At 47.6% G+C, this 57,671-nt stretch carries 46 protein-coding genes and 1 tRNA gene (1 of these 47 only partly in view); 17 read left to right on the top strand and 30 right to left on the bottom strand.

Annotated features, from left to right (window positions below; all coding sequences use genetic code 11):
- The 3 genes from BUQ91_RS09145 to BUQ91_RS09155 all read left to right on the top strand — a co-directional run.
- On the top strand, positions 1 to 1,466 hold the 3' portion of the coding sequence (locus BUQ91_RS09145; RefSeq protein ID WP_074209034.1) for a bifunctional ADP-dependent NAD(P)H-hydrate dehydratase/NAD(P)H-hydrate epimerase. It extends 223 nt beyond the left edge of the window; only the last 1,466 of its 1,689 coding nucleotides appear in the window; the start codon falls outside the window, past its left edge; its stop codon occupies positions 1,464 to 1,466.
- A 98-nt stretch (positions 1,467 to 1,564) separates the two neighbouring features.
- Entirely contained in the window at positions 1,565 to 4,438 is a 2,874-nt protein-coding gene (polA, locus tag BUQ91_RS09150; RefSeq protein WP_074209035.1) for a DNA polymerase I, read from the top strand.
- Between the two features lie 307 nt (positions 4,439 to 4,745).
- Entirely contained in the window at positions 4,746 to 6,926 is a 2,181-nt protein-coding gene (locus BUQ91_RS09155; protein WP_074209036.1) for a glycoside hydrolase family 5 protein, read from the top strand.
- 122 nt (positions 6,927 to 7,048) lie between these two features.
- On the opposite strand, the gene BUQ91_RS09160 is transcribed toward BUQ91_RS09155, so the two are convergent.
- From BUQ91_RS09160 to BUQ91_RS09180, 5 genes are all read right to left on the bottom strand, one after another.
- Complete coding sequence (locus BUQ91_RS09160; protein ID WP_074209037.1) at positions 7,049 to 8,677, bottom strand: hypothetical protein; 1,629 nt, start codon at positions 8,675 to 8,677, stop codon at positions 7,049 to 7,051.
- A gap of 1 nt (position 8,678) precedes the next feature.
- Positions 8,679 to 9,512 (bottom strand): TIGR02147 family protein, encoded by an 834-nt coding sequence (locus BUQ91_RS09165; RefSeq protein ID WP_074209038.1) that lies wholly within the window; start codon positions 9,510 to 9,512, stop codon positions 8,679 to 8,681.
- Positions 9,513 to 9,788: 276 nt separating this feature from the next.
- Positions 9,789 to 11,396: a hypothetical protein gene (locus BUQ91_RS09170; protein WP_074209039.1), complete on the bottom strand. Its 1,608-nt coding sequence runs from the start codon at positions 11,394 to 11,396 to the stop codon at positions 9,789 to 9,791.
- Between the two features lies 1 nt (position 11,397).
- Entirely contained in the window at positions 11,398 to 12,231 is an 834-nt protein-coding gene (locus BUQ91_RS09175) for a TIGR02147 family protein (RefSeq protein ID WP_072827908.1), read from the bottom strand.
- Positions 12,232 to 12,441: 210 nt separating this feature from the next.
- Complete coding sequence (locus BUQ91_RS09180; protein ID WP_074209040.1) at positions 12,442 to 14,763, bottom strand: NADP-dependent malic enzyme; 2,322 nt, start codon at positions 14,761 to 14,763, stop codon at positions 12,442 to 12,444.
- A gap of 168 nt (positions 14,764 to 14,931) precedes the next feature.
- On the opposite strand from BUQ91_RS09180, the gene BUQ91_RS09185 reads away from it, so the two are divergent.
- A complete protein-coding gene (locus BUQ91_RS09185) occupies positions 14,932 to 16,203 on the top strand; it encodes a M16 family metallopeptidase (protein WP_074209041.1) in 1,272 nt (423 codons plus the stop codon).
- 22 nt (positions 16,204 to 16,225) lie between these two features.
- Here BUQ91_RS09185 and BUQ91_RS09190 read toward each other — a convergent pair whose 3' ends face one another.
- The 7 genes from BUQ91_RS09190 to infC all read right to left on the bottom strand — a co-directional run bounded on the left by BUQ91_RS09190 (position 16,226) and on the right by infC (position 20,472).
- A complete protein-coding gene (locus BUQ91_RS09190) occupies positions 16,226 to 16,414 on the bottom strand; it encodes a hypothetical protein (protein ID WP_072827905.1) in 189 nt (62 codons plus the stop codon).
- The gene (locus BUQ91_RS09195; RefSeq protein WP_072827904.1) at positions 16,401 to 16,958 is read right to left on the bottom strand and encodes a hypothetical protein; all 558 of its coding nucleotides are present in this window, start codon (positions 16,956 to 16,958) and stop codon (positions 16,401 to 16,403) included. The genes BUQ91_RS09190 and BUQ91_RS09195 overlap by 14 nt, the downstream gene beginning before the upstream one ends.
- A 122-nt stretch (positions 16,959 to 17,080) precedes the next feature.
- Complete coding sequence (locus BUQ91_RS09200; protein WP_072827903.1) at positions 17,081 to 17,830, bottom strand: radical SAM protein; 750 nt, start codon at positions 17,828 to 17,830, stop codon at positions 17,081 to 17,083.
- Positions 17,808 to 19,154: a hypothetical protein gene (locus BUQ91_RS09205; RefSeq protein ID WP_074209042.1), complete on the bottom strand. Its 1,347-nt coding sequence runs from the start codon at positions 19,152 to 19,154 to the stop codon at positions 17,808 to 17,810. The genes BUQ91_RS09200 and BUQ91_RS09205 overlap by 23 nt, the downstream gene beginning before the upstream one ends.
- A 152-nt stretch (positions 19,155 to 19,306) precedes the next feature.
- On the bottom strand, positions 19,307 to 19,657 hold the full coding sequence (rplT, locus tag BUQ91_RS09210; protein WP_072827901.1) for a 50S ribosomal protein L20: 351 nt from the start codon (positions 19,655 to 19,657) through the stop codon (positions 19,307 to 19,309).
- Between the two features lie 11 nt (positions 19,658 to 19,668).
- On the bottom strand, positions 19,669 to 19,866 hold the full coding sequence (gene rpmI, locus BUQ91_RS09215; RefSeq protein WP_014545553.1) for a 50S ribosomal protein L35: 198 nt from the start codon (positions 19,864 to 19,866) through the stop codon (positions 19,669 to 19,671).
- A gap of 21 nt (positions 19,867 to 19,887) precedes the next feature.
- The gene (infC, locus tag BUQ91_RS09220) at positions 19,888 to 20,472 is read right to left on the bottom strand and encodes a translation initiation factor IF-3 (protein WP_072828010.1); all 585 of its coding nucleotides are present in this window, start codon (positions 20,470 to 20,472) and stop codon (positions 19,888 to 19,890) included.
- A 154-nt stretch (positions 20,473 to 20,626) separates the two neighbouring features.
- Between infC and BUQ91_RS09225 the strand changes: the two genes are divergently transcribed.
- A tRNA-Gly gene (locus tag BUQ91_RS09225) sits at positions 20,627 to 20,698 on the top strand.
- 51 nt (positions 20,699 to 20,749) lie between these two features.
- Here BUQ91_RS09225 and BUQ91_RS09230 read toward each other — a convergent pair.
- The 4 genes from BUQ91_RS09230 to BUQ91_RS09245 are packed head-to-tail and all read right to left on the bottom strand — an operon-like array spanning position 20,750 to position 23,544.
- Positions 20,750 to 21,550 (bottom strand): hypothetical protein, encoded by an 801-nt coding sequence (locus BUQ91_RS09230; protein ID WP_074209043.1) that lies wholly within the window; start codon positions 21,548 to 21,550, stop codon positions 20,750 to 20,752.
- A 21-nt stretch (positions 21,551 to 21,571) separates the two neighbouring features.
- Positions 21,572 to 21,919, bottom strand: a complete 348-nt coding sequence (locus BUQ91_RS09235; RefSeq protein ID WP_072827899.1) for a hypothetical protein — start codon at positions 21,917 to 21,919, stop codon at positions 21,572 to 21,574.
- Positions 21,920 to 21,933: 14 nt separating this feature from the next.
- Complete coding sequence (locus BUQ91_RS09240) at positions 21,934 to 22,455, bottom strand: TonB family protein (RefSeq protein WP_074209044.1); 522 nt, start codon at positions 22,453 to 22,455, stop codon at positions 21,934 to 21,936.
- A 15-nt stretch (positions 22,456 to 22,470) separates the two neighbouring features.
- Complete coding sequence (locus BUQ91_RS09245; RefSeq protein ID WP_074209045.1) at positions 22,471 to 23,544, bottom strand: AgmX/PglI C-terminal domain-containing protein; 1,074 nt, start codon at positions 23,542 to 23,544, stop codon at positions 22,471 to 22,473.
- 104 nt (positions 23,545 to 23,648) lie between these two features.
- On the opposite strand from BUQ91_RS09245, the gene BUQ91_RS09250 reads away from it, so the two are divergent.
- On the top strand, positions 23,649 to 24,809 hold the full coding sequence (locus tag BUQ91_RS09250; protein WP_074209046.1) for a class I SAM-dependent RNA methyltransferase: 1,161 nt from the start codon (positions 23,649 to 23,651) through the stop codon (positions 24,807 to 24,809).
- Between the two features lie 88 nt (positions 24,810 to 24,897).
- On the opposite strand, the gene BUQ91_RS09255 is transcribed toward BUQ91_RS09250, so the two are convergent.
- Positions 24,898 to 27,648: a TIGR02171 family lipoprotein gene (locus tag BUQ91_RS09255; RefSeq protein ID WP_254842306.1), complete on the bottom strand. Its 2,751-nt coding sequence runs from the start codon at positions 27,646 to 27,648 to the stop codon at positions 24,898 to 24,900.
- A 21-nt stretch (positions 27,649 to 27,669) separates the two neighbouring features.
- On the opposite strand from BUQ91_RS09255, the gene BUQ91_RS09260 reads away from it, so the two are divergent.
- On the top strand, positions 27,670 to 28,860 hold the full coding sequence (locus tag BUQ91_RS09260; RefSeq protein WP_072828009.1) for an MFS transporter: 1,191 nt from the start codon (positions 27,670 to 27,672) through the stop codon (positions 28,858 to 28,860).
- Between the two features lie 98 nt (positions 28,861 to 28,958).
- Here the strand turns inward: BUQ91_RS09260 and BUQ91_RS15870 are convergent, their stop codons facing one another.
- Positions 28,959 to 29,765 (bottom strand): GGDEF domain-containing protein, encoded by an 807-nt coding sequence (locus tag BUQ91_RS15870; protein WP_254842307.1) that lies wholly within the window; start codon positions 29,763 to 29,765, stop codon positions 28,959 to 28,961.
- A 552-nt stretch (positions 29,766 to 30,317) separates the two neighbouring features.
- On the opposite strand from BUQ91_RS15870, the gene BUQ91_RS09275 reads away from it, so the two are divergent.
- Positions 30,318 to 31,148 carry a TIGR02147 family protein gene (locus tag BUQ91_RS09275; RefSeq protein ID WP_072827894.1) on the top strand — a complete coding sequence of 277 codons (831 nt, stop codon included), beginning with the start codon at positions 30,318 to 30,320 and terminating at the stop codon, positions 31,146 to 31,148.
- A complete protein-coding gene (locus tag BUQ91_RS09280) occupies positions 31,135 to 32,028 on the top strand; it encodes a hypothetical protein (RefSeq protein WP_074209047.1) in 894 nt (297 codons plus the stop codon). The genes BUQ91_RS09275 and BUQ91_RS09280 overlap by 14 nt, the downstream gene beginning before the upstream one ends.
- Positions 32,029 to 32,159: 131 nt before the next feature.
- Here BUQ91_RS09280 and carB read toward each other — a convergent pair whose 3' ends face one another.
- From carB to BUQ91_RS09310, 7 genes are all read right to left on the bottom strand, one after another.
- The gene (carB, locus tag BUQ91_RS09285; RefSeq protein ID WP_074209048.1) at positions 32,160 to 35,378 is read right to left on the bottom strand and encodes a carbamoyl-phosphate synthase large subunit; all 3,219 of its coding nucleotides are present in this window, start codon (positions 35,376 to 35,378) and stop codon (positions 32,160 to 32,162) included.
- A 262-nt stretch (positions 35,379 to 35,640) separates the two neighbouring features.
- On the bottom strand, positions 35,641 to 35,814 hold the full coding sequence (locus BUQ91_RS15710) for a hypothetical protein (protein ID WP_175545424.1): 174 nt from the start codon (positions 35,812 to 35,814) through the stop codon (positions 35,641 to 35,643).
- A 126-nt stretch (positions 35,815 to 35,940) separates the two neighbouring features.
- Positions 35,941 to 36,243 (bottom strand): HU family DNA-binding protein, encoded by a 303-nt coding sequence (locus tag BUQ91_RS09290; protein ID WP_072827891.1) that lies wholly within the window; start codon positions 36,241 to 36,243, stop codon positions 35,941 to 35,943.
- Between the two features lie 107 nt (positions 36,244 to 36,350).
- Positions 36,351 to 37,478 carry an AI-2E family transporter gene (locus tag BUQ91_RS09295; protein WP_072827890.1) on the bottom strand — a complete coding sequence of 376 codons (1,128 nt, stop codon included), beginning with the start codon at positions 37,476 to 37,478 and terminating at the stop codon, positions 36,351 to 36,353.
- Positions 37,456 to 38,250 carry a CIA30 family protein gene (locus tag BUQ91_RS09300; protein WP_074209049.1) on the bottom strand — a complete coding sequence of 265 codons (795 nt, stop codon included), beginning with the start codon at positions 38,248 to 38,250 and terminating at the stop codon, positions 37,456 to 37,458. The genes BUQ91_RS09295 and BUQ91_RS09300 overlap by 23 nt, the downstream gene beginning before the upstream one ends.
- Positions 38,234 to 38,968 (bottom strand): CIA30 family protein, encoded by a 735-nt coding sequence (locus BUQ91_RS09305; protein ID WP_074209050.1) that lies wholly within the window; start codon positions 38,966 to 38,968, stop codon positions 38,234 to 38,236. Before BUQ91_RS09305 ends, BUQ91_RS09300 begins: the two co-directional genes overlap by 17 nt.
- Positions 38,969 to 39,307: a hypothetical protein gene (locus BUQ91_RS09310; RefSeq protein ID WP_175566623.1), complete on the bottom strand. Its 339-nt coding sequence runs from the start codon at positions 39,305 to 39,307 to the stop codon at positions 38,969 to 38,971.
- A gap of 198 nt (positions 39,308 to 39,505) precedes the next feature.
- Between BUQ91_RS09310 and BUQ91_RS09315 the strand changes: the two genes are divergently transcribed.
- Positions 39,506 to 40,330, top strand: a complete 825-nt coding sequence (locus BUQ91_RS09315; protein WP_074209052.1) for a tetratricopeptide repeat protein — start codon at positions 39,506 to 39,508, stop codon at positions 40,328 to 40,330.
- 105 nt (positions 40,331 to 40,435) lie between these two features.
- On the opposite strand, the gene BUQ91_RS09320 is transcribed toward BUQ91_RS09315, so the two are convergent.
- Positions 40,436 to 42,394: an FISUMP domain-containing protein gene (locus tag BUQ91_RS09320; protein WP_074209053.1), complete on the bottom strand. Its 1,959-nt coding sequence runs from the start codon at positions 42,392 to 42,394 to the stop codon at positions 40,436 to 40,438.
- 368 nt (positions 42,395 to 42,762) lie between these two features.
- Between BUQ91_RS09320 and BUQ91_RS09325 the strand changes: the two genes are divergently transcribed.
- Positions 42,763 to 44,340, top strand: coding sequence for a biotin attachment protein (locus tag BUQ91_RS09325; RefSeq protein ID WP_072827884.1), 1,578 nt, complete (start codon positions 42,763 to 42,765; stop codon positions 44,338 to 44,340).
- Between the two features lie 210 nt (positions 44,341 to 44,550).
- Here the strand turns inward: BUQ91_RS09325 and BUQ91_RS09330 are convergent, their stop codons facing one another.
- The 4 genes from BUQ91_RS09330 to BUQ91_RS09345 all read right to left on the bottom strand — a co-directional run bounded on the left by BUQ91_RS09330 (position 44,551) and on the right by BUQ91_RS09345 (position 50,549).
- Positions 44,551 to 45,315: a hypothetical protein gene (locus tag BUQ91_RS09330; protein ID WP_074209054.1), complete on the bottom strand. Its 765-nt coding sequence runs from the start codon at positions 45,313 to 45,315 to the stop codon at positions 44,551 to 44,553.
- A gap of 68 nt (positions 45,316 to 45,383) precedes the next feature.
- Positions 45,384 to 47,879, bottom strand: coding sequence for a hypothetical protein (locus BUQ91_RS09335; protein ID WP_254842308.1), 2,496 nt, complete (start codon positions 47,877 to 47,879; stop codon positions 45,384 to 45,386).
- Entirely contained in the window at positions 47,876 to 49,153 is a 1,278-nt protein-coding gene (locus tag BUQ91_RS09340) for a hypothetical protein (RefSeq protein ID WP_074209055.1), read from the bottom strand. Before BUQ91_RS09340 ends, BUQ91_RS09335 begins: the two co-directional genes overlap by 4 nt.
- A 172-nt stretch (positions 49,154 to 49,325) precedes the next feature.
- Positions 49,326 to 50,549 (bottom strand): sensor histidine kinase, encoded by a 1,224-nt coding sequence (locus tag BUQ91_RS09345; protein ID WP_074209056.1) that lies wholly within the window; start codon positions 50,547 to 50,549, stop codon positions 49,326 to 49,328.
- 175 nt (positions 50,550 to 50,724) lie between these two features.
- Here BUQ91_RS09345 and BUQ91_RS09350 point away from each other — a divergent pair, with 175 nt between their 5' ends.
- The 6 genes from BUQ91_RS09350 (at position 50,725) to BUQ91_RS09375 (ending at position 57,586) form a co-directional block, all read left to right on the top strand.
- A complete protein-coding gene (locus BUQ91_RS09350; protein WP_072827880.1) occupies positions 50,725 to 51,576 on the top strand; it encodes a sigma-70 family RNA polymerase sigma factor in 852 nt (283 codons plus the stop codon).
- 157 nt (positions 51,577 to 51,733) lie between these two features.
- Positions 51,734 to 53,482, top strand: a complete 1,749-nt coding sequence (locus BUQ91_RS09355) for a S41 family peptidase (RefSeq protein WP_254842309.1) — start codon at positions 51,734 to 51,736, stop codon at positions 53,480 to 53,482.
- 9 nt (positions 53,483 to 53,491) lie between these two features.
- Positions 53,492 to 54,277 (top strand): MlaE family ABC transporter permease, encoded by a 786-nt coding sequence (locus tag BUQ91_RS09360; protein ID WP_072827878.1) that lies wholly within the window; start codon positions 53,492 to 53,494, stop codon positions 54,275 to 54,277.
- A gap of 17 nt (positions 54,278 to 54,294) precedes the next feature.
- The gene (locus BUQ91_RS09365; protein WP_072827877.1) at positions 54,295 to 54,621 is read left to right on the top strand and encodes a DciA family protein; all 327 of its coding nucleotides are present in this window, start codon (positions 54,295 to 54,297) and stop codon (positions 54,619 to 54,621) included.
- Positions 54,622 to 54,640: 19 nt separating this feature from the next.
- Positions 54,641 to 56,581 carry a DNA topoisomerase (ATP-hydrolyzing) subunit B gene (gene gyrB, locus BUQ91_RS09370; protein WP_072827876.1) on the top strand — a complete coding sequence of 647 codons (1,941 nt, stop codon included), beginning with the start codon at positions 54,641 to 54,643 and terminating at the stop codon, positions 56,579 to 56,581.
- Positions 56,582 to 57,586, top strand: coding sequence for a polyprenyl synthetase family protein (locus BUQ91_RS09375; protein WP_074209058.1), 1,005 nt, complete (start codon positions 56,582 to 56,584; stop codon positions 57,584 to 57,586).
- Positions 57,587 to 57,671: the final 85 nt, after the last annotated feature.

Here is a 57,671-nt window from a genome sequence, read left to right on the forward strand (position 1 = left end):
GCGGCAACAATGGCGGAGACGGACTCGTACTTGCAAAACACCTTTTGCAAGCCGGGATTAAAAGCACCGTATTCAGCCTCGCCAACGAAATCAAATTCAAGAACGAAGCCAAATTAGCCCTTGATGATTTTCAGCAAGCGGGCGGCTCCCTTTTTGATTTCAAAAAAATTATAGAAGACCCCAAGCAAGCCTCACTCCTTTTGCACGAAGGTTTTAAACTCATTGTCGATTGCATGCTCGGGAACGGCGCCAAAGGCGAACTCCGCCAGGAATTTGCAAGCACCGTACAAGCAATAAACAATAGCGGTCTTCCAGTAATCGCAGCAGATGCCCCCACGGGTTATGATTCAAACGCACACATTTGCAACGACATTTGCATTCATGCAGATGAAACAATGTTGTTCGGATTTCCGCGGCTCGACGCCTACACAAAAGAAGGCGGACCATCATTTGGCAAAGTAGTTATCGCTCCGCTGAACTACCCTGCAGAACCCGTTCAGCAATTTGACGAAAGAGTTTATCTCATCACAGAAAGCGCCATTCCGCAACTCACGCCCAAACGTGACGAATGGGGAGACAAGCGTATTCAAGGCAGTCCATTAATTATTGCCGGCTCCAAGGGTATGCCGGGAGCAGCCGCGCTTTGCACAGAAGCAGCCCTCCGCAGTGGAGCAGGCCTTGTAACATTGGCCGTGCCGCAAAGCATCGCACAAGTTTTGCAAACTAAGCTCTCGGAACCTGTTTTTTGTAGACTCGAAGATAAAGCAGGCGAAAATTGCCGCGACGAAGCTCACAGCGAGAATCGCGGAGTTCTGCAACCTGAACACATCCCGACTTTATTAAAGCGCGCGAAACACGCAAGCGCCACCGCCATTGGACCAGGGCTTTCGACAAACGCAGGCGCAGTCCAAGCCGTTCTTGATTTACTCCCGCAGTTGAGCGCACCGACCGTCATCGATGCCGACGCATTAAACGCCATCGCGACATTGAACGAAGGCGCTATCAACACCGCTTCACAGGATTGCGCTGCAACAAATAACTGCGCGGCAGTACAGTATTTGCGTGAGATGAAGGCGCCAGCGATTTTAACTCCGCACATTCGAGAATTTGCAAGGCTTTTCGGCAAACTCCCCGAAAACAGTTGCGAAATTCCGAGCCGATTAAGAGAAATCGCCACAAGCATAAATAAAGTAATTCTTTTAAAAGGAGCCCCCACCTTTATTGCAGCGCCCGATGCTAACGTTTATATCATTCCTGTCGCGAATTCCGGCATGGCAAAGGGCGGCAGCGGAGACGTTCTTACAGGCATTATCGTAGCCTTAATTTCGCAGGGGCTCGCCGTAACAGAAGCAGCCGTACTCGGAGCTCTTTTGCACCAGAAAGCAGGACGCATCACACGTGAAGAACTCGGTGCATTCAGCATGCTCCCGAGCGATGTGATTAAGAATCTGCACAAAGCATTTTAACACATCCCGCGCCAAAACATCATCGTCAATCATGCCAAAGCCAACTTTGGCGCGATATTCGACTCGGCTCTTTTTGGCAAATTACTACATTCCCTAGTATGGCAGAAAAGACTTTATTACTTCTCGATTCTTTCGCACTCGCGTTCCGTATGTTCTACGCATACAGCCAGAACCCGCTCGTCAACAGCAAGGGCGAAGAAGTTTCCATGATGCACGGCTATTGGGGCGCAGTGCTCCGCATTTTAGCAAAGCACAAACCCACGCATTTTGCAATCGCCCGCGATGTCGCGCACACCAAGACTTTCCGCCACGAACTTTACCCGGACTATAAGGCCAATCGCGGCCCGATGCCCGACGAAATGGCCGCCCAAATGCCACTCCTTTGCGAATCCTTGGAAGCAAGCGGCATTCCACTTTTGTCAGAACCCGGCTACGAAGCCGATGACGTGATGGCAAGTGCCGCCGAAGCAGCTGTCAACGCTGGCTTCGACCACGTTGTGATCATCAGCAAAGACAAGGACATGTCGCAAATCGTGACCGACAAAATTCACCTTTTCCATTTGGAAAAAGGCGCCGACGGCATCGATTTTGGACCGCAACAAGTCCTTGAGAAATACGGCATCCCGCCTGAAAAAATTCGCGACTACCTCGCACTCATGGGAGACTCGAGCGATAACGTTCCGGGCGTTCCGAAAGTCGGCCCCAAAACCGCCATCCAGCTGCTGACTGAATATGGTGACATGGACAACATTTACGCAAACCTCGACAACATCAAAAAGAAAGGTTTGCACGACAATCTCGCGAACAACAAGGAACAGGCATTCCTCAGCCGCGAACTCGTAACGCTACAGACAAAGCGCGCCTACAACGGCAACCTCGATGCGCTTGAATTCTGCGGCATCCACAGCGACACGCTCGAAGGCATTTTCAAAGAGCACGAAATCAACAGTCTCATTCGATTGCTAGAAAACGTTCCGAGCAAAACCGGCTTTGTACGCAAAGACGATAGCGGCGAATCTAGCGACTCTTCCGACGACGCGGCCGGCGATTCTAGCGAATCCGGCAAAGTCGTAAAAGCAAGTTTCCCGGCCGACCTCCCGCCCACCTACATCTGCGTTGATAACGAAGAAACCTTCGAACAGATGAAGAAGGAATTCGACGAAGCAACAGAAATCGGTATAGACACCGAAACCGATGGACTCGATCCGATGCAATGCAGCATTGTCGGGCTTTGCCTTGCCGCCGCAGCAAAAGACGGTAGCGTTCCCAAGGGCTACTACATCCCGCTCGGACATACCGACGATATCGGATTCCCGTACCCCACCGGCAAGGGCGGAAACTTTGACTTCAACGCCACCAAGAAGTGGTTCATCGATTTTTGGAACGATTCTTGCACACTCCCCGCCAGCGGTTCCAAGCGTTCACTCGTTTTCCACAATGCCAAATTCGACTTGCACGTTCTCGCCCGCACCTTCGGACTCACGCAAAAGCAAATCGACTCCGCAAACATTATCGACACGCTCATTGCCGCCTGGATGCTCTCGCCAGGCCAAACCGGGCTCGGTCTCGACAATCAGGTTATGCAGCTTTTGCAGCACGAAATGATTCCAATCGAAAATCTCATCGGACGCGGCAAGAACCAAATCACCTTCAACCGCACACCCATCAAGGACGCTACCGAATACGGCGCCGAAGACGCGGTCTACACGCTCCGCCTCTGGGCTCCGCTCCGCGCCAAGCTCCAGAAGTACGACTACGAAAAGTACTTCTTCAGTCAGGAAATGCCGCTTCTCAAGGTGCTTTACCAGATGGAAGGCGTTGGCGCATTCGTTGACACCAAGATTCTAAAGGACCTGCAAGCCAATTTGCAGCACCGCATCGAAAAGCTCGAAAAAGAAATCTGCGACATGGCCGGTTGTGAATTCAATATCGGTTCACCCAAGCAGCTCGGCGAAGTGCTCTTCGACACACTCGGACTCCCCGAAATCAAAAAACGCAGCACCGATGCCGCCGTCCTCGAAGAACTCAGCTTCCGCGCGGCCCACCCGATTGTTTTCGCTGTCATCGAATACCGCGAACTCAAGAAAATGCAGAGCACCTATGTCTCCGTGCTCCCGACGCTCGTGAATCCGGACACCAAACGCATCCACACGAGCTTTATCCAGTGGGGCACCGCGACAGGCCGCCTTTCGAGCCGCGACCCGAACTTGCAAAACATTCCCGTCCGCAGCGAACTCGGCAAGCAAATCCGCGCCGCATTCGTACCGCAGAACCCGAACAACGTGATTCTCGCAGTGGACTACTCGCAGATTGAGCTCCGCATGCTAGCCCACCTGAGCGGAGACGAAGCGCTCATCGAAAGCTACAAGGAAGGGATCGACATTCACGCCCGCACTGCAGCCGCCATCAACCGCGTAAGCCTCGAAGACGTGACCGCCGACATGCGCCGCGACGCGAAGGTCGTGAACTTCGGCGTGCTCTACGGCATGACAGCCTTCCGCCTCTCCCGCGATTTGAAAATCCCGATGGCACAGGCCAAGAGCTTCATCGACGGCTATTTCGAAATGTACCAGGGCGTGCAAAAGTTCATCGACGACACCAAGGCCGCCGCCCACCGCGACGGCTACGTCGAAACGCTTTCCGGCCGCCGCCGCTACATCGCAGGCATCGACAGTTCCGACCGCATGGAATCGCAAATGGCCGAACGCATGGCCGTGAACACCCCCGTGCAAGGGAGCGCCGCCGACCTCATCAAGATTGCCATGATCCGTATCCAAAAGCGCATCAACGACGAGAACCTCCCGCTACGCATGATGCTCCAGGTGCACGACGAACTCGTGTTCGAATGCCCGAAGGACCAGGTCGAAGAACTTTCTGCCATGGTCAAGTCCGAAATGGAAGGAGCAATGGAACTTAAAGTTCCACTCGTTGCTAGCGTCGGATTCGGCAAAAACTGGTTAGAGGCGCATTAAGGCGGCGAATCTCGCCCGCGCCGATCCAAATGTTCTCAAAAAAAGTTCTCAAACGAATGTGATTTTAACCACGTTTATTCTTACAAACTTGTTATTTATTTCTATGTAAATAATTTTTCAGTTGCGTTTCAAACCTTTTTCATATATATTACTAGGCGTACAACGGGTGTATTCTTGAGTGTATGAGAAAAAGGGATGTTTGAGATTGGGCAAAAACGCTCGAAAATGTTCTCAAAAAATTTCTAAAATCACTTAAATTTCACAAAATAAGGCACCCAATCACAAGTCTCAACAAGGAGTCTTAGACATGAGATTGAATACCTTCGGCATCGCATGCAGCTCGCTTCTCATGGCAGCATCAGCATTCGCCGCCCTCCCCAAGGCAACCGCATTGGTCGAACCGATGGGCATGGGTTATAATATCGGCAACACCATGGAAGTTCCGGAAAATCCGACTGCATGGGGTAACCCGCTCCCGACCGCAGGCTACATCAAGGCCATCAAGGCTGCCGGTTTCAATACCGTGCGTATTCCTTGCGCTTGGTATTCCCATTCTGACGCTCTTACCAAAGACATCGCCGCAAATGGCGGTACCGCAGACAACGGCAGTTACACCCACGTAGGCAAGGCCGCCGACTTTACCACCCCGACCATTGACGCCGCATGGCTCAAGCAGGTGAAGGACGTGGTGGACATGGTCATCGCCGAAGGCATGTACGTCGTCTTGAACTCCCACTGGGACGAAGGTTGGCTCGAAGACCGCGTTTATGAAGGCACTGCCAATCCGCGTAGCGGTTCCGGCGACATCGCTAACTCCTCTGCAACGACCAAGGCTCGCCAAGCCGCTTTCTGGTCTCAGATCGCATCTTACTTCAAAGACTATGATGAACACCTCCTCTTCGCAGGCGCCAACGAACCGGGCGTGAACGACCCGTGGGGTTCCAGCGGACAGTGGGTATTCGACGACTCCCGTATGCAGATTTTGAAGGGCTACTACGACGCATTCATCACTTCCGTTCGCAGCGCAGGTGGCAACAACGACACCCGTACCTTGATTGTGCAGGCTCCGCGTACCGAAATGGACAACGCTCCGATGCTCAGCAAGAACTGGCCGACCGACCCGGCTGGCGATGGCTACATGATGGCCGAAGTCCACTATTATCCGTATCAGTACTCCCTCATGACCGCCGATGAAGATTGGGGCAAGCAGTATTATTACTACACCGGACTTTCCAGCACGAATGACAAGGAACACAACATGGGCTGGAACGTTTACAGCAAGAGCATAGACAACTCCGCTCTCGGCACTCCGAACCAGATTGCAAAGGCTTTTGGCGAACTCAAGACGATGTTCTGCGACAAGAGCATTCCTGTGATCATCGGTGAACTCGGCGCCATCAAGCGCACCGGTCAGATTACCGACGCTGCAAACCTCAAGCTCCATTTGCAGGGCCGCGCCCTCTTCTACGGTGAAGTCGCCAAGAACGCCAAGGCAAACGGCATTGTTCCTTACGTTTGGGACACCGGTGCAGAAGACGACGGCAACATGACCATCATTACCCGCCAGAAAGGCACCTACACCATTCTTGACCCGGATGTTTTGAACGCATTGCAGAAGGCCTACGGCCAGGAAGGCAACAACAAGAGCAACCTCGACAGTCTCGTCAACGAAAACGAAGTTCCTGAAACTGCAGACGGCAAAGGCGTTCTCGTCACCTACACGAGCAAGACCGCCGACTCCAGCGAAACCGGCACGCTCCGTATCAACCTCTCTGGCGCGAACAAGGATCTTTCCAAGTATGTCGGTCTCGAAATCCGCATGAAGGGCGAAGTCGCTTCTGCAGGCCCGTGCACCAATGCAGCAAAGGATTGCGGTGAATACGGCTGGACTTCCATGGACCTCTTCATGATGACAGGCGGTAGCTGGGCATGGTTTGACGCCTCCGTTTTGGAACAGGCAGACCAGCAGCTCGATGCCACAACATTCCAGACATTCCAAATCAAGTGGACAGATTTCCGCACAGAACCGACGGACCTCAATTCCGCAAACGCCATCGGTCTCAACCTTTACGGCACGCAGGTTTCTGGCACCATCACAATTGACTACATCAAGGGCATCAAGGCTGACGGTTCTACCGAAATCATCGATGACTTCGACAAGAAGCCCTCTACCGAAGGCACCGCTTCTAGCAAGATCGTCGCCATCTCCGGTTCCGGCTCCTCCGCCATCAAGGCAGTCGCAGCCAAGGCAACGGGCCTCCACCTGAACATCGTTCCGGGCTCCGTCACGGCAATGTTCAACGCCAACAGAGCTACTCGCGGTACGGCTATGCTCATGAACTCCATGGGCCAGGTCATCGCTCAGAAGAACTTCAACGCCCACGTCGGTGCAAACGAAGTCCAGCTGAGCACAAGCGCACGCGGTGCTGCAGTCCTCATAGTCAAGATGGGCAGCCAGAAGAGCGTACAGCAAGTCCGCCTCCGCTAACTTAAAACCCCTTGCATGTTGGAGTGTTTACAGCAAGGGAATAACAGAGAGAAAAATCTCCTGTTGTTTAGGGAAAAGGGCCCGGCAATTGCCGAGCCCTTTTTTCTTTTCCTCCTAACAAATTACCATTCCGTTTGCCAATCGCGTATGAACGCGCCATTTTCATCAAGAAACATCATGTTGATGGCACCAATGCCAAATCTATAATCACCGTCAGATTCATCTTGAATCTTCAGCCTTACAGAAATCGTTTGCTTAGCAGCATTTTCCACTTTTTCTTCAATACGAGACGCTTCGTAACTTCCATGCACCATCATCTTGGTCACGTCACTCATGTCATTTATTTCACCTTCATAAGGAGCAATACTGTCCTTAGGTAGTTTGAAATGGCCCCAATCTACACATCGTTTTACAGTCTTTCGAGAGCTAGGCAATTTCGCCCACGGCAAGCCATCCGACGTATCGCTTACAACCAGTTCAACCCTTATGGGTATTTCTGAATAATATTCAAAACAGACCGCATTCCAATTCGATATATCAACAGGTAATGGCTCTCCAGAAGCATCCTTAGCGATTCCAAAGCCGAGCGACACATACGGATCCGTCTGGCTAGTCCCCTTCTTCAGGGATGCAACGCCGCAAACACCCTTGCACGATTCGACAACCGGAGTCAACGAATTTTCCGCACCTTGCGCCACCGGCCATTTTACAGACGACATCCCGCCCACATCTTCGTCCGTAGCCCAATACCAGCGACCATCTTCCACGGCATTTTCCGGCCAAACGTTTTCAGCATAATATGATGTTTTAACTCGGTCAGGATTTTTAGTTGGAGTCCACAAAACTCCGTCATAGCCGTACAGAATAAATTCACCTGACGAATCGACCACTCCAGCATCACCTGCAGATTCCGGGTTTTCTACTTCCGGCACACCGTCTGCTTTCGTTCCAAAATACTTGATATTGAACTTATATTGCCCAGGTTCATTCTGAATTCTAAACATCAGACCTATCAACTGTTTAGCAGACTTCTCCCCGGCTTCTCGACTCCAGCCATCCGGAAATTCTTTTTTCCAAGGTGGGAATTTAAACTGGCTCCAATTAAAGCACTTGGTAACCTGACTAAGCGCTTTCGGCAAAGCCACAGCCGGGAATCCAAAGCCATCGTCAAACAATGCACCTAGCGAATCTCCCAAATCAAGCACTAGCGAAGCAGCTACATCAGATGTATACGAAATGCAAACGCCATTCCAATCAGAAACATCAATCGGAGTCGGATTATCAGCTGCATCTCTAGCCATTACAAAGCCAACCCCAGCAAAAGGTTGCATGGTCATTGTTCCCTTCTTCAAGTTGGCAACACCGCAAATGCCCTGACACGACTCAATAACAGTAGACAGGGAATCCGCATCACTACCGAGTTCTACAGGCCAGATTATGGAAGACTGCCCACCTTCGTTTTCATCCGCGCCACGAGCCTCCCAGAACCAATGACCATCAGCCTCTACATTCGCAGGCAGCCTCGACGCGTAAATTGCAGTATTAACATGGTAATCTCCCGCCTGAGGATTCCACAAATCATATCCATTCAGTCCAAAACTCCCCGAAGAAGATTCCCCCACGGAACTTGACGATCCAAACGCCACCGTATTCGGCTCCGTCGAAGTGCCGCTGATGTTTCCGTTATCTCCAGTACAAGCAGCAAGACTCAGCACCATAGCACCGCAAGCCGTATAAAGTTTTTTGTTCATATCAAACCTCCTCTTTTTTCACAATTTCCTTTGATAGCGGAAACAGCTGTAAATTCAACCTGTAAACTTGAGTGATATCGCTACACTCGTTTGCAATATCAGTAATCTTTTTGCGGCACTCGTCAAGCACTGCGACAATTTTTTCGTACGCTTCACGATTCACGCCCATCGTAACCCCCGTAACGTTTCGCACGTCCGGAGTAAAACGGTTCAGAGAATCCACCGCCAAATTGCCCATGGCTCGTTGCATCGAACGGATTGCAAGCGGCAAGCCCTCCTTGGAGCCTTCCACAGACTTTTCGGTTTGTTCGTAAACATTTTCGCGCACTTGTTTTAAGAATCCCGCGCGTTCCAAAAACGCAAGCGACTTGCGGACATCCAACGCAGAAACTTCTTGCGCGCAGGCTTTTGCAATATCACCCGGCATGGCTCCCGGCATCAACGGCGCCAACTCGCGCACCACCGGATTTTTCCAAGTATCGTAATACTCGAAAGCATCCTTATCGATAATGCGAACTTTATGATCGAGCGCAATCGATTGCATTTGTTCTAAGAAACTCTTCTTAGCATCGTCCGTTTTGGCGTTATCAAATTGAACCATCGCCTCAAAATAAGTGACCTCGCGTCCAACAAGACCTATAGCCTTAGCTACACGGTCCATAGTCACCTTACTCAAATTCGTCTTGCCCTCGCAAACCATCTTGAGGTACGACGGCGAAACAAACCCCGCAATTTTGGCAAACTCGCGCCATGAAAACGCAGAAGTCCTCTTGCGTTCTTCATAGTAGTCGTTCAAAAAAGCGTGATAATCTTGATATTCAACTATTGGTTTCATACTAATAAATATACTTTTCCGATTAAACACATGTCAATATTTTATAGTACATTTTCTTTAAAATTTATCAGTTTTTAGCATTTTTGTTCATGAGCAAAACGCAATTTAATTATATATAGTACACCCTGTACTGTATAAGCCCATTTCATCATTTGCTAAGGCAGAGAAGCCTATCAAACTACCGGATTCGCACGCACAGTTTCAACACATTCCCTCCGTCATACGAAAAGGGCCCGGCTTTCGCCGGGTCCTTCTTTTCCTCCTTACTATAATTTTCTAATCGCGATTCGTTCCAAGGGCCTTTATATTGAAACCGCCCTCGTTGCCCTTCTCGCCCTCGATAATGAACCTAACCGCAACAGCCCTTTTGACAACATCTTCGCCCGATATCCTGTACTTTTCGGGATTCGGCAACTTGTCCAAATTAGGTTGGGTGAATTCATTCCATTTATAACACTTAACGATTTCTAAAGAAGATGTTTTGGGCAAGACAACAGAAGGCCATTTATAAATATCCAAGTCCGTATCTTCGATAGCGCTTCCCGAAGTCAAGGTATCCGTGCTCATTTCCAAAGACACCGGATCTAAATCCATCCTTATAGGATAATCCGACCGATAGGTAACACAGATTCCGCCCCAGTTGGAGATATCGACCGGCACACCCTGGAGAGAATCATTTTGAGCAAGCTGGAACCCAAACAACGCATACGGCTTTCTAGAAAGTTCGCCCTGGTCTAATATGACATTGTTGCAGCACAGGCTACCGCACGCATCGATAATCACATCAAAAGGTGCAACATGCCCATCGTACTGATCGCTCCAATACCAGTCAAAAATCGAATTTCCGCCTTCATTTCGATCCGTATACTCGAACCATCGACCATTTTGCAAATGGTTCCACGAAGAATCCGCATAAAGAGTCGTTTTGACATTAGTCTCGCGAGCCTGACCATCCCACAAATCACGGGGATAATCGTCATCTGCATACAAATTCCCAGACGATTCGGTTCCCGAAGAAGAACTTGACAACGGTTCGGAATAAGTCCCTAACGACATGATATTGAATTTATATTCTCCAGGCCGCCCCGCAAATTCGATTCTAAACGCAACTAGCTGTTTCGCTGCTTTTGCTCCCACATCGGTTTTCCAATATTCCGGTACATCTCGCTTCCACGTAGGTATTCGGAAGTCACTCCATTTACGGCATACCGTCTTAGGAACACCATCCTTTGTCCTAGGCAAAGAAACAGCCGGATAAGCGAAAGTGGGCCAAGTTCTTTCATCAAGCAAATCCAACGAGTCGCGGACAGCCAATTGCAAGCTAAACGATTGATCCGATGTAAGAGTTACACAAATACCACCCCAATCAGAAACATCGACTGGAATAGGATTGCCACTACTATCCTTCGCAAGCGTAAAGCCGACATACGCAAAAGGATTTTCATCTACATCCCAAGAAGAACTTTCTTTCAAAACGACCGTTCCACAAATGCCATTGCACGCTTCAACAATAGCCCGTTCGTCTTTCGAGCTCACATAATCCATCGGCCAAACGACTGACGATAAGCCCCCATTTTCGGCATCCGTTGTCAAAAACCAATGGCCATCGGTTTTTGCGCCCGCCGGCAACGACGCCGCATAGCGAGCAACATTAACGGTAAAATCGCCCGCACTCGGATTCCACAAGTCGCCATCATTGAACTCATAATTCCCCGATGAAGATTCCACCACCGAGCTCGATGAAGCCCCGGGAACAGAACTCGACGAAGAATTTTGCGCCATCAACACATTGGGTTCTTCTGACGAACCCGATACGTCAACGCCCGAACAACCAAGAGCTGCAAGCGAAAATCCGGCGCATACCATATGTAGTTTTTTATTCATACTATTCCTCCGTTACACAAACGACTCTTTGAGTCAAAGGGAAAAAATGCAAATTCAACCTGCAAACCTGATCCAGTTTACCGCACTTCGCCGCTATCGAAATTATCTTCTTACGGCATGCTTCGAGTTCCTTCACAATTTCTTCGTAGCCCTCACGATTTACACCTAAAGTAACACCTGTGACGTCACGATCTTCGGGGCCAAACTGGTCAATAGATTCTATGCCAAGGCGCCCCATTTCACGATGCATCATGCGGATTGCAAGCGTGAGGCCTTCCTTGGAACCCACAACCGCCTTGTCGGTCTGCTCATAAACATTCTCGCCGGTCTTTTTTAAAAAACCAGCCTTTTCCAAAAAGGCTAAAGACTTGCGGACTTCAAGCGCAGAGATTTCTTGGCAACACATCTTCGCCATGTCGCCCGGCATCGCACCTGGCATCATCGGAGCAAGTTCGCGCACGACCGAATTTTTCCAACTGTCGTAATATTCGAACGCATCCTTGTCAACAACGCGCACTTGGTTCGCTGCAGAAATCGCCATCATCTTATCGAAGTAAACTTTCTTGACATCGTCTTTCTGAGCATTGACAAAGTTTACCATCGCTTCGAAATATTCAATTTCATAGCCGGCAAGACCCATCGCAACAGCCACACGATTCATCGTCACGCGGCTCAAGCTGCTCTTGCCATCACAAACAAGTTTCAAGTACGAAGGCGACGTGAACCCCGCAATCTTCGCAAACTCACGCCATGTAAAAGCCGAAGTTCTTTTACGTTCTTCGTAATAATCCGCCATGTAGGCTCGGTAATCTTTATATTCTACAATCGGTTTCATATTGACATATATACATTCTGCAAAACCAAATGTCAATATAAAATGATACAAAAATCATTAATTTTAGCAAAATACATCATTTTTTATTAAAATAAAAACGTTTTACAAGTCATAAATGATACAAATGTATCATTAGTAAAAAATCGCCGCAGTTTTTACCTGCGACGACTTTTAAAAAGCGACTAGAATCGCGGGCGCGCAATGCGCCGATTACCACATCTTGTCGAACTTCTGGCGGTTCTTTTCTTCGTCCTTCTTTTCCTGAACGATGGCGTCGATAACAGCAGCCACCGTGAGGTTAAAGATATCGTGGACAGAAGCGTCGGAGTCGGTGAAGTGAACCGGCTTGTTCAAGCCCATCTGCACAGGACCGATAGATTCGCCAACGCCCATTTCCAAGAGCATCTTGCAAGTGGTATTTGCAGAAGAGAGGCACGGGAAGATGAGCGTGTTCACGGTCTGGCCCTTGATCTTGTTGAACGGATACTTCGTATCGCGAAGATCCTTATCGAGAGCCACGTTCACCTGCATTTCGCCATCGAGAACGTAATCCGGATACTGTTCGTGAATCGTCTTCACGGCTTCGCGGACCTTGTTCACTGTGCCGCGAGCAGCTTCCTTGTCACTACCGAAGTTTGCGTAGCTAAGCATTGCCATCACCGGTTCGTGAGCGAAGAAACGGACAGCGTCGTGCGTAAGCTTTACGATATCGACGAGCGTTTCGGCATCCGGGTCGCGGTTCACGAGCGTATCGGCGAGGAAGAACGTACCCTTCTTGGTGCTGAGGATATGCATGGCACCGAAGTGCTTGTATTCCGGACGAATACCGATAATTTCCTTAGCAAGTTCAATCGTTTCGGAATACTTGGAATAGCCACCGGAAATGAGTGCATCGGCATCGCCGACCTTCACCATCATCATACCGAAGTGGTTCGGTTCGAACATGTCGTCGCGAGCTTCTTCGAAGGTCACACCATTGCGGCCGTTTTCTTCGGCATAAATTGCAGCGTAGTTGCGGCGGCGTTCGAATTCCTCCGGAGAACGCGGGTTCACAATCTTGATACCCGTGAGGTCGAGCTGTTCGCGCTGGGCAATCATCTGGATGCGTTCCGGGTTGCCAAGCAAAATCGGGTGTGCAACGCCTTCGGCCTGAGCCTGGACAGCGGCCTTGAGCATGTTGAGGTTGCTTTCGGCAAACACGACACGCTTCGGGTTGCTGCGAGCGGTATCACTGAACTGACGGATGAGCTTGTTGTCATAACCCATCATGTCGCGGAGGCGATCGTAGTAAGCGTCCCAATCGGTAATCGGCTTGCGAGCCACGCCACTTTCAATAGCAGCCTTGGCAACAGCGATAGAAACTTCCGTGAGGAGGCGCGGGTCAAGCGGCTTCGGAATCAAGTATTCCTTACCGAACGTGAAGCGCTGTGCGTTGTATGCAATGTTCACCACATCCGGAACCGGCTTGTGAGCGAGAGCGGCAATCGCGCGGACAGCAGCGTGCTTCATGTGTTCGTTAATCGTCGTTGCACGCACGTCGAGAGCGCCACGGAAGATGTACGGGAAACCGATAACGTTGTTCACCTGGTTCGGATAGTCGCTACGGCCTGTTGCAAAGATGAGGTCGCCACGGCTTGCCATAGCTTCTTCGTAGCTGATTTCCGGAGTCGGGTTTGCAAGAGCAAAGACAATCGGCTGGTCGGCCATGCTGCGGACCATTTCGCGAGTGAGGATGTTACCCTTGGAGAGGCCGACAAACACGTCTGCGCCCTTCATGGCATCTTCGAGCGTTTCGATGTCGGTGCGTTCCGTTGCAAAGAAAGCCTTTGCTTCGGTGAGGCCCTTGCGATCCTTGCGGATAACGCCCTTGCTATCGCACATCACAAGATTTTCTTTCTTGAGACCGAGAGACAGATAAAGTCTCGTGCAAGCGCAAGCGGCAGCGCCAGCGCCGTTCACAACCATCTTCACGTTGCGAATGCTCTTGCCTGCAACTTCGATAGCGTTCAAGAGGCCAGCAGAAGAAATGATAGCCGTACCGTGCTGGTCATCGTGCATCACCGGGATATCGAGTTCCGCCTTGAGCGTGTCTTCAATTTCGAAGCATTCCGGAGCCTTGATATCTTCGAGGTTGATGCCGCCGAACGTCGGAGCAATGCCCTTCACGATTTCGATAAACTTCTTCGGATTCTTTTCGTTGATTTCGATGTCGAATACATCGATACCGGCGTAAATCTTGAAGAGAAGAGCCTTGCCTTCCATCACCGGCTTACCAGCAAGTGCGCCAATATCGCCGAGACCAAGCACTGCCGTACCGTTACTGATCACAGCGACGAGGTTTCCCTTGCCCGTGTATTCGTAAGCGAGGTTCTGGTCTTTTTCGATTTCAAGACACGGTGCAGCCACGCCCGGCGTGTATGCAAGGCCCAAGTCCGTCTGCGTGCTGTGCGGCTTGGTAGGCACGATTTCGATCTTGCCTGGCTTGCCCATGGAATGGTATTGGAGAGCCATTTCCTTTAAGTCTTTTCCCATTTCGTTCTCCTGTGAGTCATAACTTTTTTCCGCGCGAAATTTAGAAAAATTTACACAACAATAAAAGGGTGCCAAAAATGTGTTTTTTGTTACATTTTAACCCAAATTTGCTATTGTTAAGCCGCAAACGAGACTTTTAGCTCCCATACGACGCGCATATTACAGAAAATGAAACAAACCATTAAACAGACTGTACTCGAAAACGGAATCTCCATTTTAACTGATTACATGCCGCACGCATACTCCGCCGCCGTAGGCGTCTGGATTCCACGCGGAAGCCGCCATGAAGCACCGGACGAATTCGGGCTCAGCCACTTTTACGAACATCTCGTTTTCAAAGGAACCGAAAACCGCACCGCACTTGAAATCGCGCACGCCATCGAAGACCGCGGCGGAAATCTCGAAGCGTACACCACCCGCCAAGAGACAGGCTTTTACGCGCAAGTCGAAAGCAGCGACATGCCGCTTGCTATCGATGTCATTTCGGACATGCTCATGCATCCTCGCTTCGACAAAAAAGAAATGGAAAAAGAGCGACACGTCATCATCGAAGAAGTCCATAGCTACGACGACATTCCCGAAGAACTTGTGGGTGACATTTTCAACGCCATTCATTTCAAGGGCTGTGGCATTGCACACTCCATCACCGGAAACGTCAAGCAAGTCGAGGCCCTCACGCGCAAGCAGATGCTTAAGTACGGGCACCAAGTCACTGACGAAATTCCATTATACGTTTTTGCATCAGGCAAAGTAAATCATAATGAGCTAGTAGAACTTTGTGCACAAAAATTCGAACAAAAAAAGATTAATGGTTTCACGCCCGATGACATTTACACATCCAAAAGCAGCGTAAAGATTGTTCAGAAAAGCGACATCACACAATCGAACCTTTTCTGGGGACTCAGTTTTGACCGTTCCCTCATGAGCGATCGAGATCGCTGTGCATTTTCGATTTTCAACGTGGCGATGGGCGCCGGCATGGCATCACGCCTGTTCCAGAAAATTCGCGAAGACAAAGGCCTCGCCTACTCCGTGTATTCCACCGCAGACCTTTACAAAGACTGCGTAGACTGGGGCGTTGCCCTCGCGACTGAACCGCACCAGCTCAAGACCGCACTCGCACTTTCTATCGCCGAAGTCAAGAAATTTCTGCGCCATGGATTCATCAAAGATGAGCTTGCACGCACCAAGACAAACATTCTCGGAAGCATGCACCTCGGCGCCGACAGCCCCGAAAAGCGTCTCATCCGCATGGCAGAGCAAACACTTCACCTCGGTGAATTCCATACAATGGAAGACGTCGAAAAGAAAATCCGCGCCATCACCGAAGACGAAGTTCTCGAAACAATCAATCGTTTGTTCAACACAGCAAAATATTCCATCGCCGTCGTCGAGCCCAAAAGCAAAAAGAAGACCGTCCTCGACGTAGATTTCTTTTAGGTGCTAGGTTTTAGGAGATAGGTTATACCTTAAACTGCAAAATTTCTTCAGCAGTCAAATCTTCGATTTTCTTTCCAACACGCTGTGCATATTGCACAAGCTTTTGGATATGCAATTTACTTTTAGGAGGTTCTTTATACGGATCTGGCGTAGCCATGTATTCTTCCATAGAATCCGCCAGAATAACCGCAGGCTTTCTAATTCCATTCATAGGTATAGACCTCCAAAAGTTTTCGTGACGCATCCCCTTCAAGAATAAACTGGTAAGGATGCTGAGCACCCAAATAGGAAGCTCCTAGAACTTCAATATAGTGATTTAGCAATTCTTTGTTAAGGGCAAAACCATGAACAACACCCCTATACCCCCATTGCATAGCCTTGTCAACGGCAATTGCAAAAAGATGACCGCCTACACCACTATATTTTTGACTTCCAAATGAATGTTTGTTGTTTTGCGGGGCAGAGCAAGCCCAATGTAGATAGGCAGCTTCTACATCAACATCGTTTTTCACACCCACAAGCCCCTGAATTTCGTTATTTTCCTTCAAAGCTAAAGCATATATTTCAACATTGCAAGGAACCTCAATCCAATTAATTCCCCATCCATCTTTTTCCTTGAATTTTCTCAGAAACGAACGGCTTTCGATTTTGAAAACCACAGTTTCCTTGATTTCTCCAGTTTCGGTATCCTTGAGGCAAGGGACAATTTCGTCCAACCAAATATCAACACAACCGCTAATCAGCGAATTCTTCATCTTTTACTCCTTCCCGCGGACATGCGTAAAACGGCGGGGCTTTAGTTTTTTATTGTAAAATGAACATTTGTTCACTACTCAATATAGATTCATAAAAGTATTTTGTCAAGTTTTTTTAACTTTTAGGGAGAATGCATGCAACTTTTAAACTTCACCTTACCCAACGCATTTACAAGCCCTGCATAATCAAGAGTTTGCAAAGGCTCTTTTTCACCCGCATAGCTGCAATGGTTCACCTTTTTATCCCATGATACCGAAACAAATTTTTCTGGAATTTCACATTTGAGCAAACAAGATGGGCTTTGAAAGGGGGCGTTTCCGGCGACGGAGGCAAGTTGTTTTGCAGTAGGCGTATTTCCGAATCGTCTAGGAATAAGAATTATCTGGTCCGGTTGCAAAAATTCTAATAATTTTGCATAGGTTTCTCGACACGCATCAATAGAATTGTCGGAAACAAGCAAATTGACACCTGGTTTTATTTTCGTTCTGGACAGTTCCTTTACTTGTTCGATAACTCGCAACACTTCACTTTGGATATTTGGATTATGTATTGTTATATGGACTTTATCTGGGCAATGCTTGAGTAGCTGTCCAAATACAGATTGTTTCAGAAGAGGCAAGCCATTGGTCGTTACGCTCGTATAAGTTATCGGATATAGCGCATCGACAACATCAAAAATTCCATCGTATTCAAAAGGTTCTCCACCACCTAACGAAACAGCCTTGATTCCATGATTCACACAGTCTTTGCAAAAGGAGATCACTTCGCTTGGCTGCCAAGCGGTTGCACCTTCAGGATTGCTCTGATTATAACAAAAAGGGCATCTTTTGGAGCAATAATTGGATAAATCAACCGAGAGAATCTCTTTCATTTTCTTTCACCCATTTCTCCATATCTTCTTTATCAATAGTCAGCAAGAACTTCTTACCACGATAAGGTTGTTCAGCCAATGATTCAATTTCAGTTTTTCGTTCATTTAACACGCTTAATAAATAATACGGATATTCCATTCCTAGAATGGATATTTTTTCGCCTTTAACATTTAAATCTTGAGCAACTTTTTCATAAATCTCATCTTCAATAACCACAACATAAGGATTAACGATGTCAAAAACCTGATCCCAATAATCTTTAAATCCCGAAAAGTATTCCCACCAATCCTCTCGCATTTTTTTTATTTGGGCGATAAAAGTTTCATCAAGCCTCCCCGAAGATTTCCTTATAGAATCATGTTTGTCAATTCCTGTTTTTTTATAAGGAAACACGGCATTACTTTTCATACCAAGAATAGAATCCTGGGCAAACAGTTTGTCATAATCTGGTTCTTTTCCAATAAATAGGATTGTCGGTTTATCTGTATAGCACCTACAAAAACCTGCAACCGAAGGAAAATAGATACGAACGTATTGGAATTTTCCATCAGACAAAGGCAACAGCGCAAAATCACCGCACTCAATAGAAGCGTATTCACTTCCAGTGCAACTAGATGGTAAAAATTCCGCGACTTGAAGTTTTGGAAAATCATCAAAGCTTATTGGCAAACGTAAAACTCGTTTTTGATCTCTTGGATTCAACTGTTGCAATTTGAATTTATATTTGGGCGTAAATGTCCGCTCTGTTAAATGAGCTGTCCAATAAGGTTGCTGGTATAGATAGAAAGGAAAATATTCAAAAAAAGCGTCATGGACATACTTTATCGTTTTATTTTCTTCATCATAATTATCGCTAAGATCCCACGCATCAATTCCTGCAGCTTTTAAAACAACTCCCTTTTCAACCATCTTGTTTACATGTTCCAATGCTTCGCAAGGATCAATGAGATATAATCCTTTTGACCTAGAATAACACGCTAACAAATAGCTGTATTTTGAAGCAAATCGGACAAATTCATTCGTTTGAGAAACATCTATCTGAACAATATATCCTCGGCTATATTCATCAAACTTTTGGGCATCTTTTAGATAAGCAATTAACAAATCAGATTGATTATCATCAAAATTGAAATTACGAATTCCCAGCTCATTTGGCAAAAGGAAATCATCTTCTAAAATGCTATCTGCACTACATTCAGGAATATCGCACGGAACAGGGCCATTTTCGTCAAAATCAAAAATGGCGACATTTCCATCCTTGTCCGCAATGAACCATGCGGTGGACATAGAATGAGTTGCAGGATATTCTTTGTCAATAAGCATAATACTGATTCACCATGATGAGAGACTTATATAAATATACACTCACAGCATTGTCAAAAGATGACATTTTGAGAAATTCAACGCATTTCACAAAAAAACGCCCCACTCACAAGGAGCAGGGCGAATTTCTCGCGTTTTCGCTAAGTCAGAACTTAAGCAGCCTTCACGATTTCGACGACCTTAGCAAATGCTGCCGGATCGGCGACGGCCAAGTCAGCAAGAACCTTGCGGTTCATGTTGATGTTAGCCTTGGAAAGCTTGTAAATGAACTGGCTATAGCTGATGCCGAATTCACGAACAGCAGCGTTCAAGCGAGTTATCCACAGAGAGCGGAAATCACCCTTCTTGTCGCGGCGGTGTGCATAGGCATACTGACCAGCGTGGGCAACGGCTTCGATAGCAAGGCGAAGGTTCGACTTGCGGCGGCCATAGAAACCCTTGGCGGCCTTGAGGATTTTTTTGCGGCGTTCGCGGGAAGGAACTCTAGTTTTTGCGCGTGGCATTCTTACTCTCCTTATGCTACTACAAGCAGACGCTTGACGTGATAGGTATCGACTTTCTTAACGAGAGCGCCCTTACGAAGGTTACGCTTACGCTTAGTGTTCATCTTAGCTTGAATGTGGCGCATACCAGCGCGCTTGAACTTGACATGGCCGGAACCAGTCACGCGGAAGCGCTTCTTAGCACCGCTGTGAGTTTTCATTTTAGGCATTTTTACCTCGTAGGTTTAAAGTTAAGCCTCACCTGCTGCCTTTGGCTCGGTTACGGGCTTCGGTGCCTGGTCTTGTTTCTTACCGGCACCACGTTTCGGACCGTAGATAGAAAGCATTGTGTTGCCTTCCACCCGCGAATCCATTTCCAAATCGCCAAACGGAGCCAAGTCTTCCTTGGCACGTTCCATAAGGCGCTTGCCGTAGTCCATGTGCGCCATTTCGCGTCCACGGAACTGCATGATAAGCTTCACCTTCATACCGTCCTGCAAGAACTCGCCCGCCTGCTTGATGCGGTACTGGTAGTCGTTCTCGGCAGTCTTCGGGTGCATCTTGATTTCCTTGAGCTTCACCACGTGCTGCTTAGCCTTAGCAGCCTTAGCCTTCTTCAGTTGTTCGAACTTGTACTTGCCGTAGTTGATGATGCGGCAAACAGGCGGCTTAGCGTTCGGGGAGACTTCCACAAGGTCCAGTCCGGCGTCTTTCGCCATCTGCAATGCCTTGCTCGTCTCGATGATGATAGCTTCGCCATCTTCTTTCACGAGACGAATCGGAGAGATATGGATATCTTCGTTGGTACGGGTCCCATCGCTGGGACGGTTGGGCATGCGACGATCGCGCGGATTAGGGAACAAGTATGCTACCTCGATATGATTGTTTTGTTAATGCGAGCGTAAATTTAGAATTTTTTTCATATTTTTCCAACAACTTTTTTTATAACCCCTTTAAAAATCGTCATATTTTTGTATAATTGTCATGCTCGCGGCGGTAGCTCAATGGTAGAGCCTTAGCCTTCCAAGCTAATGGTTGCCGGTTCGATCCCGGTCCGCCGCTCTTAGACCTCTCTTTTGAGAGGTCTTTTTTTTCAACAGAATCTTTATCGAATCACTTTTTTTGAGGGTTGCCGATACTTTTCAAAAGTTCATACACCCCTCTTGAATAAGGCGTTGCAGGAGCAGCCTCTAGCGCATCCCCTGGGGTGCAGGAACACCTCTTATGCTTTTTAAGTTCGTCTTGAGAAGGCATTTCCAGGCCAAAGGCTTCATACATATCCTTGGACAGATTCGCCCAATCGCCATAACTAGAATCAGCGTCGTTCATCAACCCAAACGAGAAAAACGAAAAGCCAGCATTTTTAGCCGCTTGCACTAACGGCTTATAAGAACGAAGCCACTGGAGAAAATCCGCGCGGTTTCCATTCGGTTCCAACGCAAAAAGAATATCATTTGTATCTGGACGGTCTTCAGCCTGCTTGCAGAACTCAACCAAATTCCAGGCAACTTCATCAAGAGCCGACAAAGGAGCAACAACAACATTACCGCGGCGTTTTAACTTATCCCTCAACGGTGGCGGTATTATTCCCCCTTCGCCAAGCCCTACAGCCTTATACATCTCATGGTTCTTATCGACGATTACGCTATCGAGCGCGCCATTCTTTTCAGTATACAAAGCCCACATGATGCGGCCTGGGTCATCAGCGCTTTCGCGATGGAGCGTCACATAGCGCATTCCATATTGGTCCGACAATGTTGTATAGAAAATATTAGGCGAAAAGCCACCCCTAGCGCCAACGACCATAAAATCTTTTGCAATCATTACAGAAAGATCAAGGGTATGGCAGTCGGCCCAGCAAAAAGTAAAGCAAGCCCCAAGAATCGCAATTACAAATTGAGTTATCCTGAGCATTTCCACCCCTTGATTCTATTTCTAGTTTCCTTCGCAAGTCGCCTTGGCGGCACGATAAGCCAATTCCACACCAACTTCAGATTCCATATTGTACATAGAATAAGACTTGGTATCACTTGAGCCATGCGCATCCCTAATAGTCACAATCAAGTCACGTCCTTCGGCCTTGTAGATGTATTCCGCATCGTCACCGAATGCATCTTTGCGGATAAAGTGCCACGTATTCACATCTTCCTTGACCATTTCGTCGCAGGTTTTCACATTCGTGCGGTCAATACCCGCACTTGGCGAAGACGAACTATCATCGCAAGCAAAAAACAACATCGCCGAGGATGCCACAAACAACTTAATTAAACTAGAATAATTCATACCATTCCCTTTGATTAATACCATCCCTGGCTAGCGCCATACCACGCATCTTCGGCAGGTCCCTGATTGGTCGTGCTTTTTTTAGCAGGCTTGCCATCATCGACAAACGTGAACGGAATCGTAACGGTGCAATTTGTATAATCCCCAGCATCAAAATCCCACTGCAAAATATCATTCAGCACAGCCTTTTCAAATTCAGGGAAGTTTGTGGTTGCACTGACTATTTCGCCCGTTTCCACTTTGCCATCCGGGAGTATTTTAAACTTCACCGTAACCTTGCCTTCAATGTTCGGATTTGTTCGCAAGAAATCATTGTACAAAGGTTTTAAACGGTTCGGGGTATTAACCTTGACAACCTCCATAATCTTTGCAGAGGAACGTTTTTTTGCAGCTGTAGTAGAATCACTCGCGACTTTATCCTGAGCACTGCTTTCTTTGGCCGGGACCTCTGAATTCGGCACGGTAGTTGTAGCCTTGGGCGCACAAGCCACCAGCATTGCAGCAGCGATAAAAAACGCAACCACTTTAAATTTCATAACAACCTCCAAAAATTACAATCCCGAACTGGGTTGGTATAAACTATTATCATTCAATCTATCGTCAGAGAAAACTGGCTGAATTTCTACGACGCTATTGGAGAACGTCCCACGACCAAAATTCCACTGCATAATATCATCGGCAATGGCCTTTTCAAACTCAGGATAATTGGTAGACGCATGAATTATATCGACTTTTTGCACGGAGCCATCGGGATTAACCGTAGCATGCAAAGTGATTTTCCCAGAAAAACGAGAATGTTTTTTCAAGAAACTGTAATAAATCGGATATAGACGTTCTTTCTTATTCTTTTCTACAATCTCAAAGACTTTCTTTCCATCACGGGGACCTTTAGGGCCACCATTTCTAAAGCGCAAAGGCCAGCCAAGATTAAACACGTCATATTTACCACTTTCGAATTTCCACTGTTTAATGTCATCTGCAACAGCCTTTTCAAACTCAGGATTACCGATATTCGATTCCACAATTTCAACAGAATCTACCGCACCACTACCGGCAATCGATATATTCACAACCATCTTGCTATTGAAAAACGTATGCTTTTTCACATACTCCGCATAAATCGGCGGCAACCGGGTTTTCATAAAACCGCTAATCGCAGCCATGACTTCTTGAGGAGAGCGTTCATTTTTAAAACCAAAAACGCCCTCGTCAGAAAAAGTAATAGACGTTGTAAATGCGGGAGAACCAAAGCCCCCATGATCATGTTTCAACAGCATCAAGCTCTCCTGAATTGACTTTTCAAACTCAGGATATTTGACTGTAGATTCGACAATTTGAACACTATCCACGTCACCACTTTTACGGAAAAATACCTGTATCTTCATATCACCGACAATACTCGCACCATTTTGGCGATATTTTTCATAAACCGGACGCACGCATTTCAAGAATTCTGCAACAACACCCTTTTCTTCGGATGGATCCAATCGTTCATTTTCACTGGAGACATTCGTTTCTACAGGCATAGACGTTTCCGTAGACACGGGAACAGCCTTAGGCGCGCAAGCAACAAGTATCGAGACAAGAAAAAGCCCAGCGGCTTTCAAAAAAGCGGATGGTTTCATAAGATTCTCCAACTCAATTATTAACTATTCGTAGATAATATAAAAAAAGACTTTAAAGTTTCTGTGAACTTTTTAAATTTGGAATTGTATAAAAAAGGGTTAATATGTTTTTTGAACAAGCCATCGCACATAACCTCCCGAATTACACGAAGGAATCCGATTCCGCTTACGGTGAGACTCTAGCTCCGCTCGATTATAAAGACGAACTCAAAGTCAAGAATGCCGCCATCCGCGAATTTTGGGAAGTCAACCGCCTTGCCCGCGGCCCGCAGCCGATTGTGGCTAGCCCCATGCCGCGCAATTACCGCACCACGTCCAAGCGCCAAGTCGAAATGAAACCGGGCGATTTGCGTTTTAACGAATACGATAGCATTCTCGAACCTGAAGAACACAACGCAATTTACCGTCTGCTGTTCGACAAACTCATCACGCCGGCATACAAGCCGCTCGCCTACGCGCTCAACTGGATTATTATCCGCGGCACATACAAATACCGCGTCGTGATTTTCAACGTGAAAAAGCTCGATGCAAGCATCGTCCGCAAGCTCAAGCAAATTTCCGAAATTTTGCAGCAGAGCCCGTACCACGTGACCGCAGCTCACACCTACGTGGATACAACGGAATCGAACTACTACCTCGAAGCCAAGCGCCCGACAGACGTTTTGAACTTCAAACAGCTTTATGGTCCGCGTGAACTTTCACTCGACCTCGGCCACTTTAGGCTCAAGTACCCGGTGACGGGATTCAGCCAGATCAACGAAAGCCAAATTCACAACCTTATCAAGTCCGCAAGCCGCCTCCTCGGTCTCGAAAAGGGCGACCATTTCTTGGACCTCTACTGCGGTTACGGCCTCTTCAGTTTTGCTCTCGGTGAAGCCGCCAAGTCCGTACTCGGTGTGGAATGGGAAGGCCCGTCCATCGATTGCGCCAAGGCTTCCGCAAGATTCTTGAAGAAGAACTACAAGTTCATCGCAGGCAAGATTGACGAAACGTTTGTGCAAATGAGACTTCCGCGGCCGATCCCGGGCGAACCGGAACGCATTTTGTTGGACCCGCCGCGCAAGGGAACCGAACCGGGCGTCATCCGGGCTCTCGCGATGCGCAAGCCCGTGCGCGTGTTGCACATTTTCTGCGGCACCGACGAAATCCCGGCTGCCCTCGCCGAATGGGAACGTTACGGCTACCGCGTCAAGGAAGTGTTGCCAATGGACCTTTTCCCGGGCACGCCGCACCTCGAAACGCTCATCGCACTAGAAAAGAAGTAATTGGTCAATAGTCATTAGTTATTAGCTTCATATTCGCGACTTCGTCGCCATACTTTAGACCATTGACTACTGACTAACAACTAGTAACCTATTTCAGCGTTTTCAAGAAAGCGTCCAGCCTCTTCGAGAACTGAGCTGCCCCTAGATAGCTCACATGGTTGGGATTATTGGCCATCTCGTCTGTATAGTCGTGATGGCCATCTTTATATTCGTCGAAAATCACAATGCCCATAGCCTTAACCGCATCAATAATCTGATGCGCCACATCCCAACTCGGGCCATACGGGTCGAACGCCTCCGTATCCTTATATCCCGGGTTACGTGGCGGAATGGCCGCAATCAGTTTGATACCCTTCGAATCTGTAAATGCTTTTAGAGCCTTAATCTTTTTCAAGTTTTCTTGCAAGTACGGCGAATCATATGGCATTGCAGAAATATCGGCATTCACAATCGGCACACCCCATTCACCTACAGGCAAAAGGAATGTTCCCTCTAAATACTGCTGACCGAGCAATACCTGCGGGAATTGCTGATCTTGACTTAGTGCAGCAATTTCATTTTGCGTCGACTTTGACAAATGATTTTCATCATAGCGGATGCCCGGAGAATTTTCAAGAACAGGCCCAGTCATCTCCTCATAACTTCTGTACATGAACCCTGGCGAAAGTTCCACCACAACGTACTTCAACTTCGAGCCATACGGGACAACATAATGACGAATCAGATAATCAAACAGATGAATATCGGACAACGTCACACCCATATTAATAGTCTTGAAAGACTTGATTGAATCTTCGATAACAGCATTCAAGAGCATCGAACTTCCAAAAGTCGCGACCTCAATTTTATCGTTTTGATTCCAGAACGACTGTAATCTCATCCCAAGTTCTACCACAGCAAACGGGTAAGGGCTAGGGGCCTTGCTATCATAATAGGCGCCAGCGCTATCCACATCTACAGTCGGCTTCGGATAATTTTCACCATCTTGCCAAACCCACAAGCAGGGGTGCCACAATTCTTCCCCTTCGACAAGTGGCACGACATCGCCATTATCCAAATTCACAAGCGCCACTTGGCGATGTACACCATTGTAATCCGTGAGACTTGCAACAATTAAATTGCTAGCCTCATCCTTCAACATACCCACAGCCCATTCCGTATGGTCAAACGTGTATTTCGTTGGAGACGCCACCGTACGCACCAAATGTCCCGTGCTATCCGCCACAAGAATTCTTTCATGAACACCGTAATTTACGCCCACAAAATCACGTCCGCGCGTTCCACCAAAATCAAGGAACAACGTACGCTTCGTTCCATCTTTTGTCAAGGATGCATTGCAGGCCTGTTCTCCATTGTACCAAATCACATCTGTTCCCGTAAGCACATCCGTCAAATGAGCGCGTAAAAGCGTCGATGATGAAATTCCAAAACTATTATCCTTTTCGACACCACCATGATAAGCACCATCAAACAGTGTTTCCGGCGCTCCAAACTTTCCTTTTGAGAACTTGATCTGCCATGTGCTTTCATTCATAAACGATTCACTTTTATTATTTGCCGCCGAAGACACATACACAATGACCGTATCGCCATTCGGGTTCACGCGCCAGCGAGGAATTGCAGCATTTTCCACCGGCAACTTTATCAAGTTACTTCCAGTTTCATTCAAGTCACGAACATAAACCGAAGACTCTTTCAAGACGCCTTCCATTGACGTGCAAAAAGCCACACGCTTCCCGTCCGGTGAAATATCCGGATGATAGACATCTATTTTATCCTCAATTTCTACAATCTTTGCAGTTTTGGCAAAATCAACATATACGAGATTACCGCTCGCATCATTTCGGAAAGCAAGTTTGACGTTATAGGAATCCGTCAACCGTCTCAATTCAGAAGCGTCAATCAGCGGAGTAATCGGAGCAGACACAGAACCTCCGTTATCCGTAAACCATGTCGCATCGGGAATCGAACCGCTCACCAAGCGGAATCCAAGATAATCGCCTTTTGTCGAACTCAAGATTGGGTACGTATCGCCCCTATTGTACAAATGCATGGAAGCCGGAGAACTAAAATAGCTTCCGCCCTTTACAACGCAAGAACCAATAGCATCACCGTCAATCGAGCCTACAAAATTCAAGACAACGGTATCCCTGAAAGAAGCATACCTATCGTTCACGAATTCAAGCATGTTCCCGGCCATGTCACAAAAAGCATTTGCCGATTCGTTCAACGAACAAACTTTATGGACCTCATTTCCAGAGTACAATCCGTTCCAGCTCAACTCCGGATTCCAATTTTTAGAAGCCACAAAAGTCCATTCCGCTTCCGTCGGCAATCTAAAGCCATTCGCCTGCGGTTTGAACTTAAAGCTTTTCATATTGACACAGTGCTTCCCTTTATCGAATTCGGCAGAAGTGTATTCATAAGAAGTGTCAATTCCATGTTCCTTGCTCAACGCATTAGCGTACAAAACAGCATCATAAAAGGTCACATTTGCGGCAGGCAAGGAATCTTCTTTACAAGTAACCTTCACCCCCGAAACCTTACGCATGACATCGTTGAAACTCTTGCAAACAACTTCATGACGGTCCATGTAAAAGTCATAGGAAAACTCTACATTCATCTTTGGGCGTTCTAGTGTTTTTGCAGAAATATCATTTGTACCAAGCGACGTCTTTTTACCAGTCGCATTGACAAAGAGCATCCCCTCAAACCGGCCCTCCCCCATAACAGGCATGACCGAATTGTCCCCGTCGGAATGTTCGTCAGAACAAGAAATAGCTCCCAATGCTGTCAAAAAAAACAGCAATAAAACTTGATTTATTTTCTCCATATCCATAATATACTATTTTTTACTTACATGGAATCAAATATCGAATCTTCGAATAATACACTTTGGAGCCGCACGTTTATCACGGTCGCCGCGGCGAACTTTTTGCTTTTCTTTAGCTTTTACCAGCTATTGCCGATTCTACCGTTATATATCATCGACAAGTTCCAGACAGACAACGCCACCGCAGGTTTTATCATATCGCTATACACGATCGGCGCCCTCGCCTGTAGACCGTTCGCAGGCTTCCTTGTCGATACATTCAGCCGTAAGCCGCTTTACTTTTGGACATTCTTCGCTTTCACGCTTTGCTTTTTAGGCTACAAGACTGTAGGGCTATTGCCCATCCTTGCGGTCGTTCGCTTTGCGCACGGACTCTTCTTTGGTATTTCGAGTACAGCAAGTAATACGGTGGCCATCGATGCACTGCCCGCGAGTCGCCGAGGCGAAGGCATCGGTTACTTCGGGATCAGCGTGAACTTAGCCTTCGCCACCGGTCCCATGACCGGTATGTTTCTTTACGAAGCATTCGGCGACGGAATCGTTTTCGCCATTTCCACCGCACTTTGCGTTATCGGACTTGTGCTAGTGCAGACACTCAAAGTAAAGCCCCGCGAAAAGAAAAAACACACTCCGCTTTCGTTAGACCGTTTTTTCCTCACACGCGCTATCCCGCAATTTGCAAATTTCATCTTCGTCGGATTTGCCTACGGCCCAGTCACGAACTATATCGCCATTTATGCAAATGAGCTCGGAATCAGCGGCACAGGCTGGTTTTACGCGCTTATTGCAACAGGGCTTATCATGAACCGCATTATGACCGGAAGACTCATCGACCGCGGCTACCTGATTCACCTCGTCGGCACCGGCATGACTTTGAACGTTATCGCTTACTTTATCCTCGCCTTTTGCCATGGCCCCATTACATTTTTCTTGTCCGCATTCCTCATCGGTACAAGCCTAGGACTAATCTTCCCCGGTTACCAGACCATGTGCGTGAACCTCGCCCGCCACGACCAACGAGGTACAGCAAATAGTACATACCTCAGCGGGTGGGATATCGGTATCGGTGCAGGAATTCTTGTCGGTGGCGCTATGGCAAACCACTTCGGCATGCACCAGCAAGTATTCTTTGCATGTGCAATCGCCCTCGTTATTGCAGATATCATGTACCTTGCATACACAGCAAAGCATTATTTGAAGAATAAATTGGAAGGGTGATTTTCAATTCAGAATTAGGAAGTAGGAATTAGGAATTTTTTGGCGGCTCCGCCGCGATTATTTTAATTCCGAACTCCGAGCTCCGAATTCCTAATTATCTACGCAAGTCTTTTGTCTTCGTACATTTTTTTGTCGGCGTTGACCATGCTTTCTTTAAAGCTTTCTGGACGACCATCCCAATGGGCAAAGCCCATGCTCGCCTCAATCGTATAAGAGCGCGGATCATCCTGTTTCGAAATTTCTTCTTGCAAACAGTTCTTAATCTGTTTCACCACTTCGTCAGGCACATCCGTCTGCGCAATCAACAAGAACTCGTCACCCCCATAGCGGCAAAGGAACATCGAATAGCTCAAACGTTCGCACGCTTTCTTTAACGCCTGCGAAACAAGCACAAGCGCGCGGTCTCCTTCGGCGTGTCCATAAGTATCGTTGATTTGCTTAAAGTGGTCCACATCCACCATAATTACAAAAGAATCTTTTTCTTCGCGCTGCTGGAGCAAAAAATGATGCAAACGATTGCGATTGTTAAGCATCGTCAACGAATCGGTCGATATCAATTGGTTCTGCAAATGCAAATAGACAAACAAAATAATAAAAGTACACCAGAAGCAGAAAATCGGGGTCGTTAGCGAAAATAAAATTTGTGCGCCACCTGCAATCATCACGCCAGGTGTATAGCTAGCCACAATCAAGTATGTTCGTAAATTTGGACTGTTTTGCAACTGACTAGCACGAATAAGCCCACGAATCGTCGCTATAATCAAGTAGACGAAGGGTAAAAACGAAAGGATAAAGTAATACAAATCGCGAGGTTCAAGATTTTCGTCTAGCCAAAAACCCGGAGCAACAATAAACGATACAAGCAAAGCAAAAGTCTGTACAAAAATTGGGATTCGCAATTTCATCTGAAGGTGATCTATCTGCTTGCGAGTCATATCTGGCCGAGTGCTAATTTCGGCAAAAACAAAACAGCTATATATTACCATCGGCATAATGGCTGCATTTAGGAAATTTACCGTCAACACACTAAACGTATTTTTGGGAATTACACTATCGTTAACAAGAGCCCACAACGAATCATTAACAAAATAGAAGATATGCCATAACACCAATTTTTGGAAAAGAGGGTATTTCAGCAAAGGTGTCGGGAGTTTCTTGATACTGTATAGCAAAAGCATCAGTATACAGACGCACCCAAGATTAACTGCAGTATAGAATCCAAACACGCTCATATTAAGAAAAATACTCTTTTTCCTAAAAAGTGTTAAAAATTTCCCTGTTTATTCTATAAAACATAGTTTTCATCACAACACTAGCAATCCTGCCCCAAATGTTGCATATACAAAACTTTTTATCATCAAACGCACTCAAAAATCGTAATTTTAACACATTTTACGCAATTATCGTTGCATGAAAATATTGTTTTTTCGTAAAGATCTATTTATATTTATTATCAAATGAAAGCCATTATTGAATACTCCGACTTCCGCAAGTACATGCGCGACTTCTACGAAGAGCGTAAGCTCCGCCATGTTTTCTCATGGCGTGAATTTTCCAAAGCAGCCGGTTTTACATCGTCATCGTACATGAAAGTCGTCTGCGACGGGAAAAGCAATTTGAGCCGAATCGGAGTCGAACGCACCGGGCAAGCCATGGGACTTGTCGGCTTCGAAATGGACTACTTCAGGGCAATGGTCAACTTCGGGCAAGAAACCGACGAAACAAAAAAGAAAGCCGCCTACGAAGAAATGCTTTCCATTGCAAAAATTCACAAAGTCAGAGTCATCGAAGGCGATTTGTTTGAATTTTACGAGAGCTGGAGAAACCCCGTCTTGAGGGAACTGGCCCCGCTCATGCCGGGCGCCACGCCGAGCGAACTCGCGAAAATGTGCTATACAGACGTCACCGCCACAGACATCAAGCAGACACTCGATTTTTTGGTCAAAGCGGGATTTATCAAAAAGACCGGCGAGAACACATTCGTCCAAACCGAGACATCCATCAAAGGTTCCCCCGAGGCAACAAAACTCGCTATTCGCGAAATGCACCGCGAAATGGCGAAAATTGCAGCAAATTCACTCGACCTCGCCAAAACGGAAAGAAACTTCAGCGGCATCACCATGGGTATATCCAAGGACTCTTACGAACAAATCGTAAAAGAGCTGGACGAATGTCGCCGTAAAATCGTAAGCATTGCCGCCGGCGACAAAAACATCAACCAAGTTTATAGATTAAATTTACAGTTATTCCCTCTCACGCGAAAAATCAAGGAGAATGGCAATGATTAATCTGTTCAAAAAAATTTCATCCGTGGGCATAACCACCACCGCTTTTTTTTGCGCATTAGCCTGCTCCGACAAAATCGCAGGGACAGCCGAAGAACCAAACCAGGTCGCTTACGGGACTAGCTCCAGCAGTGAATTTATAAATGAAAATCCTGATGTACGCGTAAATTCATCTTCTTCCAATATCGAATACTCGAGTGGCATAATCACCAGCAGCGATACCACCCCAGTCCCAAATCCGTCAACATCATCATCTGTAGATCCGATTGGCAACCCCGGGAACTTCGGTCATAGCGAAGGATGCTACACATCTGATGGCCAAAAACGACAATGCGGCGACACCGAGACTTCATCGCGTTCTCTTAATGACTATCTCAATATGTACGGCATAACGAGAGTTGCTTTCGATACAAACGTACTTGCATACAACAAAACTTTCGTTTCCACTCAAGATACCGCCGATAACGCGACCGTCGCTGAACTCAGAACACTCGGGCTACACAAAATCACTAAAGAAAACCAAATTGGCTTAGTTTACCTTTTCAAGAAAACAACCACGTTCATGGGCGGCAAGCTCTACGAAAAAGACGGCACCATTTCATTCCAAATGGAAGGTTGCCAACTTTACATATTAAACATCGAGGAAACATCGCCAGCGGTACACGTGCTCTCCAGCATCACAAAAGACACGATTACCATCGCTGACTTTCATGACAAATGCGATTACGAGCAGCTTCCGTACTATTTACACGTCGGATTCCTATTCGAATACTGCGGTGAGTTTTCCGAAAGCCCTGAAATCAATAGAACATCCACGTACAAAGAAACCATAAAATGCGGTTCAGTAGAGTACGACGAATTTATCAATAAGAAAAAACGGTAAATAACGAACAAGGAGTGGGCGTACCCACCATACAAAAAAGGGCCGCAGCATTTTATTGCTACGGTCTTTAATGTTTTTGACACGCTTGTAATGGCGATGCCGGAACGGAGCCCGGCATGACACTTTAGGCGTTACACTTCTTCAATAGAAGCATGGTACTCTTGGAGAGACTTCACTGCACCATGGCCGTTACGAGCAGCGGCGATGCCCTTCACGGTGTTGTAGGCACCGGCGAGGGTCGTGATGTACGGAACCTTGTACTTGATGGCGGCCTTGCGGATGGCGCTTTCGTCCTTGATGGCGTCGCGCTTTGCCCACGGCGTGTTGATGATGAGGTTCACCTGCTTGTTCAGGATGATATCGAGAACGTTCGGGCGGCCTTCAGCAATCTTGTTCACCACTTCGCACTTGACACCGGCAGCTTCGTAGAACTTGGCGGTACCTTCGGTAGCGTAAATCTTGAAGCCGAGCTTCTGGAATTCCTTGCCGATTTCGATGGCCTGTTCAGACAAGTTAACCTTGTCGGAGAGGCTAATCAGCACGGCACCTTCGTTCGGGAGGAAGGAACCTGCGGCTTCCTGGCTCTTGTAGTAAGCGAGGGCGTAGTCGTCGGAGAGGCCGAGAACTTCGCCAGTGGAGCGCATTTCGGGGCCGAGAACCGGGTCCACCTTCGGGAACTTGTCGAACGGGAACACAGCTTCCTTGGCACCGTGGTGGTTGAACTTCTTGTCCTTGAGCTTCAAGTCTTCGAGCTTCGCGCCGAGCATGAGGCGGGTCGCGAGGCGGGCCATCTGCGTGTTACAGACCTTGGATACCAGAGGCACCGTGCGGCTTGCGCGCGGGTTCGCTTCCAGGACGAACACCTTGCCGTCTTCGATGGCGTACTGCATGTTCATGAGGCCGCAAACGTGGAGGGCTTCGGCAATCTTCCTGGTGTAATCCTTGATGGTTGCCAAGTTTTCCTTGGTGATGGTCACCGGCGGGATGATGCAGGCGGAGTCACCGGAGTGGACACCGGCAAGTTCCACGTGTTCCATCACGGACGGGATGTAAACGTGTTCGCCGTCAGAGAGGGCATCGGCTTCGCATTCCAAAGCGTTGTGGAGGAAGCGGTCGATGAGGAGCGGGCGATCCGGAGTCACGCCGACAGCCTTTGCAACGTATTCGCGGAGCATGGCTTCGTCGTAGATGACTTCCATGCCGCGGCCGCCAAGCACGAAGCTCGGGCGGATCATCACCGGGTAGCCACCGATCTGCTTGACGCAAGCGAGGGCTTCGTCGATGTTCGTGGCCATGCCGCTTTCCGGCATCGGGATGCCGAGCTGGTCCATCATCTTGCGGAACAAGTCGCGGTCTTCGGCGATGTCGATGGAGTCGATGCTCGTACCGAGAATCTTGACGCCTTCGTCGCTCAAGGCGCGGGCGATGTTCAGCGGAGTCTGTCCACCGAACTGCACGATCACACCAGCCGGCTTTTCCTTATGATAGATTTGCAGCACGTCTTCCAAAGAAACCGGTTCGAAGTACAGCTTGTCGGAGGTATCGTAGTCAGTAGAAACCGTTTCGGGGTTGCAGTTCACCATGATGGTTTCGTAACCCATTTCGCGGAGAGCCATGGCAGCATGGCAGCAGCAGTAGTCGAATTCGATACCCTGGCCGATTCTGTTCGGGCCACCGCCGAGAATCATGATCTTCTTCGGATTATTGGAAGCGGTAGATTCGTCCTTGCAGTTGTAGGTGCTGTAGTAGTAGTACTGGTCCTTCACGCCGCTCACCGGCACTGCGCACCAGCCTTCGACCACGCCGAGTTCTGTACGCTTCTTGCGCACGTCCTTTTCGCGGATGCCGAGGATCTTGGCGATGTACTTGTCGCTGAAGCCGTCCTTCTTGGCCTTGATGAGGAGTTCATCAGCCGGGAGGCGGCCCGGAGTCTTGAGCATTTCTTCTTCGAGTTCCACGAGTTCGCGCATCTGCTGCACGAAGTAAGCCTTTTCGTAGGTGGCGGCGAAGATTTCTTCGTCGGTAGCGCCCTTACGGATGGCTTCGTACATCTGGAAGTGGCGTTCAGAAGAAGCGGTCTTCATCATTTCGAGGAGCTCTTCCTTGCTCTTCTTGTTGAAGTCCTTGGCAAAGCCGAGGCCGGAGCGACCATTTTCGAGGCCGCGAATAGCCTTCTGGAGGGTTTCCTTGTAGGTCTTGCCGATAGCCATGACTTCGCCCACAGCCTTCATCTGGGTGCCGAGGCAGTCATCGACGCCGCGGAACTTTTCGAATGCCCAGCGTGCGAACTTGAGCACCACGTAGTCACCGCTCGGGGTGTACTTTTCGAGGGAGCCATCGCGCCAGTACGGAATCTGGTCGAGGGTGAGGCCTGCGGCGAGCTTTGCAGAAATGAGGGCGATCGGGAAGCCGGTAGCCTTGGAAGCAAGGGCAGAGGAGCGGCTGGTACGCGGGTTGATTTCGATAATCACCACGCGGCCGGTCTTCGGGTCGTGAGCGAACTGCACGTTGGTACCGCCAATCACGCCGATAGATTCCACAATCTTGAAGGCCTTTTCCTTCAGTTCTTCTTCGAGCTTCTTGTCGATGGTGAGGAACGGGGCTGCGCAGAAGGAGTCGCCAGTATGCACGCCCACCGGGTCGATGTTTTCGATGAAGCAGATGGCAATCATCTGGTTCTTGGAGTCACGCACGACTTCGACTTCGAGTTCTTCCCAGCCGAGGATGGATTCTTCGATGAGGCACTGGTGCGTCATCGAGAGTTCAAGACCGTTACTGCAAATGGTGCGGAGTTCTTCCACATTGTAGCAGAAACCGCCGCCTGCACCACCCATGGTGTATGCCGGACGGACCACCACCGGGTAGCCGATTTCGGAAACAATCTTTTCGGCTTCTTCCACAGAGTGGCAAATGCCGGAGCGCGGGGTGTCGATGCCGAGCTTCTGCATGGTTTCCTTGAAGATTTCACGGTCTTCGCCGCGTTCGATAGCGTCGAGGTTCACACCGATGACCTTCACGCCGTACTTGTCCAAGACACCAGCCTTGCTAAGAGCAGAGGCGAGGTTCAAGCCGGTCTGGCCGCCCAAGTTCGGGAGGAGGGCCTGCGGGCGTTCCTTTTCGATAATCTGGGTAAGGCGGGCAACGTTAAGCGGTTCGATGTAAGTGGCATCGGCCATGACCGGGTCGGTCATGATGGTAGCCGGGTTAGAGTTCACAAGCACAATCTTGTAACCCTGTTCGCGCAGGGCCTTGCAAGCCTGGGTGCCGGAATAGTCGAATTCGCAAGCCTGACCGATCACGATCGGGCCAGAACCGATGATAAGGACTTTGTCGATGCCTTCAATCTTCATTTTGTTTATCTCCGTTGACTAATTATTAAACTCTAAAAAAAAACGCTGAACCAAACGGTCCAGCATTAAAATCAAAAATGGAAATAGAAACAATAGCGGTTTCCGCAACATGTTGGGCGCCACAAGCGCACTTCATATTCATCGAAATTCCGTTCATCACTTTCCTATTTCGCAAAGACTTAAACTTGCGCAAATATAGAATATGTGAACGTACCTTTCAACCGTCCGTATAAAAAAAACGATTTCTTTATTCTAGCGAAAACTAAAAAGTTTCATTAGATGTATCTTCTTCCACGTCATCCTGACATTCAGGAAGCGAAGGATTATCCCGGCATTTTTCGCGAAGAGTTTCATAATCGCTATCGTCGGGAGCTGCACAGCCCACAAAGCTACAAAGCGATACGGCGAGGAACATTCCCAAAAAAACTCGTTTCATATAAGACCTCTAAGTTATTGACTATCAATATAATAAACTATTCAACATTCATTATTTGGAAAAACAAAAAGGGCCGCCCTAAAGCGACCCATTCCCTTTGCAAAAAGCAAATCTAGCTCAGAGAAATTACTTCTTAGCCGGCTTGTTCTTAGCAGCGGTTTCCTTGAGAGCTGCACCAGCCTTGAAGCCGACAGTCTTGGAAGCCTTGATCTTGATGGTAGCACCAGTCTGCGGGTTGCGGCCAGTACGTGCAGCGCGGGACTTCACAGAGAAAGTACCGAAGCCGATGAGCTGGACGTTGCCGTCCTTCTTGATGCCAGCAGCGATACCGTCGAGAACTGCGTCGATTGCGCGAGCAGCAGCAGCCTTGGATTCAATGCCAGCTTCCTTGTTAGCAAGCACAGCTTCAATGAGATCTTGTTTGTTCATTTTTTAACTCCTTGAGTCAGATTTGTGAAATGTTTGGTAATATTATACTTTTTTTTTCTTAGATAAGAATGATTTTAATTGAAAAAAGTTTTTAAAACCCTATAAAATCAAGCCTTGGGAGCCAGTCTGCCCGATTCTTCAACATATTGGTCTGCCTTAGTCCTAAGTTTTTCAATATAAACAAGACAGAGACAAGTGAATGGAATCGCGACCAAGAGCCCCAAGAATCCAAGCAGCTTGCCCCAAATCGAGAGCGAGAGAAGGATCCCCACCGGCGGGAGGTTCATTGACTTACCGACAATGTGCGGCACCAAGAAGAAGTCCTGGATAATCTGCACGACAAGGTAAATTGCAAGGATGATAACGGCCACTTCCCAGAACGGCATTCCCTTGTCTAGAGCGTAAACCACCGCTAGTAGTAGGGCCAAAGGAATCGTCGTCAACTGCATATAAGGGATCATGTTGAGAGCCCCAGAAAAAAGTCCAAAGGCAATCCCCATCGGGAGTCCCATCACGCTAAAACCGATTGCATACAAAACGCCAACAGTAAAGGCAACCATAGATTGAGCACGGAAGTACGTGCCCATAAATTTGTCTGTAGCGCTTGCAAATTCACCCGCTTCGCGGCGGTAACGGCGAGGAATCAAACGACGAATACCCTTCCTTATTTTATGCATATCAAGCATAATGAAGACAAGGTACATAAACACAATCGCCGCACTCGAAATGCCCACCAAGATTGTAGACGTCTTCGAAAGAATATCCCAAGCACCAGGAAGAATGCGGTCCGAAACAGTCTGGATGACGCTCCACACGTCAAGCGATTCCATAGCTTCAGCAATGCTATTCCAAGAAATCATCGTCTTCACGGAAGCCCACATATCCGCAGGCAAGAACGTCATAATTCGATCGCTCCAAGTCGAGTCCGTAAAAATTCTCGAAATAAGCGTTCCCAAATATTGGACTTCGTGCACGACTTTCGGAACAAAGAAATACATACACCCACCAATCACGACAGCGCCTCCCAAAAGCACGAGCACCACCGCAATCACACGGTATCTAAATTTTATCTGCAATCTACAAACGAGCGGGTCCATGATATAGGCAATCAGGAACGCTGCAAAAAACGGAAACAAGACTCCGCTCAAATAATTCAATACGACAAGCGACACTGCTACCGCTACGGCAATCAGCACGTAGCGCATCACCCTATCAAGCGTCCAATTTCTCTGCATGTTTTCCCCTACTTGTTTTTAACACATATACTAAAAATACAACAAGTCCAAACAAAATGGAACCCAAGCGCAAATACAAAGTTTTCTTTTGAGCCTCATTATCGCTCCAAAGGCGTACATAGCGGATTTCAATTTCATCCGGGATACCGCGAAGCGTTGAGCCGCCGCTCACAATTTCAAAAAATTTGGCTTGATTCAAATGGGTCTTGCCATCATCTTTTTCAAGCCCCACCGAAGAAAGCCACCATTCAGGAACCCTGAATTCGCTCAGCGAGAACCGGCTCACGGCAAAGCGTTCCTTCGAGCCTCCCATCAGCATATACGGTGCCGACGGAATTTCCTTTTCCAAAACGCGGAGAGTTGCATAATTCCCCTTGCGCGTATAAACCGGGTCTTCCGTCAAGATGCGGAGTTTCATGGAGTTCATCCGTTTTGATGCAACTCGCACTTCAATGGAATCGAACTTCGTCAAGTCGAAGGGTTCAAGACGTTTATCCAAAGATTTCAGCTTAAAGCCTACACCGGCATACGTAAAAGCCTTACCGGAATGGATATTGACCGAAGCGATGAGGAGCGTATCCGTCATCTGAACTTCACTTGTCGAAAATCCTCCGACAGCGCTATCGTTCAACGGGAATATTTCAAACGTCTTCTGCGGAAACAATTCGATATCCGCATCGCCGCTTTTGGAATATTCAATCCACCAAGCAAGTAGCAAGGCGGAAAAGACAAGCACCCCCAACCATTTGCCTATCCTATCCATTCTTTTCATCGTACTCCTTCACAGGGTGGCTACGCCCAATCGCAACAATCATAAGGCCAAGTATTATGAACAAAAATATTCCATAAGCCCTATTGCTTGTTCCGCTCACAGAAATTTCCCTGACATTTACGCCAAAGTTCTTTCCGCGAGGCTGATTCCACCCTGCCGAAATTTCTACACGAGCGACACTTTCATGATGCGGACGGTTGCGTGAACGTTTTACGCCCAAATTATCGTACCAAAAATCGGGAATATAAAGTTGTTCAAAAGGAAGCGCAATCTTATTGCGACCCGGCTTAACAGGAACTTCCTTCAAAAGCATTCTGAACGAGCTCGGATTCGACAAATCAGTCACATCAGGGTCGTAAGTCCACGTCTTGACATTGATTTCAGTCGTTCCCGAAACATCGATGTCCAAATAAAGTGTATCAACATTTTTCCAGTTATGGTAATTCTTTTCACCCTTCGGGTCAAAGTCAAACACCAAACCGCACCATGCCGATTTCTTTTCGTCTGCACCAAGCGCACATTGGAACGAAACAAGCGAATCCGACGATTTAAACTGGACCGCCGACGTTCCCCCATCTGCATTATCATCGTAAGCAGAAGCTTTTGCACCATCCCCTAGTGGAAATACACTTTCAGCAAACCGCTCTTTTGGAAGCATTACATAGATGGCAACAACAATAACCGCAATGATTGCTAAAATCGTATATGATTTTTTCATTTACTCAAAAAATTTCCTTAAAGTTCTATTGTACTGGATTAAATCAAGCGGGTCTTCTTCAACAGGCTTTTCGCCAAACAGCTTAGACACAAGAGAATCAATCCAATGGATAAAGAAGAAATGATGTTTGCCTTCCTTTGCCTGCGGAGCAGCCTTAATATCCAAGGACCACTGCAAAAGCTGTTTCACCGTCGAAGGCGGCATATGGAACGTTTCGCAGCAAGTCGTCACGTAACCATCAAAACCGTAATGCGGGAGCTTTCCCTTCACAAGCGGTTTGCCATGATCGATGCACACCGGATTTTCGCAAGGTGGATCCTGCACGTTTTTCTTATTCAAGTCGTTAAGCCACAATTCCCGCGTTTTGTCAGAAAGTCCGCCGTAAAAAGCAAACGTCTGGTCGCACGGGAAATAAATGGAATAACACTTCGGGCAAATCCTCAGATCAAGATTGACAATTCTGAGGGACTCGACTTCTGAACCGCAAAAAGAACATTTACACATACTTTGAATATAGTTAATTCTATATTTACCCGCATGGCTAAAGTAGTTCAAATTACAGCAGAAAATTTTGAAGAAGAGGTCATCAAGGCCTCCGAAACCCGCGCAGTCGCGATACTTTTCTCTTCCGCAGAATACCCAGATTGCGCCCCCTATTCCCAATTGCTCGGGCAACTCTCTACAAGCATGGACTTTACGCTCGGTGTCGTAAGCTGCGATGACCGCGAAAACATGCGCCTCATCCAGATGTTCCGCGTGCAGTCCGTCCCCGAAATTCACGTCGTCGAAAAAGGACAAATCGCAGACGTCATCCAAGGCGTTCTACCCGAAGCCGACATCAAGAAGCGTCTTGAAAAGTTCTATGTCTCCGAAGAAGCCCGTTTCCAAACCGCTCTCGAAGACGCCATCGCACAAAAGAACTTCGATCAGGCACTCCCGATGCTCGACGAAGCACTTTCCAAGAACCCAAACGACAAGAAGCTCCAGCTTCTGTGGGCCAAAGCAAGTCTAGGCATTGGCGATACTGCAAAGGCTAAAGAAATTCTCTCCAAGTTTGTCGAAAGTGACGACCAGTACCGTGAAGCAAAATCGCTCCTGGAACTTCTTGATTTCCATGCCGAAATTGCAAAAAAGGACGTTCAAGGCAAAGAAGCCATCGTCTATCACGAAGCTTGCAAGCTCGCCTGCGATGAAGATTTCGAAAGCGCACTCCAGGCATTCCTGAACCTCTACGTCGAAGCACCCGAATGGAACGATGGAGCTGCCAAGAAGGCAATGCTCACGCTCTTTGGCGTCCTAGGTCCCAAGCACGAACTCACTTGGAAATACCGCGCAAAGCTCAACACGATGATGTTCATCTAAGGAAAGACTGGGCTTTCAGCCCTCTTAGAACTTCGTTGGTAGAACTTAGACAAAAAGCGCAGCTCAATGAGCTGCGCTTTTTTTTGCATTAAGCAAAAATCTACTTTATTTGCACTTCGTATTTGCAAGGTTCAGCAAGTTCTTGTATGCAGCCATGCAACGTCTGTGGTCCTTAGTACCATCCGTGTAGGAATAGCATTCGCCAAGCTTTGCGTTAGCCATGTCACGTTCCTTGCACTTCTTCGGAGCCGGTTCAGATTTCTGCACGTTGTTCTGATTCTGCTTCGGAGCAGCAGATGCAGCCTTACCCGGCTGATCATAAGAATACACGAACACTTCAATACGGTTATTCTTCATGCGGTTATCCGGAGTCGTATTCGGGACGAGAGGTTCGTCACCGCCCTTGCCCGTTGCAATAACGTCTTTAGCTTGAAGGCCTGCATTCACCAAGTAGCTCTTCACTTCTTCAGCGCGCTTCAAGGCAAGTACACGGCTTCTTTCCGGACGATCAAGGTTATCCGTATGAGAGACGATTTCAATCGTCTTTCCCTGATAGTTTCTCAAATGGTCAGCAAGTCTTCTCAAGCCTTCCGAAGATTCCTTCGTAAAGCGAGACTGTCCCACACCGAACGTCACACCCTGCAAAATGAACTTTTCCAAGACAGTCTTGTTTGCATAATTTGCGGGAGCAGAAGAAGCCGGAGCAGCCTGCGTATTGGTAACAGTCGGCTTCGGAGCTGCATAAGAAGGAGCGTTTTTCACACAGCGAAGCTTATTCGTATAAGCGTCACCATGTTTAAAGTACGGGCTACCCTTTTCGCGGATTGCATTGTACTTCCAATCGACATAAGTCATTTCGTTACCATTCTTCGAAGCAGTCCAATAGCCACGCTTGAAATCAAAATTCAAGCTGCACGGATTTTCCTTCGTATCACGGTTGCTTCTCATGCGCTTGTCATTTGCACGAATTTCAAATTCAGAAGCCTTCGAGAAAAGCTGTTCATACTCGTATTGTTCCGGAACATGCCAACCACGCGGGCAAGCGCGATTAAGATTGCGGGCTTCCATTTCATCCAAACGGTCGAGAATCACATCTTCGGCCATCCATGTCTGGTCACCAATCTTAAGTGTTCTATAGGTCTTTCCGGCATTGTCCATCACGCCACCGAGACGCTCCTTACAGGCGGCTTCCCAATTTTGGATGCAACGGACAGAGTAACCATTCGCCTTGCGTCCCTGGAATGCAAACGTTTCGAGATTCGTACCTCTAAAGCTCATCGCATCGGCACGATCACCGCCCTTGTCATCGCCAAGCCAGAAGAAAGCACGATTGCCCAAGTCAATGTAACGTTCGCCATCGACATAATAACCACCATCAAGCACTCTAAAGCTATTCAAGTTAAAGTCCTGATAGTTGAGATCGTCACCCATCGGCAAGCTCCATCCATCAGGGCAAGCCTGCTTTGCTGCATTCCACGTATAAAGTCTTCCGTACGTCTCGCAATTTTGGGTAACGCCATCATAGCAATAGCTTTCCGGCAAACGGAACTTCAAGTTTTCGGCCATCCAAACACGGCCACCAATCTTCACCGTCATATAGCGTTCGCCATCGCGGTTATCAATCAAGAGATTCTTCGATTCGTCATACGTCGAAGTATTCTGATACTTGTTCGCAGCATACGGATTTGCCGGAGGCGGCTGTGTCGGGCGCGAAGACATCGCAGCACGTTCTTCTTCAGAAATACTGCAGTCATATTCCTGCGGAAGCTTGCCAAAATAATAGTTGTATTTATCAGGAGTGATCCAGATTTCGCTGCTACCTACAGAAGAACGCATAAAAGAACGCGGATAATTGGCGCATCTGAAAAGCACATTGGCGCAACGATCGTCCTTCTTTTCCGTTCTAAACGTATCCTCCATATCCGGACAACGCCAATAGCACGAATTACCGAACATATCGTCAAAGCCACAAGCAACCACAGTTTTGTCGCCAGACGGATCGGCAAATACCGATTCAGCAGCCAAAAGTGAAGTAGCTATAGCAAGAGCATACTTTTTATTCATAGTGACTCCGTATTCCAACACAATAAACGTGTTTACATTATAATGATTAGACCAAAGATACAAATTTCAAACATCACCTCTTTAGATGAACTAGCCAATCAAAGCGTTTCTTATTCACCACATTTTTCTTTTGAAAACTTCCATTTACAAAAGTGTCTTTTTTTAGCATTAACTTACCGCAATTCATACGGCTAGCCATGACAATTGCGGTCTACAGCTCCACAGCCAGCATTCAACAAACCTCCGAGTTCTAAATTATCCCGCATTTCTAAGTTCTAAGTTCTTAGTTCCAAGTTCTAATTGCTATCTTTGACCCCGTATTTTATTGTACAGTAAAACACAGGGATTCTATCCCACAGGAAAACATTATGAAAAAGATTCTGTTCCAAGACACCTCGTTCCGTGATGGCTTCCAGTCCATCTTCGGCGCACGCGTGTTCATGAAAGACTTCATGCCTGCAGTTGAAGCAGCCGTCAAGGCTGGCATCACCCACTTCGAAGCAGGTGGCGGCGCCCGTTTCCAGGCTCTCTATCAGAACTGCGGTGAAGACGCATTCGACATGATGGATGAATTCCGTCGCGTTGTTGGTCCGAAGATCCGCCTCCAGACTCTCGCTCGTGGTATCAACGTGGTGGCTCTCGCTCCGCAGCCGCGCGATATGATCAAGCTCCATGCCGACATGTTCAAGAAGCACGGCATGACCCGCATCCGTAACTTCGATGCTTTGAACGACGTCAACAACCTCATCTACTCCGGTAAGTGCATCACTGAAGCCGGTCTCGAACACGAAGTCGTCGTTACCATGATGGAACTTCCTCCGGGATGCGACCTCAACGCCGCTCACAATCCGGAATTCTACGAACGCATCCTCCGCAACATCTTGGACGCAGGTGTTCCGTTCGCTTCCGTCTGCTTCAAGGACGCTTCCGGTACGACGAACCCGACCAAGGTCTACGAAACGTTCAAGCGCGCTCGTAAGCTCCTCGGTGACAAGGTCGAACTCCGCATCCACAGCCATGACACCTGCGGTACCGGTGTGGCCCAGTACAAGGCTGCTATCGAAGGTGGCGCAGATGGCGTCGACCTCGGCCGCAAGCCGCTTTCTGGCGGTACGGCTCAGCCGGACCTCTTCTCCATGTTCCACGCCCTCAAGGGCACGGAATACAAGCTCGCCCTCGGTGAAGACAGCATCGTCGACGATCACATTCCGGAACTCATGGAAGCTAACAACGTCGCTGTTGAATGCCTCAAGGACTACAACTTCCCGCCTGAAGCACGTCAGATTACGACCGACGTTATCTTCAGCCCGATGCCGGGTGGCGCTCTCACTGCAAACACCCTCATGATGCGCGAAACCAAGACCTTCCACCTCTTCCCGAAGGTTATCGAAAACATGAGTGAATGCGTACGCCGCGGTGGCTTCGCTTCCTCTGTGACGCCGGTTTCTCAGTTCTACTTCCAGCAGGCTTACATGAACACCTTGAACCAGGCTGCCGGTCGCGGTACGTGGTTCAAGATGACCGAAGGCTACGGCAAGATGCTCCTCGGCTACCAGGGTAAGACTCCGTGCGAACCGGATCCGGAACTCGTGAAGATCGCAGCCGACCAGTTCAACATGAAGCCGTTCAAGGAAGCCTATCCGGGCGTCCAGTGCGCAGAAGAAATTCTTCCGCCGGGCATTCCTGCTGCTAAGAAGCTCCTCGAAGAAAATGGTCTCCCGGTCAACGACGAAACCATCTTCATCACGGGCTGCCTCCAGACGAAGGCTGGCAACAAGGGTATCGAATTCCTCAAGGGCAACCGCCACATTGGCGTGCCGAAGAAGGACCCGAACGCCGCTCCGGCTGTCGACACCAAGAACATGAAGGCTGGCGCTGCAAGCACCTACCGCATCGCTCTTGGCAACCAGAGCTGGGACGTCCAAGTTCAGACCCTCAGCAAGTAAGCTTCCGCGAAAGTCTAAAGACTTCGCCCAAGCCCAAGGCTTTAAAAAGGACTTCGAGCTTTGCTCGAAGCCCTTTTTACATTCAAACACAAATATTAAACGCAGAAAGGGCTCCAAGAATAAACTTGAAGCCCTTATTTAATAAGGATTTATATGAACAAAAATCAATCTAAAACAAACTAAACGCAATAACGGTCGGCAAACGAATCGCTAAAAGCTGAACGTTTTACCCAAATTCACACCATAGCCAACTTTTTCCGCAGCAAAAACGCCACCATGGAAACCCGACGGGTGGAAATAATTCAGCATAAGACCGACATTCATCGTTTTTAACCACATGAAGTCCGCATCCACAGCTACAACGCCATATCGCCCAAGCCTAGCACCAACGCGAGCCGTAGAATAAAACTTTACGCCATACCCTTCGTCATCGTTTTCTGCAAGACTCTTCCCGAGATAGTCGCGAATATCATCAAAATCGCCACCACCTTCGAAAAGTTGAACGCCAGCACCAAGGCCTAAAATCATGGGACCAACGTCGAAATCAGCACCGACAGCCATACGTTCCTGTAAATTCCAGAACGAATATTTTTTCCGTCCTTTCGAAGTTTCAAGCCACGCATTATAACCATCATTGCACTTTCCACTTTCCGAACATTCAAGTGAAGCATTTCCGCCTTTGCCGCCAAAAGCAGCCTGCACATACAAAGGTGAGGAGATTCCAAAAGGTCTGTAATTCAAAGCAGCCGATGCGCCCGCAGAAAAACCATCTTTGATATTCCGGCCGGTCATTTTCGTACCGCCAAAAACATCAGCAGATACCGTTATTGCAGACGAATCCCCGTTAACAGCTAAACGCGGCTGATGAGCGACAACCATTGTAGATGCTCCCATCGAGCTCAAATGCGGATTGAGGCAACCGCACAAAGAAAACGCTGCAACTAATAAAAGGCCCCAAAGAATCGACTTTTTCATAGAAAACTCCTACTTATTTGTAATGTACAACCAATATATTTTAATTCTAGAAACACAACAAGAGGTCGTTATTCCAGCATGATGGACTTTATGATGCAACGATCCGAAGAACCGACAGACTGCAGATTCAGACGATGAGCGGATTTAGATCCTTGCGGAGTCGTGTTCAAATCAATTACTTCATGCAAAGGTAAAACTTTTCGAATGAAGCCATTTTGAGACAAGCCATTTGCAAGATTTGCGTTTGTCAGCTTTTTTGAATCAAAATAAACAAGCGTATTTTGGCAAGTTCCCGGCCAATGTTCCACAATCAAATTACTGTAACCTTCCATAGAAACCATTTGCCCCATTTCGATATGCATACCACGCTGAGCCCTATCGAACTTGAGTTCAAGTCCTACGCCAAGTCCATCCGTATACGTTTTAACTTGAGTTCCATTGTCCCACGGGAAATACTCATAACGGCTCGGATAAATACTTGCAGAACTTATCTTGGGCGGAACAACAGCATCACCGCGCGTATTCAAAACGAGTTGAACATTCGACACAGTCACGTCCCCGCCATCCGAATTAAGCACCAAGCGGAACCAACGCATTCCATTAAGTGCACCTCCGTTCGCAGGCATCTGCCAACGCAATGTATGCGAACTTCCATCTACCGGAACCGACATTTCATTCAATTGCAGGCTACCCGAACAGAACTTTGTACGGCAAACGAGAAGTTCCGCCTTCATCCAATTTCCCTTCGGATTTTCGACTTTGATATTCACCTCGAAAGTGGTATTTGCCTGGACATCGCTACCATAGTTCCACGCGGCAACCTTTTTCCAGCCCGCAGGCACCTTAAATTTTACATCTGAATTTTTTTCCGTTGCATTTGCATTATAATCATAGCGCGCATAAGCAAACGGAATTGTTTGAACAACACCTGCATTGCGAATGATATCAGGCATTTTCTCTAAATCCATGCACTTCGTATTGGGAGAAAAATAACCAATCAACTTCGGATTTCTGAATTGCCCCACACTATAGTCATAATCGTACTTCGCGACTTCGCACAAAATTCGCCAAAAATCTACCTGCATGCCATTCAAGACAACAGCATTCAAAGTATCATTATCGAAAGGCATTTCGATATGGCGACCGCTAATCGCTTCAGCATAACGCGGATGTGTCGGATCCACAGCAAACGCAGCTGTTGCCGTACTCCTAGCCCCAGGATTTTCAAACGGGAAACCATTATAAGACTGAGTAAAGCCACAATTCGAACGAATCGCCAATTCGCCATTGCATTTCATGTCCATTGCGCTCGCCGTCGGAATGAATGTACTGCGATCCTGCACCAATTCATCCCTACCCCACGATGTATAGACATCAACATCCCAAAATAGAATTCCTTTTTTCATATCATCAGGCATTGCATCTAAAAAGCCCTGACGCAAAGAGTTATAAATCGTAGCCGCAAAAGGATACGTCGATCCCTGAATAAAATCATAGCGAGATGTTCCCTTGAAATCGTCCAAAACCGCATCATCCGTCGTTTCTTTTATACGGTTGCGAGCAACAGTTCCATTATTGTCCGAATAATGCATATGGCTTACGGCAGAGCCAAGCGTAGCAGGGCCTTTCTCCGCATGACGTTCCAAAAGGTAATAATCATTGCTATGAACAGGATCACGGCCCTTCAACTGTCCCTGCGCCACAAGCACTGTCGGAAACTTTTTGTATTCAGCCGCATAACGATAATCTTCATAGAGGAACCTTCCCTTTGTTTTCGCTGTAGACTTACAGGAACCTTCGCATGAGTTTTCATAGACTAAAAGATCTGCGGCACCTTTTGCAAGCAACATATCCTTAAACATTTCCGCAGCCGAGGAACCGCCCTTTTCACTCCAGAATGCAACCGTGTTAAAAAGACCCATCGGCATAACAGCCCCCTGATGAGGAGAATCAAGCGAAGCAAAAAGCCGGATCGGAGCATCGGATTCGCTACGGTGCGTGTCATAAAGGTACGCGCCATAACGCCCAATAACGCCACCTTGACTTATCCCCATAACGACAAAGCCGTCTTGCACAGCTCCTGGAAACGGGATATGCTCATTATCACTCAAAAAAGAAAACAGTTTGCTTAGCGTTTTAGAGTTTTCTTGAAGAGATGTGCGCACAGTCTCCGTAAACTGGACAAGAACAGGCGTATATCCAAGACTTTTCAGAGTCAGCGGCAAGCCAACCTGCTGCACATCCCCTTCCAAGTCCGTCAGAGTTTTCTTTTCATCAGGATTCAAGTCAATCCCGTCAACAATCATGAATGGGCGTTCCAAATAAATTCCAGTCGAGGAATTTTCATCTGCAGGAGCATCCATAATGCGAATACGCACAGACGGGGCCGTACCTACACACATATTTCCTGTTCGATCAAGACCTTTTAGATTAAAAAGAGCCTTGCCCTTTTCTACGCAAAGATTGCCTTTACGATCCAGAAAGAATGTATAGTCCATATTTTTCGCCATAACACTTGTAGCGAAAATCGTTACAAAAGCAAGCCATAAACAACGCTTCATCATTTTACCTCCACAAAGAGTTTCTGTTCAACATTTCGGTCTCCGCTTTTCATTTTTACGACAATCGTCTGCAATCCTGTTGACGGGAACTCCAGTTCCAATCGCGCCCCAGGTAGAATTATCTTACACGAGCCGGAAACACAAACTGAAATAGACGGCAGTTCCCTTTGTTTTGTCACAACAAAATACGAATCTAGTATCAGGCTTACTTTTGACCCCCGCACAAACGAAGTCGGAAGTCCAGCCGTCAGCAGATGCGCTTTAATAACGTTATTCGTGTTGCATGCCGAATCCGCACACGCATTGTACGCATAATCCAAATCAGCAACAAGCAGAGGTATCACCGTATAATCAGAATTTGCAGCAACCGCTTCCGCTTCAAAGTAAAGCTGTTTGGGGTTAGCAACAACATTTTCTCGAAGACGGTTTCGGACAATCGTGTACATGTTATCGTACCACGTCAATCGCGATTTTTTAGCGGTCATTTCGGGAGCACGAATACTATTCACAATTTTCAAGTGTTCTAGTTCGCTCACAAGAAAATCCGCATCAGTCTTTGACATAAGCAAATTTTTCTTTTGCAGAGAATACGCAGCACTAAACTCCGATTCTAATGCAGGCAATAGCCGTTCTTCACGTGACGAAGACCATGCTTCAGCATTGGAGAATTCATATTCCCACGGAACATCATTTGCATTTCCAAGCGACACAGATGACGATGGTTCAACGCTGTTTTTCACACAGCTAAACCCAACATCGTCAATAAAGAGAGTCGTATATTGATATTGCGGAACTTGGAAAAGCCCCACACCCACATTCGCGACATCAAACGCACCCGTCACACCAAGATTTGCAAGAGGGATTTCAAGTGAATGAGTTTTATCCGCAGTCAATTCTGCGTAATAAATTCCACTCTCCGATGTTGCGCTCTTTAGCCAAACACCAAACCTTACGTTTTGTGTAGACCGAACTTTTAAGCGGAGCACTCCCCCATCAACGTGTAACGGAAGCGATGGAAACGAAAGCAATCCCTTCCAATCGCCTTGCACATTCTTGATGCCAGACAAGCGAATATACGGAGAAACCATGTTACCAAAGTCTCCCCAATTCGCCTTCCATTCAGGCTGTTCCGGGAAAGTTCTCCCCGTTTCAATCATTTGACCATTGTCGTTACCGTCAGAATACAGTACGACGCCCTTACATTCCTCGGCAAAGCCATTGAGTGCCCACAAGGCACCACACAAGGCAACGCCCTTAAACATCCTATTAATAACCATAGGATTTCCTTTATATTGATTTTAAGATAAATAGGCTTATTCAGCCATAACCATAAAAGGAACGATGTAGGAAAGAATGTAAGTAAAGATAAAAGAAACCGCCACGACTAACATCGAGGCGGTTATTAAACTACAATAATTTTTTGAATGTGTAAAGGGGTTAATTAAATTTTTATGAATTTTCTTTTTTCAAGTGAATTGTCAAATCACTGATATACGCACCATCGACAATATTCACAGAATACTCATAAGAATCCAGATATATCAAGTCCAATCGCTTTTCAAAAGTAGAAAGTCCTAGCCCACTTCCCTTGCGGCTCGACTTTCTCGGGAAATTGGAATTTTCAGAATGGAAATGAAGTTCATCGCTCTTCTGCGTAATGGTGATATGCGCAAAGCTCTTGCCATTTGGATTCACGCAATGTTTCATCGCATTTTCCATCAAAGGCATCATCAGCAAAGGTTCTATCATCAATTTCGGATTTTCAAGTTCTACTTTAAAGACAAAGTCAAAACCTTCATCAAGACGGAGTTTTTCCAAGTCCGCATACTTTTGCAAAATATCCACATCTTCTTGTAACGTGATATACTTGTCCTTGACTTGGTACAGCATCATTCTCAAAAGTTGCGAAAGTTTATTCATGGAACTTTCAGCACGTTTCGGATCAATCTGGATTAAAGCAGAAATGTTATTCAACGTATTAAAGAGAAAATGCGGACTCAACTGGTTCTTCAAAAAATCCAGTTCATACTGCAACTCCGAGCGTTTCTGTTCGCGCAAAATAAACGCACGCACAATCTGGCGGAACATCACATGATATAACACGCAAAGAACGCAAACAAACACAACTAGGATAGTAAACGATATAACGGGCCAAACGCCAAAATGTCCTTTAACAAACGAGAAACAATAGGAACTAAAGAAGTCTCCAACGCCTTCGTTGGGAGAACGTTCCATCACAAAGAACGCCACTTCTCTAAAGAACAGTGTCGCCACCACCAATATCGAGTTACACACGAAGTAAAGTGCATAACGTTTTTTAAATACAAGTTGCGGCACCAAAAACCTTTGGTTCAAAATAAAAATGAAAACCGTACTGAGCATGGGCAAATAAAAGCCCACAAGCCCTTTAATGTCCACACTCATTTTCAATGCATTTGTCGGGTCCAGAATAAGCACCAACGGAAACAAAAGCATGAACAGCCAAACTAAAAACGCCGGCAAGAATAGCGGAATCGGGAACTGCACTAGGTCTCGTTCGTCTTTCAGCAGCTCCCGTAGTTTGTTTTCATTGCGTTCAAAACCAATTTCTTGCAAAACGGCAAATTTGTTACGAGTTCTTTGGAAAAATCCCAAGCGGTTGTCTGTACGATTTGTAGAAGAATTGTCATTCATACTAAAAAATTTAGTCAAAAACCACTATTTTGGCTCATCATGACAATTCTGTGACAAAAATCACGAACTTTTTTAACAAAAACTCAATTTAACTTTTGCACGCAGCATTCTAAGTAATGACACAAGGAATTCAAACTGGAGGTAAATTTGATGATGTAAAAATGAGGAGGTCACCATGAAAACCCTTAACAATCGAGATCAAAAAGACATTTACATGCAATATCTGAACGACATTTCCCGTTACCCGTTACTGACAAGAGAACAGGAAACGATATTGCTCCAGAAGTCTGCACAAGGCAACAAAGCGGCCTTGGATATGTTAGTCAACTCCAATCTCCGTTTCGTCGTGAATATCGCAAATCTTTACAAAGGCCGCGGTCTCGACATCATGGAACTGATCAATGAAGGGAACATGGGTCTCATTGAAGCCGCACGCCGCTTTGACCGCTCCCAGAATATTAAGTTTATCAGCTACGCTGTATGGTGGATTCGTCAGAACATCACCCGCGCACTCGCTGAAAAGGGTCGCATGATCCGCATCAGCGCCGAAAAGGAATTGATGTTGCGCCGTTTTGCCCGCCACGCAAAGGATATGCACCAGGTGATTGGCGGAACATTCACCATCAACACTCAGAATCTCGAAGGCCTTTCCAAGTACAAGGCAAACGAAATTGAAAAGATTTTGATGATGGGTTCTACCGCTTCTTCCCTCGATGCCCCGGTCAACGAAGATGGCGACGCAACGCTCGGCGATACCATTTCTGATTCTCAGAGCCGCACCGACGAACTTGCCAATGAAAACAACCGCGCAGAAGTGTTTAACAAGGTAATGGACAAGAACCTCTCCAGCCAAGAAAAGGAAATCATCAAGCTCTATTACGGTTTCAAGATGGATTCCGACTTGAACTTGAAGGAAATTGCTCCGATGGTGGGTCTCTCCAAGGAACGCGTCCGCCAGCTCAAGGAAAACGCTCTGAACAAGCTCCGCGATGCCGAAGTCGAACGCCTCCTCTGCGAAGCTGCCTAATATCAAGATTTATTGCTCCTAACAACTTCATACTCTCTCCTTTCGTAAAAAAACCGGCTATTTATGGCCGGTTTTTTCCGTTAAGGTGGTGATTTTTTATAGGAAATTGTATTTTTATCGCATGATGTTCAAATTTTTTAGTTTCCGCACTGTATGTATGGCTACGCTGTCCGCGCTTTGCATCGCGAACGCAGCTACCGACAAGAAAACTCCTCCTGGAGATTTTTACGACGAAGTTTCACGATTGAACAAGGTTCTTTCCGAAGTCAACCGCAAGTACGTTGAAAACGTAAATCCGACTGAACTTACGGATGCTGCCATCAATGGCATCAGAAACATTCTGGACCCGCACACGACAGTTTTCGCCCCCAAGGACTACGAAAGCCTCCGCGTTTCGATGGAAGGCAAGTTCGGTGGCGTCGGCATTACCATCAGCCTGCGAGACAACATCCTTACGGTTATTTCACCGCTTTCCGGCACGCCGGCATTCAAGCTCGGCATCCGCGCTGGTGACCGTATCCGCAAAATCGACGGTAAAGAAACAAAAGGCATGTCACTTGACGACGCCGTCAACAAGCTCCGTGGTAAAATCGGTACGGACGTAACCGTCGCCATTGAACGCGAAGGCGTTCCCGACCTCATGGACTTTACCATCACCAGAGCAGAAATTATCGTGCACGCCGTTCCGTACTACGGCATGGTAACTCCGGATATCGGCTATATCAAGCTTGCCACCTTTAGCGACAAGACCACAAGCGATGTCGAAAACGCTATCCGTGGCCTCCAGAAGCAAGGCATGAAAAAGCTCATCCTCGATATGCGCTACAATCCGGGTGGACTTTTGAACCAAGCTATCGAAATCAGTGAACTTTTCTTGAAGCCGGGTAATGTCATTGTAAGCACTCGCGGACGCACCCAAAAAACAGAAAGCGCCTCCCGCAGAAATCCGATGCTCAAGTCGGACGTGCCGATGGTCGTTCTCGTGAACCAGGGTTCTGCTAGTGCCGCAGAAATTGTCTCCGGTGCACTTCAGGATTGGGACCGAGCCCTCATCGTCGGTAAGACTTCTTTCGGTAAGGGTTCCGTGCAGACAATCTTCCCGCTCGACAATCAGGGCAACGCGCTCAAGCTTACCACCGCATTCTATTACCTCCCCTTCGGCCGTTGCATCAACAAGCCTGAAAACGGCATCAAGGGACTCAAGCTCCAGGAAGAAGAAGACATTGATGAAGAATCAGAAACTGCAAAGACTGATTCTGTAAAGACCGACACCGCAAAGCGTGACACATTCTACACGAACAATGGCCGTATGATGTTTGGCGGCGGCGGCATTACGCCGGACGTTGACGTGGAACTCGATCCGATGCCTTGGGTTGTCCAGGTGCAGGAACGTATGGCCATGTACTTCAAGTTTGCAGTCAAGATTCGTCCGAGCCTCGAAAAAGCAGGCGTCAAGATGAACTCCGAATGGGTTGTGCCGGATTCGCTCTTCACACAGTTCAAGGCTTTCTGCAAGAAAGACACGAACTTCATGAAGGTCAAGAGCAACGCTCTCGTTGGCGTGGATCAACTTGAAAAGAGCATCATCCGCGAACAGAACTACATGGGCGACAGCGCAAAGACCATTTCTGATTCTACGCTCGTGAAGCGTATCAGCGAAATGCGCAAGGCTCTTGAAGATAACCGCGATGCCCAGTTCGAAGCCAACAAGGACTACATCAAGGACGGCATCAAGCGAGAACTTCTCACCGCTTTTGTGAACGACTCCGTCAGCACAGCATTCTCGCTCAAGCGCGACAAGCAGTTGAACGAAGCCATCAAGTACTTAAGCGACATGCAGCTCTTCAAGAAGTCTATCAGCGCACCGCCAAAGGCTAAGAAGAACACCGCAAAAGCAAAGAAGTAACGGTCCAACTTGATTTCGTTATTGAACAAAATGGCCGAAGGCCTTGGACGTGCGGTCCGACGCTTCCTGAACAAGGTTGTGGGTTACCTCGTGTTCATCTGGGAATTGTTCAAGAACATTCCCGGAGCCTTTACCAATTTTCACACGACTGTTGAACAAATGCACCACGTCGGGATTACAAGTATTCCCGTGGTGTTTGCAGCGTCGCTTGCAACAGGCGCCATCATGTCATGGCAACTCGCATACCAGTTTGGCGACATGATTCCCATGATGTTCGTGGGAATGGCAGTCGGTAAATCCGTGATGGTAGAACTCTGCCCGATTCTTACGGCAATGGTTCTTGCAGGCCGTATCGGCGCTTCGATGTGTTCGGAACTAGGCACCATGGCTGTTACAGAGCAGCTTGATGCGTACAAAGTATTGGGCCTAAACCCTTACAAATACTTACTTGCACCAAGACTTATCGCAACGGTCATCATGCTTCCGGTCCTTACCATTTTGAGCATTTTCATCGGTATTGTCGGCGGTTACGAAGTGGCCCACCTTTACAAAGAAGTATCGTTCTCTGTGTTCTTCTACGGTGTGCGCATGTTCTACCAGAACTGGGATTTGGTCGTTGGCTTAATCAAAGCGACACTTTACGGATTTTTCATTTCGAGTTACGCTTGCTTCTTCGGTTTCTTTACCCACAGCGGTGCAGAAGGCGTAGGCAAGAGCACCAAGGCAACCGTTGTTGCCGGCATGACAAGCATCTTGATTGGCGGGTTCACTCTTTCCAAACTACTGCTTGTTTAACACGATAAAACTTGCAAATGTCTTTAACAAAACGCACAAGCAAAGAAGGATATACGGGGAACAAACTTCAGGACATCAGTGTCCTTTTGGAGCGCGTACTTACAAAGAACCATATCTCCGAAGATATCCATTTCAAAACGATATCCGAGCGGTTCTCAGAAGTGGTCGGGCCCCTACTTGTAAGCCACGTCAAACCCACAGAAATCGACAAAAACACATTGGTGCTAGATGTCCCTAATTCGGCGCTCAAATTCGAATTGAACATCCAAAAAAAAGCTATTATTGACAAGTGTAATTCCCTTTTGGGAAAGCCGTTTATTCAAGGAATACGATTCGCCAAATAAGGGATCTAATAGAGGAATTATGGCAGAAGAAACAGAAGAAGTTAAGAAGGCGGAAGCAGATTATAGCGGTTCGAGTATTACCGTTCTTGAAGGTCTAGAAGCAGTTCGTGTCCGCCCTGCAATGTACATTGGTTCCACCGATATCCGCGGTTTGCACCACCTCGTTTGGGAAGTGGTCGATAACTCCGTAGACGAAGCTTTAGCTGGCTTCTGCAACCATATCGAAATTTCCATTTTGCCGGGTAACGGCATCCGCGTGACCGACAACGGTCGTGGCATTCCGACGGATATCCACCCGAAGGAAAAGGTGGGCACCATCCAGGTCGTGATGACAAAGCTCCACGCCGGTGGTAAGTTCAACAACAGTTCATACAAGGTTTCCGCCGGTCTCCACGGCGTGGGCGTGAGCTGCGTGAACGCACTTTCTAACAAGCTTATCGTTACTGTTCGCCGCAACGGCAGAGTTGTTCGTCAGGAATTTGCTCGTGGCATTCCGACCGGCCCGCAAGTCGATATCGGAGAATCTGACGGAACGACAGGTACATCCGTTGAGTTCTATCCAGACGATACAATTTTCTCGGAAACGGTTTACGTGTACGACACGCTCGCCACGCGTTTCCGCGAACTCGCATTCCTCATGAGCGGTCTTCGCTTGACGCTTACGGACGAACGCGATCCGGAACACAAGCAGACCGACACGTTCTGCTTCCCCGGTGGTGTTTCTGAATTTGTCCGCTACGTTGACGAACACCGCACACCGCTTTTTGCAGAACCTATCCACTTGGTTCTCCCCGACGGCCAGTACCCCTTGGAAGTTGCCATGTGGTACAACGACGGATATCAGGAAAACTTCTTCAGCTTCGTCAACAACGTAAATACTTACGATGGCGGTACGCACGTGACGGGTTTCAAGACAGCCCTCACCCGCGTTATCAGCAAGTTTGCTCAAGACATGCCGAAGGGCAAGAAAGAAGCGCAGATTACCTCGGACGATATTCGCGAAGGCCTTACCGCCGTTATCGCCATCAAGGTTTCGCAACCGCAGTTCGAAGGCCAGACAAAGCGTAAGCTCGGCAACTCCGAAATTGCAGGCTATGTCGCTTCTGCATTCGGCGCTAAGCTCGAAGAATACTTCCAGGAAAATCCGGCAGCCGTCAAGATTATCTTGGACAAAGTTTACAACGCCGCCGTGGCTCGTGAAGCAGCCCACCGCGCACGTACACTCGCCCGCCGCAAGAACGTTCTCGAAAGCGGCGGCCTTCCGGGCAAGCTCGCCGACTGCTCCAGCCGCGACCCGAAGGAATGCGAAATGTTCATCGTGGAAGGGGACTCTGCAGGTGGTTCCGCAAAGATGGGCCGTAGCCGTGAATTCCAGGCAATCCTCCCGATCCGCGGTAAGATTTTGAACGTCGAAAAGGCAAGCCTCCATCGCGTGCTCGACACCGAAGAAATCCAGAACCTGGTGAACGCTATCGGTACTGGCATCGGCACGGAATTCAAGATTGAAAAGCTCCGCTACGACAAAATCATCATCATGACCGATGCTGATGTGGACGGCTCTCACATCCAGACACTTCTCTTGACGTTCTTCTTCCGCTACATGCGTCCGTTGATTGATGCAGGACATATCTTCCTCGCCATGCCTCCTCTGTACAAACTCAAGATTGGGCAGAAGGAACGCTACTTGTTCGACGAAAACGAAAAGGACAAAGTCATGGCCGAAGTCGAAGACAAGAAGAATGTCACGATTACTCGATTCAAAGGTTTGGGCGAAATGTCGCCGGAACAGTTGAACGAAACGACCATGGATCCGAAAACACGTTTCCTCAAGCAGTGCCATGTGGAAGATAGCGTTCTTGCCGACCAGATATTCAGCATGCTCATGGGCGAAGACGTGGAACCGCGCCGCAAGTTCATCGAAACAAACGCATATAAAGTCTTGAACGATTTGGATATTTAAATGAGTCCGACGAAAGCCGACTTCAAAGCAGTCTTATCCCAAGCACGTGACTTGGTAAAAACGGAACTGAATCAGATGGAACAAGTCATTATGCAGGTGGCCAAGAACGCCCCCGCCGGGATTTCTGACCGCCTTATGACATTGTTTAGCCGCAAGGGTAAACGCATCCGTTCAACACTCCTTTGCCTGCTCGCCAACTGCGGATCACAAAAGCCAGACATTGACCGCGTCGCTCACGCCTGTGCAGCAGTAGAACTGCTGCACCTCGCAAGCCTCGTCCACGATGATATCATCGATGGTACAGACGTTCGCCGCGGACAAAAGACAGCCCACCGCGAATGGGGCACGCAAGTAGCCGTGCTCATTGGCGACTATGTGCTTTCGCAGTCCATGCGTTGTGTCATCAACGAAAAAGTTCGTAACGTACCGCTGATTATTTCGGATGCCGCCGACAAACTGATTATCGGTGAAATTCAGGAACTCGACCATTGCGGAGACATGAGCCTTTCGCGCAAAGCCTATAACGAAATCATCGACGGAAAAACAGCAGCCCTCATTGACGCAGCAGCCCGCATCGGAGGCATCATGGCAGGCTTTGACCAGCCTATGGTTGATGAATGTGCCAAGATGGGAACGCATTTTGGAATTGCATTCCAAATTATCGATGACCTGCTCGATTACGGCTATGGTTCCGTGAACATGGATAAAGCCAAGTTCACAGACCTTTCGAACGGGCTTATCACGCTCCCGTTGCTTTACTACTTCGAAGATTGCTCCGCTGAAGAACGCATCGAAATGGAAGGCTTCATCGCAAAAGCTTCTGAAGAAGGCATCCCGGAAAAAATCCAAGACCGTCTGATGGCCAAAAAGAGCTTTGCAAAGGCTAAAGCCGAAGCTCAGGAACACTTGGAACAAGCGCTCGCCATCGCTGACAAATTCCCCAAGAGCAATTTCACCGAAGAAATTTTCGCCATGTTCTCGAGCATGTCCGATAGAGGAAATTAGCTTTACAGCAGAAAGTATAATTAGTTAAGCCTGCGAGATTCGCAGGCTTTTCTTTTTATTTTATGCTATATTTCGAGCAAAAACA

The sequence above is a fragment of the Fibrobacter sp. UWB11 genome, assembly GCF_900143015.1.
In the GTDB taxonomy this organism is placed as follows: Bacteria; Fibrobacterota; Fibrobacteria; order Fibrobacterales; family Fibrobacteraceae; genus Fibrobacter.

What these genes read in the sequence shown, in the direction of transcription:
- BUQ91_RS09170 (WP_074209039.1), bottom strand. Translation starts at nt 11,396, where the DNA reads ATGAATAAAAAACTACATATGGTATGCGCCGGATTTTCGCTTGCAGCT.
- BUQ91_RS09375 (WP_074209058.1), top strand. Translation starts at nt 56,582, where the DNA reads ATGAGTCCGACGAAAGCCGACTTCAAAGCAGTCTTATCCCAAGCACGT.
- BUQ91_RS09245 (WP_074209045.1), bottom strand. Translation starts at nt 23,544, where the DNA reads ATGAAACCATCCGCTTTTTTGAAAGCCGCTGGGCTTTTTCTTGTCTCG.
- BUQ91_RS09255 (WP_254842306.1), bottom strand. Translation starts at nt 27,648, where the DNA reads ATGGATATGGAGAAAATAAATCAAGTTTTATTGCTGTTTTTTTTGACA.
- BUQ91_RS09185 (WP_074209041.1), top strand. Translation starts at nt 14,932, where the DNA reads ATGAAACAAACCATTAAACAGACTGTACTCGAAAACGGAATCTCCATT.
- gyrB (WP_072827876.1), top strand. Translation starts at nt 54,641, where the DNA reads ATGGCAGAAGAAACAGAAGAAGTTAAGAAGGCGGAAGCAGATTATAGC.
- BUQ91_RS09195 (WP_072827904.1), bottom strand. Translation starts at nt 16,958, where the DNA reads ATGAAGAATTCGCTGATTAGCGGTTGTGTTGATATTTGGTTGGACGAA.
- BUQ91_RS09345 (WP_074209056.1), bottom strand. Translation starts at nt 50,549, where the DNA reads ATGAATGACAATTCTTCTACAAATCGTACAGACAACCGCTTGGGATTT.
- rplT (WP_072827901.1), bottom strand. Translation starts at nt 19,657, where the DNA reads ATGCCACGCGCAAAAACTAGAGTTCCTTCCCGCGAACGCCGCAAAAAA.
- polA (WP_074209035.1), top strand. Translation starts at nt 1,565, where the DNA reads ATGGCAGAAAAGACTTTATTACTTCTCGATTCTTTCGCACTCGCGTTC.
- BUQ91_RS09350 (WP_072827880.1), top strand. Translation starts at nt 50,725, where the DNA reads ATGAAAACCCTTAACAATCGAGATCAAAAAGACATTTACATGCAATAT.
- BUQ91_RS09320 (WP_074209053.1), bottom strand. Translation starts at nt 42,394, where the DNA reads ATGAATAAAAAGTATGCTCTTGCTATAGCTACTTCACTTTTGGCTGCT.
- BUQ91_RS09355 (WP_254842309.1), top strand. Translation starts at nt 51,734, where the DNA reads ATGGCTACGCTGTCCGCGCTTTGCATCGCGAACGCAGCTACCGACAAG.
- BUQ91_RS09325 (WP_072827884.1), top strand. Translation starts at nt 42,763, where the DNA reads ATGAAAAAGATTCTGTTCCAAGACACCTCGTTCCGTGATGGCTTCCAG.
- BUQ91_RS09295 (WP_072827890.1), bottom strand. Translation starts at nt 37,478, where the DNA reads ATGCAGAGAAATTGGACGCTTGATAGGGTGATGCGCTACGTGCTGATT.
- BUQ91_RS09155 (WP_074209036.1), top strand. Translation starts at nt 4,746, where the DNA reads ATGAGATTGAATACCTTCGGCATCGCATGCAGCTCGCTTCTCATGGCA.
- BUQ91_RS09175 (WP_072827908.1), bottom strand. Translation starts at nt 12,231, where the DNA reads ATGAAACCGATTGTAGAATATAAAGATTACCGAGCCTACATGGCGGAT.
- BUQ91_RS09305 (WP_074209050.1), bottom strand. Translation starts at nt 38,968, where the DNA reads ATGAAAAAATCATATACGATTTTAGCAATCATTGCGGTTATTGTTGTT.
- BUQ91_RS09250 (WP_074209046.1), top strand. Translation starts at nt 23,649, where the DNA reads ATGTTTTTTGAACAAGCCATCGCACATAACCTCCCGAATTACACGAAG.
- BUQ91_RS09165 (WP_074209038.1), bottom strand. Translation starts at nt 9,512, where the DNA reads ATGAAACCAATAGTTGAATATCAAGATTATCACGCTTTTTTGAACGAC.
- BUQ91_RS09365 (WP_072827877.1), top strand. Translation starts at nt 54,295, where the DNA reads ATGTCTTTAACAAAACGCACAAGCAAAGAAGGATATACGGGGAACAAA.
- BUQ91_RS09275 (WP_072827894.1), top strand. Translation starts at nt 30,318, where the DNA reads ATGAAAGCCATTATTGAATACTCCGACTTCCGCAAGTACATGCGCGAC.
- BUQ91_RS09290 (WP_072827891.1), bottom strand. Translation starts at nt 36,243, where the DNA reads ATGAACAAACAAGATCTCATTGAAGCTGTGCTTGCTAACAAGGAAGCT.
- BUQ91_RS15710 (WP_175545424.1), bottom strand. Translation starts at nt 35,814, where the DNA reads ATGAAACGAGTTTTTTTGGGAATGTTCCTCGCCGTATCGCTTTGTAGC.
- BUQ91_RS09235 (WP_072827899.1), bottom strand. Translation starts at nt 21,919, where the DNA reads ATGAATTATTCTAGTTTAATTAAGTTGTTTGTGGCATCCTCGGCGATG.
- infC (WP_072828010.1), bottom strand. Translation starts at nt 20,472, where the DNA reads ATGCCCAACCGTCCCAGCGATGGGACCCGTACCAACGAAGATATCCAT.
- BUQ91_RS09160 (WP_074209037.1), bottom strand. Translation starts at nt 8,677, where the DNA reads ATGAACAAAAAACTTTATACGGCTTGCGGTGCTATGGTGCTGAGTCTT.
- BUQ91_RS09180 (WP_074209040.1), bottom strand. Translation starts at nt 14,763, where the DNA reads ATGGGAAAAGACTTAAAGGAAATGGCTCTCCAATACCATTCCATGGGC.
- BUQ91_RS09330 (WP_074209054.1), bottom strand. Translation starts at nt 45,315, where the DNA reads ATGAAAAAGTCGATTCTTTGGGGCCTTTTATTAGTTGCAGCGTTTTCT.
- BUQ91_RS09205 (WP_074209042.1), bottom strand. Translation starts at nt 19,154, where the DNA reads ATGCTTATTGACAAAGAATATCCTGCAACTCATTCTATGTCCACCGCA.
- BUQ91_RS09190 (WP_072827905.1), bottom strand. Translation starts at nt 16,414, where the DNA reads ATGAATGGAATTAGAAAGCCTGCGGTTATTCTGGCGGATTCTATGGAA.
- BUQ91_RS09230 (WP_074209043.1), bottom strand. Translation starts at nt 21,550, where the DNA reads ATGCTCAGGATAACTCAATTTGTAATTGCGATTCTTGGGGCTTGCTTT.
- BUQ91_RS09315 (WP_074209052.1), top strand. Translation starts at nt 39,506, where the DNA reads ATGGCTAAAGTAGTTCAAATTACAGCAGAAAATTTTGAAGAAGAGGTC.
- BUQ91_RS09240 (WP_074209044.1), bottom strand. Translation starts at nt 22,455, where the DNA reads ATGAAATTTAAAGTGGTTGCGTTTTTTATCGCTGCTGCAATGCTGGTG.
- BUQ91_RS15870 (WP_254842307.1), bottom strand. Translation starts at nt 29,765, where the DNA reads ATGAAATTGCGAATCCCAATTTTTGTACAGACTTTTGCTTTGCTTGTA.
- BUQ91_RS09260 (WP_072828009.1), top strand. Translation starts at nt 27,670, where the DNA reads ATGGAATCAAATATCGAATCTTCGAATAATACACTTTGGAGCCGCACG.
- BUQ91_RS09280 (WP_074209047.1), top strand. Translation starts at nt 31,135, where the DNA reads ATGGCAATGATTAATCTGTTCAAAAAAATTTCATCCGTGGGCATAACC.
- BUQ91_RS09340 (WP_074209055.1), bottom strand. Translation starts at nt 49,153, where the DNA reads ATGGTTATTAATAGGATGTTTAAGGGCGTTGCCTTGTGTGGTGCCTTG.
- BUQ91_RS09300 (WP_074209049.1), bottom strand. Translation starts at nt 38,250, where the DNA reads ATGAAAAGAATGGATAGGATAGGCAAATGGTTGGGGGTGCTTGTCTTT.
- carB (WP_074209048.1), bottom strand. Translation starts at nt 35,378, where the DNA reads ATGAAGATTGAAGGCATCGACAAAGTCCTTATCATCGGTTCTGGCCCG.
- BUQ91_RS09200 (WP_072827903.1), bottom strand. Translation starts at nt 17,830, where the DNA reads ATGAAAGAGATTCTCTCGGTTGATTTATCCAATTATTGCTCCAAAAGA.
- BUQ91_RS09335 (WP_254842308.1), bottom strand. Translation starts at nt 47,879, where the DNA reads ATGATGAAGCGTTGTTTATGGCTTGCTTTTGTAACGATTTTCGCTACA.
- rpmI (WP_014545553.1), bottom strand. Translation starts at nt 19,866, where the DNA reads ATGCCTAAAATGAAAACTCACAGCGGTGCTAAGAAGCGCTTCCGCGTG.